The sequence below is a fragment of the Imperialibacter sp. EC-SDR9 genome, assembly GCF_902498805.1.
Taxonomy (GTDB): Bacteria; Bacteroidota; Bacteroidia; order Cytophagales; family Cyclobacteriaceae; genus Imperialibacter.
This window is the reverse complement of sequence record NZ_LR701613.1, coordinates 1-45696: the sequence shown is the minus strand read 5'-3', so window position 1 is coordinate 45696 and position 45696 is coordinate 1. Positions and strand designations below refer to the sequence as shown.

52 protein-coding genes and 1 pseudogene are annotated in these 45696 nt (G+C 46.4%); 34 read left to right on the top strand and 19 right to left on the bottom strand.

The features are described from left to right. A pseudogene (locus GC130_RS28995) lies at positions 1-239 on the top strand (ISAs1 family transposase); the annotation flags it as partial. A gap of 37 nt (positions 240-276) precedes the next feature. On the opposite strand, the gene GC130_RS24480 reads toward GC130_RS28995, so the two are convergent. Continuing rightward, the gene (locus GC130_RS24480) at positions 277-1683 is read right to left on the bottom strand and encodes an ATP-dependent RecD-like DNA helicase (RefSeq protein WP_226940599.1); all 1407 of its coding nucleotides are present in this window, start codon (positions 1681-1683) and stop codon (positions 277-279) included. 65 nt (positions 1684-1748) lie between these two features. Between GC130_RS24480 and GC130_RS24475 the strand changes: the two genes are divergently transcribed. From GC130_RS24475 to coaD, 4 genes are all read left to right on the top strand, one after another. After that, on the top strand, positions 1749-2300 hold the full coding sequence (locus tag GC130_RS24475) for an NUDIX domain-containing protein (protein ID WP_226940598.1): 552 nt from the start codon (positions 1749-1751) through the stop codon (positions 2298-2300). Between the two features lie 71 nt (positions 2301-2371). Further along, positions 2372-2962 carry a hypothetical protein gene (locus GC130_RS24470; protein ID WP_152001003.1) on the top strand — a complete coding sequence of 197 codons (591 nt, stop codon included), beginning with the start codon at positions 2372-2374 and terminating at the stop codon, positions 2960-2962. Positions 2963-2968: 6 nt separating this feature from the next. After that, positions 2969-3856, top strand: coding sequence for a DUF3822 family protein (locus GC130_RS24465; RefSeq protein ID WP_193217990.1), 888 nt, complete (start codon positions 2969-2971; stop codon positions 3854-3856). Positions 3857-3887: 31 nt separating this feature from the next. Beyond that, positions 3888-4343: a pantetheine-phosphate adenylyltransferase gene (gene coaD / locus GC130_RS24460; protein WP_152001001.1), complete on the top strand. Its 456-nt coding sequence runs from the start codon at positions 3888-3890 to the stop codon at positions 4341-4343. Here coaD and GC130_RS28990 read toward each other — a convergent pair. Next, complete coding sequence (locus GC130_RS28990) at positions 4331-5017, bottom strand: NUDIX hydrolase (protein WP_152001000.1); 687 nt, start codon at positions 5015-5017, stop codon at positions 4331-4333. The genes coaD and GC130_RS28990 overlap by 13 nt on opposite strands. 199 nt (positions 5018-5216) lie before the next feature. Here GC130_RS28990 and pyrE point away from each other — a divergent pair, with 199 nt between their 5' ends. The 5 genes from pyrE (at position 5217) to GC130_RS24430 (ending at position 9033) form a co-directional block, all read left to right on the top strand. After that, complete coding sequence (gene pyrE / locus GC130_RS24450; RefSeq protein WP_193217989.1) at positions 5217-5867, top strand: orotate phosphoribosyltransferase; 651 nt, start codon at positions 5217-5219, stop codon at positions 5865-5867. Between the two features lie 4 nt (positions 5868-5871). Continuing rightward, positions 5872-6744, top strand: a complete 873-nt coding sequence (locus tag GC130_RS24445; protein WP_193217988.1) for an aldose 1-epimerase family protein — start codon at positions 5872-5874, stop codon at positions 6742-6744. A gap of 91 nt (positions 6745-6835) precedes the next feature. After that, positions 6836-7300, top strand: a complete 465-nt coding sequence (locus GC130_RS24440) for a YHS domain-containing (seleno)protein (protein WP_152000998.1) — start codon at positions 6836-6838, stop codon at positions 7298-7300. A gap of 231 nt (positions 7301-7531) precedes the next feature. Then, on the top strand, positions 7532-7933 hold the full coding sequence (locus tag GC130_RS24435) for a response regulator (protein ID WP_152000997.1): 402 nt from the start codon (positions 7532-7534) through the stop codon (positions 7931-7933). 122 nt (positions 7934-8055) lie between these two features. Beyond that, positions 8056-9033 carry a calcium/sodium antiporter gene (locus GC130_RS24430; RefSeq protein WP_152000996.1) on the top strand — a complete coding sequence of 326 codons (978 nt, stop codon included), beginning with the start codon at positions 8056-8058 and terminating at the stop codon, positions 9031-9033. Between the two features lie 219 nt (positions 9034-9252). Here GC130_RS24430 and GC130_RS24425 read toward each other — a convergent pair whose 3' ends face one another. Continuing rightward, positions 9253-10218, bottom strand: a complete 966-nt coding sequence (locus GC130_RS24425) for a calcium/sodium antiporter (RefSeq protein ID WP_152000995.1) — start codon at positions 10216-10218, stop codon at positions 9253-9255. Between the two features lie 91 nt (positions 10219-10309). Beyond that, a complete protein-coding gene (locus GC130_RS24420; RefSeq protein WP_152000994.1) occupies positions 10310-10642 on the bottom strand; it encodes a hypothetical protein in 333 nt (110 codons plus the stop codon). 116 nt (positions 10643-10758) lie between these two features. Here GC130_RS24420 and GC130_RS24415 point away from each other — a divergent pair, with 116 nt between their 5' ends. The 4 genes from GC130_RS24415 to GC130_RS24400 all read left to right on the top strand — a co-directional run bounded on the left by GC130_RS24415 (position 10759) and on the right by GC130_RS24400 (position 13311). After that, the gene (locus tag GC130_RS24415) at positions 10759-11349 is read left to right on the top strand and encodes a TetR/AcrR family transcriptional regulator (protein WP_152000993.1); all 591 of its coding nucleotides are present in this window, start codon (positions 10759-10761) and stop codon (positions 11347-11349) included. Positions 11350-11415: 66 nt separating this feature from the next. Then, the gene (locus GC130_RS24410; protein ID WP_152000992.1) at positions 11416-11649 is read left to right on the top strand and encodes a hypothetical protein; all 234 of its coding nucleotides are present in this window, start codon (positions 11416-11418) and stop codon (positions 11647-11649) included. Positions 11650-11667: 18 nt separating this feature from the next. Next, positions 11668-12921 (top strand): MFS transporter, encoded by a 1254-nt coding sequence (locus GC130_RS24405; RefSeq protein ID WP_152000991.1) that lies wholly within the window; start codon positions 11668-11670, stop codon positions 12919-12921. Positions 12922-12996: 75 nt separating this feature from the next. Continuing rightward, on the top strand, positions 12997-13311 hold the full coding sequence (locus GC130_RS24400) for a putative quinol monooxygenase (protein ID WP_152000990.1): 315 nt from the start codon (positions 12997-12999) through the stop codon (positions 13309-13311). Positions 13312-13346: 35 nt separating this feature from the next. Here the strand turns inward: GC130_RS24400 and GC130_RS24395 are convergent, their stop codons facing one another. From GC130_RS24395 to GC130_RS24370, 6 genes are all read right to left on the bottom strand, one after another. Beyond that, on the bottom strand, positions 13347-14123 hold the full coding sequence (locus tag GC130_RS24395) for a TIGR02757 family protein (RefSeq protein ID WP_152000989.1): 777 nt from the start codon (positions 14121-14123) through the stop codon (positions 13347-13349). Beyond that, positions 14120-14317 (bottom strand): PIN domain-containing protein, encoded by a 198-nt coding sequence (locus tag GC130_RS29140; protein WP_193217987.1) that lies wholly within the window; start codon positions 14315-14317, stop codon positions 14120-14122. The genes GC130_RS24395 and GC130_RS29140 overlap by 4 nt, the downstream gene beginning before the upstream one ends. After that, positions 14314-14571, bottom strand: coding sequence for a PIN domain-containing protein (locus GC130_RS29135; protein WP_152000987.1), 258 nt, complete (start codon positions 14569-14571; stop codon positions 14314-14316). The genes GC130_RS29140 and GC130_RS29135 overlap by 4 nt, the downstream gene beginning before the upstream one ends. Then, positions 14555-14770, bottom strand: a complete 216-nt coding sequence (locus GC130_RS24380; protein ID WP_152000986.1) for a hypothetical protein — start codon at positions 14768-14770, stop codon at positions 14555-14557. Before GC130_RS24380 ends, GC130_RS29135 begins: the two co-directional genes overlap by 17 nt. Positions 14771-14852: 82 nt before the next feature. Further along, entirely contained in the window at positions 14853-15920 is a 1068-nt protein-coding gene (locus tag GC130_RS24375) for a LysM peptidoglycan-binding domain-containing protein (RefSeq protein ID WP_152000985.1), read from the bottom strand. Further along, positions 15898-16704, bottom strand: a complete 807-nt coding sequence (locus GC130_RS24370) for a DUF4905 domain-containing protein (protein WP_152000984.1) — start codon at positions 16702-16704, stop codon at positions 15898-15900. The genes GC130_RS24375 and GC130_RS24370 overlap by 23 nt, the downstream gene beginning before the upstream one ends. 37 nt (positions 16705-16741) lie before the next feature. Here GC130_RS24370 and GC130_RS24365 point away from each other — a divergent pair, with 37 nt between their 5' ends. The 4 genes from GC130_RS24365 (at position 16742) to GC130_RS24350 (ending at position 21720) form a co-directional block, all read left to right on the top strand. Then, entirely contained in the window at positions 16742-18094 is a 1353-nt protein-coding gene (locus GC130_RS24365; RefSeq protein ID WP_226940597.1) for a nodulation protein NfeD, read from the top strand. Between the two features lie 29 nt (positions 18095-18123). Then, complete coding sequence (gene kdsB / locus GC130_RS24360; RefSeq protein WP_152000983.1) at positions 18124-18867, top strand: 3-deoxy-manno-octulosonate cytidylyltransferase; 744 nt, start codon at positions 18124-18126, stop codon at positions 18865-18867. Positions 18868-18951: 84 nt separating this feature from the next. After that, a complete protein-coding gene (locus GC130_RS24355; RefSeq protein ID WP_152000982.1) occupies positions 18952-20082 on the top strand; it encodes a DUF3667 domain-containing protein in 1131 nt (376 codons plus the stop codon). Between the two features lie 63 nt (positions 20083-20145). Then, a complete protein-coding gene (locus GC130_RS24350; protein ID WP_152000981.1) occupies positions 20146-21720 on the top strand; it encodes a serine hydrolase in 1575 nt (524 codons plus the stop codon). Between the two features lie 45 nt (positions 21721-21765). Here GC130_RS24350 and hemL read toward each other — a convergent pair whose 3' ends face one another. The 3 genes from hemL to guaA are packed head-to-tail and all read right to left on the bottom strand — an operon-like array spanning position 21766 to position 26433. Continuing rightward, the gene (gene hemL, locus GC130_RS24345) at positions 21766-23064 is read right to left on the bottom strand and encodes a glutamate-1-semialdehyde 2,1-aminomutase (protein ID WP_193217986.1); all 1299 of its coding nucleotides are present in this window, start codon (positions 23062-23064) and stop codon (positions 21766-21768) included. Positions 23065-23068: 4 nt separating this feature from the next. Then, the gene (locus GC130_RS24340; protein WP_152000980.1) at positions 23069-24913 is read right to left on the bottom strand and encodes a hypothetical protein; all 1845 of its coding nucleotides are present in this window, start codon (positions 24911-24913) and stop codon (positions 23069-23071) included. Further along, a complete protein-coding gene (gene guaA, locus GC130_RS24335; protein WP_152000979.1) occupies positions 24904-26433 on the bottom strand; it encodes a glutamine-hydrolyzing GMP synthase in 1530 nt (509 codons plus the stop codon). Before guaA ends, GC130_RS24340 begins: the two co-directional genes overlap by 10 nt. 336 nt (positions 26434-26769) lie before the next feature. Here guaA and GC130_RS24330 point away from each other — a divergent pair, with 336 nt between their 5' ends. From GC130_RS24330 to GC130_RS24320, 3 genes are read left to right on the top strand one after another with little or no spacing between them, the layout of a single operon-like run. Continuing rightward, complete coding sequence (locus tag GC130_RS24330; RefSeq protein ID WP_152000978.1) at positions 26770-27117, top strand: hypothetical protein; 348 nt, start codon at positions 26770-26772, stop codon at positions 27115-27117. Next, entirely contained in the window at positions 27092-27406 is a 315-nt protein-coding gene (locus GC130_RS24325; protein WP_152000977.1) for a hypothetical protein, read from the top strand. The genes GC130_RS24330 and GC130_RS24325 overlap by 26 nt, the downstream gene beginning before the upstream one ends. A 22-nt stretch (positions 27407-27428) precedes the next feature. Further along, entirely contained in the window at positions 27429-27647 is a 219-nt protein-coding gene (locus tag GC130_RS24320) for a hypothetical protein (protein ID WP_152000976.1), read from the top strand. Between the two features lie 86 nt (positions 27648-27733). Here the strand turns inward: GC130_RS24320 and GC130_RS24315 are convergent, their stop codons facing one another. Continuing rightward, positions 27734-29128, bottom strand: coding sequence for a sodium:solute symporter family protein (locus GC130_RS24315; protein ID WP_152000975.1), 1395 nt, complete (start codon positions 29126-29128; stop codon positions 27734-27736). A gap of 149 nt (positions 29129-29277) precedes the next feature. After that, positions 29278-29673 carry an Hsp20/alpha crystallin family protein gene (locus tag GC130_RS24310; RefSeq protein ID WP_152000974.1) on the bottom strand — a complete coding sequence of 132 codons (396 nt, stop codon included), beginning with the start codon at positions 29671-29673 and terminating at the stop codon, positions 29278-29280. A gap of 158 nt (positions 29674-29831) precedes the next feature. Here GC130_RS24310 and GC130_RS24305 point away from each other — a divergent pair, with 158 nt between their 5' ends. From GC130_RS24305 to GC130_RS24295, 3 genes are all read left to right on the top strand, one after another. Then, a complete protein-coding gene (locus GC130_RS24305) occupies positions 29832-30827 on the top strand; it encodes a phosphatase PAP2 family protein (RefSeq protein WP_152000973.1) in 996 nt (331 codons plus the stop codon). A 65-nt stretch (positions 30828-30892) separates the two neighbouring features. Next, positions 30893-31096 (top strand): hypothetical protein, encoded by a 204-nt coding sequence (locus GC130_RS24300; protein ID WP_152000972.1) that lies wholly within the window; start codon positions 30893-30895, stop codon positions 31094-31096. Beyond that, positions 31087-31482, top strand: a complete 396-nt coding sequence (locus tag GC130_RS24295) for a type II toxin-antitoxin system VapC family toxin (protein ID WP_152000971.1) — start codon at positions 31087-31089, stop codon at positions 31480-31482. The genes GC130_RS24300 and GC130_RS24295 overlap by 10 nt, the downstream gene beginning before the upstream one ends. A 42-nt stretch (positions 31483-31524) precedes the next feature. Here the strand turns inward: GC130_RS24295 and GC130_RS24290 are convergent, their stop codons facing one another. Next, on the bottom strand, positions 31525-32244 hold the full coding sequence (locus GC130_RS24290; RefSeq protein WP_152000970.1) for a DUF4197 domain-containing protein: 720 nt from the start codon (positions 32242-32244) through the stop codon (positions 31525-31527). Positions 32245-32402: 158 nt separating this feature from the next. Here GC130_RS24290 and GC130_RS24285 point away from each other — a divergent pair, with 158 nt between their 5' ends. Both GC130_RS24285 and GC130_RS24280 read left to right on the top strand, forming a co-directional pair. Further along, on the top strand, positions 32403-33662 hold the full coding sequence (locus tag GC130_RS24285; protein WP_152000969.1) for a competence/damage-inducible protein A: 1260 nt from the start codon (positions 32403-32405) through the stop codon (positions 33660-33662). Between the two features lie 231 nt (positions 33663-33893). After that, positions 33894-35162 carry a dihydrolipoamide acetyltransferase family protein gene (locus tag GC130_RS24280; protein WP_152000968.1) on the top strand — a complete coding sequence of 423 codons (1269 nt, stop codon included), beginning with the start codon at positions 33894-33896 and terminating at the stop codon, positions 35160-35162. A 52-nt stretch (positions 35163-35214) separates the two neighbouring features. On the opposite strand, the gene GC130_RS24275 is transcribed toward GC130_RS24280, so the two are convergent. Further along, positions 35215-36900: a M14 family metallopeptidase gene (locus GC130_RS24275; protein ID WP_193217984.1), complete on the bottom strand. Its 1686-nt coding sequence runs from the start codon at positions 36898-36900 to the stop codon at positions 35215-35217. A gap of 128 nt (positions 36901-37028) precedes the next feature. Here GC130_RS24275 and GC130_RS24270 point away from each other — a divergent pair, with 128 nt between their 5' ends. Further along, positions 37029-37994, top strand: coding sequence for an MBL fold metallo-hydrolase (locus GC130_RS24270; RefSeq protein WP_152000966.1), 966 nt, complete (start codon positions 37029-37031; stop codon positions 37992-37994). 109 nt (positions 37995-38103) lie between these two features. On the opposite strand, the gene GC130_RS24265 is transcribed toward GC130_RS24270, so the two are convergent. Continuing rightward, positions 38104-38802 (bottom strand): RDD family protein, encoded by a 699-nt coding sequence (locus GC130_RS24265; protein WP_152000965.1) that lies wholly within the window; start codon positions 38800-38802, stop codon positions 38104-38106. 44 nt (positions 38803-38846) lie between these two features. Between GC130_RS24265 and GC130_RS24260 the strand changes: the two genes are divergently transcribed. The 7 genes from GC130_RS24260 to GC130_RS24230 all read left to right on the top strand — a co-directional run bounded on the left by GC130_RS24260 (position 38847) and on the right by GC130_RS24230 (position 45240). Then, complete coding sequence (locus GC130_RS24260) at positions 38847-39812, top strand: stage II sporulation protein M (protein ID WP_152000964.1); 966 nt, start codon at positions 38847-38849, stop codon at positions 39810-39812. Then, on the top strand, positions 39793-40674 hold the full coding sequence (locus GC130_RS24255) for a hypothetical protein (protein WP_152000963.1): 882 nt from the start codon (positions 39793-39795) through the stop codon (positions 40672-40674). The genes GC130_RS24260 and GC130_RS24255 overlap by 20 nt, the downstream gene beginning before the upstream one ends. Further along, positions 40658-41350, top strand: a complete 693-nt coding sequence (locus tag GC130_RS24250; RefSeq protein WP_152000962.1) for a hypothetical protein — start codon at positions 40658-40660, stop codon at positions 41348-41350. Before GC130_RS24255 ends, GC130_RS24250 begins: the two co-directional genes overlap by 17 nt. Then, positions 41347-42501, top strand: a complete 1155-nt coding sequence (locus GC130_RS24245; RefSeq protein ID WP_152000961.1) for a DUF4350 domain-containing protein — start codon at positions 41347-41349, stop codon at positions 42499-42501. Before GC130_RS24250 ends, GC130_RS24245 begins: the two co-directional genes overlap by 4 nt. A 40-nt stretch (positions 42502-42541) precedes the next feature. Continuing rightward, positions 42542-43513, top strand: coding sequence for a MoxR family ATPase (locus GC130_RS24240; protein ID WP_152000960.1), 972 nt, complete (start codon positions 42542-42544; stop codon positions 43511-43513). A gap of 1 nt (position 43514) precedes the next feature. Beyond that, positions 43515-44834, top strand: a complete 1320-nt coding sequence (locus GC130_RS24235) for a DUF58 domain-containing protein (RefSeq protein ID WP_152000959.1) — start codon at positions 43515-43517, stop codon at positions 44832-44834. Between the two features lie 115 nt (positions 44835-44949). Next, on the top strand, positions 44950-45240 hold the full coding sequence (locus GC130_RS24230; protein ID WP_152000958.1) for a hypothetical protein: 291 nt from the start codon (positions 44950-44952) through the stop codon (positions 45238-45240). On the opposite strand, the gene GC130_RS24225 is transcribed toward GC130_RS24230, so the two are convergent. Continuing rightward, a complete protein-coding gene (locus GC130_RS24225) occupies positions 45237-45515 on the bottom strand; it encodes an aminotransferase class III-fold pyridoxal phosphate-dependent enzyme (protein ID WP_152000957.1) in 279 nt (92 codons plus the stop codon). The genes GC130_RS24230 and GC130_RS24225 overlap by 4 nt on opposite strands. Between the last annotated feature and the right edge of the window lie 181 nt (positions 45516-45696).

Below are 45696 nucleotides of genomic sequence, written 5' to 3'. Positions count from 1 at the left end.
TTAACACAGCTATCAGAGACCATTGGGCTATTGAAAATAAACTTCATTGGGTACTAGACGTCGTCTTTAATGAAGATGCTTCCAGAAAAAGGAAAGGAAACTCAGCAGCAAACTTCAATGTCATCACAAAAGTAGCGCTCTCCTTACTAGAAGATTGTCAGATCAAATTACCTAGAACCCAGAAAAGAAACAGAGCTGCATTCAACCCTGCTTTCAGAGAAGAATTACTCAAGGTTTAAATGCGATTGCCCTGCACCTCAAAAAGGCTTATGGTTCTTAGCCACCAAAAAATTTAGCGTCAAAGTTAACAAGAAAAACTTCATCGGTGGCCCGTGTAACAGCTGTATACAACCACCTGACAAAATCCTGATTTATCATATCGTCTTTTACGTATCCCTGATCAACAAACACTGCTTGCCATTGGCCGCCCTGCGACTTATGACAAGTAAGAGCGTAGGCAAACTTAACCTGAAGCGCATTCAGGAACGGATCCTTCTTTAAGGCCTCTGCCCTTTCTTTTTTGTTGGCCAGGTCCTCATAGTCCTTCAATACCTCCTCGTACAATTTCTTATGATCCTCCGGGCCAATAGAGGGCGTTGGCGCATGCAACGACTCCAGCAAAACCTTCGCTTCAAATTTGCCTGCATCATAGTCGATCATCCTTAGTTCCAGGTCGGCAAACCGAAAGCCATACGCCTCCTGAAAACTGATGATTTTCATGATTTCAACGAAGTCTCCATTGGCCAAAAATCCGCCTGGAGCATCCTCAGGGAAATAGAAATAATTGTTTCTGGTGGCCAAAAGTATGTCGCCGGCATTGATCTCGTCTTCCATAAAGTGGATTTGACGCCTGATGTATTGATTGTACATCACTGCTGACTTATTTGATCGACAAATAATGATGGTGTTTTCCTGGCCAAACTTGTCATACGCATACCGCAAGCCCTCCTCCAGTTTCTCGGAGGTCATCCGGAAGATGTCTTTGAACGGCCTGGTAATGAACTTCGGAGCGTAATTCTCAGCCTTTATCAGCTCCCGAAGAGCGGTGGCGTTTTCCAAAATACCGGACGCCTTTTCCTGCCGAAGCACTTCGGTGAGCTCCACTTCCTTCACATCCACGTGAAATTGACTGCGCAGGTAAGCGCTACTCATGGCCGGCGACTCAATTTGACCAACAGGCGGGAGCTGTGCCACGTCCCCTACCAAAATAAGCCTGTTGGTCTCCTTTTCAAAAACATACTCCATGAGATCCGCCAGCAGCCCATTTTGCCCAAAGTCGCTTTCGTTGGAGAGCATTGACGCTTCATCCACGATGAAGATGGTATCTTTTTGATAGTTTTTCTGTCGGCTGAACTTCAGGTTTTGGCTGCCAGGCTCCGAGGTTTGTTTGTAAATCACTTTGTGGATCGTGAATGCTGAGCGTTTAGCATAGCCGCTCATCACTTTTGCGGCCCGGCCGGTAGGTGCAAGCAGAGAGTATTTCCGATTGAAAAGCGGTAGCACATTTACCAACTGGCTAACGAGGGTCGTCTTACCTGTTCCGGCATAGCCTCTCAGCAGCAGAATCTGCGGACCCGGCTTTTCATCGTTCAGCAGCTCATCCAGAAGGCCCATAAAGGCTCTCTGCCCGCTTGTGGGTGCAAACGGAAAACGGCGTTCGAGTACTTCGGAGGGTAAGGGCAAAATGAGAAGGTGGTTATCTGTAAACGTCGAATTTCCTCAATAGCCTGCTCAAATCAAACATTGAAATGAATTGCGTATACAAAATCCGGCAAGTGGGTGATGGAATTTCCCTAAATTTGAAGATGGATGTTAGCCAGGAGGTAGAGCGCCTGTATGGGCACGAAGTAAGAACGAGGGTGTGCGGCATTTGCTTCAGGGAAGACAAGCTGCTGTTGATCAAGCACCTGGGCCTTACTTCAGCCGGATTTCTGTGGGCGCCGCCTGGTGGTGGCGTGCAATACGGCACCAATCTGGAAACCAATCTCATTCGGGAATTCAAAGAAGAAACCGGCCTTTATATAGAAGTGGTTAGATTTCTTTTTGTCTATGAATATGTGGGCCCGCCGCTGCAAACAATAGAACTATTCTTCGAAGTTCGGCCCACAGGCGGAGACCTGTGCAGAGGCGTTGATCCTGAAATGTCTGATTCCCAGCAAATAATAGATGAGGTTCGTTTTGTATCTTTGAAGGAGCTGAACGATTTTGCGCCGGAAAGTCTCCATCACATGTTAAAGGGTGTTCACAGCAAGGAAGACCTACTTCGTAAAACAGGATTTTTTAAATTTGAAAAGAATTAATAAAATAGCGTTTTCTATTAAAATCATATAGTTTCGTAAACTAATAACTTAAGCACTCAAATAGTCAAAAGATGAATACCACCAAAATTCTATCCATTGTAATTCTAGTTATTGCTCTAGCTTTAGGATATTATCTTTTCAGCAGCATCAAAACTGACATTGATACCACTGAAAGAATTGCCAAAACTGAGGCGAGAGTTATTAACAAGCTTAAGATGATCCGTGAGGCTCAGGTAGCTTTTCAGAAAGTAAACGGAAAATACTCTGGCAACTGGGATGAATTACTTGCATTTGTGGATACCGGTAGCTTCTACATCACAAACAAAACGGAGATCATCATTCCACTTGACTATGGTGCTGACAGTATTTATGTTGAAATTGACACGATAGGAACAGTTTTGGTGAAAGACTCAATTTTTAGCCCAAGCAAGTTTCCTAATTTCGACCTTGCCACGCTTCCTCTTATCCCCGGAACAGACGGTAAAAGGTTCGATATGTGGGCTGATAAGATTGACAAAGCAGGTGTGATGGTTGATGTGGTTGAAGTAAGAGACATTGCTCCAGTTGACCCGGCCAGGAAAGAATCTAATGAAATTACTAACCGTAAACCGTTACGTTTCGGTTCCAGAACAAATATCACTACATCGGGTAACTGGGAATAATTGCCTTTGGAGACGCTCGTAGCCAACTACAAACTTCTGAAAAAGGTCAAAGACGCCAAGTTTGATGTCGATGACCTTCATCACTATGGCTTGTGTCTTCAGGTTGGCATTCGTGATTTCCAGTTTTGTGTAATCGACAACAGAGACAATCGATGTCTTCTTTATGAAGACTTTGCCTTTGAAAACGTGAAGACGGTCAATGCCCGTCTTCAAGTCGTTCAAGATCTCTTTGAAAATCATCACCTGCTCATGGCAGGCTTTTGGAGCACCATCAAGCTTTCGATCAAAAGCCACAAGTTTGCGCTGGTGCCTCAGCCGGTATTCTCAAAGGAAGGGCTTGTCGACTATCTATCGTTTAATACTCCTTTTAATCCCAGATACGAAGAAGTATACTTCTATAAGCACATTGGCACAGATGCCGTTAACGTGTTCTCTGCCGACAAGAAGCTGATAGATTGGATCAGGGAGTTGTACAATCAAAAAGAAGTAATTGTTGTCCATCAGGGAAGCGCATTCATTGAGGGTATCCTGAAATACAACGACCACTCAGGCGAAAAGTCGATGTTTTGTTTGGTCGACAAAGGCATCCTTCACGTGGTAATCACTTCTGACAAAAAGCTACACTATTACAACCAGTTTGCTGTACGAAAAAGTGCTGATTATCTTAAATACATCATGCTTGTGTTTAAGGAAATGAAGCTGTCGCAAAAGAAAAGTAAAGTGTTATTCTGGGGTGGGTTAACCCCACAGTCTCCACATATTCAGGAGCTCAAAAAGTATATCCGTGACATTTCGTTTGGAAGCCGTCCTTCCTATCTCTCTTTCAGCTTTGTGTTTGATGAGATTCCTGATCACAAAGGCTTCGATGTATTCAATATTTTTCTTTGCGACTAATCTTGGCTAACTTTTAGCCAGGGACTTTCATATGCCAAATAAAACCGCTGTCTTTCCTGGTTCATTCGACCCCTTCACCCTGGGGCATTTCGATATCGTGGTAAGGAGCCTAAAACTATTTGACGAAGTAATCATCGCCATTGGCCACAATAGTCAGAAAAAAAGGTATTTCCCGCTTGAGACTATGCTGAGCAAAATAGAAAGCGCCTTTGTGAAGTATCCGCAGGTAAAAATAGTGACCTACGACGAGCTGACCGCAGACCTTGCCAAAAGGCTGGGCGCTAAAGTACTACTCAGAGGACTCCGAAATACGACGGACTTTGAATATGAGAATAGTATTTCGCAGGTAAACAGGTACCTGAACGACGAAATAGAAACCATGTTTTTGATTACTTCCCCCAAGTATGCCCCCATTAGTTCTACCATTATCAGGGAGGTGCATAAGTACGGCGGCGATGTAAAGGCCTTTCTGCCCTACGAGTTATAAGCTTCTCTTTTTACTTTATAAAATTCCCGGGCCACGTGCCTGATTGATCGGTAGGAGTTGTAAAGTGACGCCCTTACGTCTCTTATTTCCATCCACCTAAGCTCATCAATGTTTTCCTCTTTTTGCGGAGTCATTTGGCTATCATCTATGAGGTCCATACGGTACCAGTGGGTCTTTTTCAAGATGTACTTCTCGTTCATGATATAGGTATGGTAGGTAGCGCAAATCTTCTCGCCTAAAAGCACCTTCACCCGGCACTCTTCCTCCACCTCCCTCACGGCTGCCATTTCCGGCGTTTCCTTCTTCTCCAGTTTTCCCTTTGGGAAGTCCCATTTGCCAAGTCGGTGAATCAGCAATATCTGATCTCCCTTCTCCACCACGCCACCTGCAGCCTCAACAATATTGAACTTTTCCTTCAAGTGGTTGATAGTGGCCTTGCGCTTACTCACGGCAAATGTGACTGCGTCAAGGTCCTTCAACTTCTTTTTTGTCATCAACTGAAGAAGCTTATCTATGTCTTCTTTCGAAGCATTGATAACAAGCACATCGTCCTGCAACTTTTTAGTATCTATGCCATCTCGTTTTCCGTCAACGATATGGTTGTATTGCTCGAAGTTTTGCACTTCGTCGAGCTTTTTTATAGAGACAGGAATATCGTTGATGAAAATTTTCATGTTGCGATCTAAGGGAATTCAATAATGTAAATTCTCCTCAATATGAAAAAGTTTTTGTCATGAATTCATCAAAAATAATCTACTGGCCCGGACACATTGAATTAACATCGTAAGGCACCTTTCGGATATTTCTTATTCGGGTCAATATTTAACTAAGAACAGAAATGGCAATTTTATAGAGTATAGTTACTTTTGAAGCATGAACATTAAAATTGCAGACCCTTCCGTTGCCGCCGCAACCGCCAAACACCTGCTCAGCATTGGGGCCGTAAAGCTTAGCCCAGATAAACCTTTCACTTGGGCTTCAGGTTGGAAGTCGCCTATTTACTGCGACAACAGAATGACGCTCTCTTATCCTGAAACAAGAAGTTTCATGAAAGAACAGCTAGTCAATCTTATCAAGAAGGAATTTCCCGGCGTTGGGGGCATTGCTGGTGTGGCCACGGCAGGTATTCCACAAGGAGCACTTTTGGCTGATAGCCTTGATTTGCCCTTTTGCTATGTGCGCTCCAAGCCGAAAGACCATGGCATGGAAAATCTCATTGAGGGAAGGATAGAGGCTGGCCAGAAGGTAGTTGTTGTAGAAGATTTAGTGTCGACTGGCGGCAGCTCACTGAAAGCCGTAGACGCCCTTAGAGTAGCCAAAGCGCAAGTGCTGGGGATGGCAGCTATATTTACATACGGATTCCCACAGGCGGAACAAAACTTCGTCAGGGCCGAGGTAAACCTGGCTTGCCTGTGCGACTATGAGTCGCTGATTAAAGTAGCCAGCGATAATGGCTATATCAACGCCTCCCATGTGGCGTCGCTCGGAGCATGGAGAACTGACCCCGCCAACTGGAAAGTCTGAACCAATGGACTATAGCCTAACCTCTTCCGACCTCATTGTTGGTGTTAAAACACTTGGTGCAGAACTCTGTAGCATCAAAGGGGTTAGCAATGGTGTTGAGTACGTCTGGCAGGCTAACCCAGCCGACTGGGGCAGGCACGCCCCTATTTTGTTTCCCATAGTGGGCAAGCTCAAAGGCGACAGCTATGAGTACAAAGGGAAAACATACCATTTACCACAGCATGGCTTTGCAAGAGACCAGCCGTTTAGTCTGATAGAATCGACCAAGTCAAAGTTGGTGTTCGAACTTACGTCAAATGACAAGCTGAAGCTTGTATATCCCTTCGATTTTTCATTGTCAGTAACGTATGAGCTCTCAGGAAACTCACTCCGAATTTCCTACGCTGTAAAAAACCCAGGCACTGATCCCCTCCTCTATTCCGTTGGTGCCCATCCTGCATTTCGTATTCCTGTTCATCCCAAAGCCAAAAGGTCGGACTACGAAATCCTTTTTGAAAAAGAAGAGGCAGTGGCTGTGCACCTAATCGACGGCGGACTGCTTTCTGGCAAAACCGAACCCCTTGCACTTGAGCAAAACAGCCTGGCCATAAGTGACTCTCTCTTCGACAAAGATGCGCTTGTATTTAAGGGGCTTGCCTCAAAAAAATTATCATTGGCAAAAACCGGCGAAGCACCGTTCTTAAATTTCTATTTCGATGCCCCTTACTTTGGCATCTGGTCTAAGTCAGCCACATCTCAATTCGTTTGTCTTGAGCCATGGAACGGCATTGCTGACAGTGTCAATCACAATCAGGCTTTGAAAAAAAAGGAGGGCATTCGCAGCCTGGCCCCTGGTGCAACAGAAACTTTTGGCTTCACTGTCGAAATCGCCGGGTAGAACTGTCTCCCGAATGACCAACCAATCAGATTAGCGAACCAAACACAAACCAGGGAAGAGCAGCCACGTTTGAGCTTTTATATAAAAAATCATGAAGCTCTTTATATTCACTCTTCTTCTGTTTGTCTTTCAAATCGGTGTAGCTCAAGATGCTACCCAAAGAAAAAACAACTTCAACCTGAGTAAAAATGGCGTCGCCCTATCCGGCTATGACCCGGTGAGCTACTTCAAAAGCCCAGAACCAAAAAAAGGCGAAGCGAAATGGTCGTATACCTACAAAGGAATTACTTATTGGTTTAGCTCAGGCAGCAACCGCACCGAGTTCGCTAACTCACCTGCGGCTTATGAGCCGTCGTATGGTGGATGGTGCGCCTATGCCCTGGGCACTTCCGGCGAAAAGGTAGAGGTAGATCCACTCACCTACACAATCTACCAGGGTAAGCTGTTACTTTTCTACAACAGGCTTTTCACCAACACACTCACACTTTGGAACAAAGACGAAAACACATTTTTTAAAACGGCAGAGAAAAACTGGCCTACTATCATTAATCATTGATTTTTTAGAATATTATTTAGGCAAAAAAGGTGTAAAGGCGTGACTCTCACTTTTTCCTCTACAAAATAGCAGTGGTCGTCGAAATAAGCCGCACACAAAACCCTAATTCCTTAAGATTGTACATGATCGATGGAGATGGCTCCAGTATCCCGGTCGTATTTTCGAAAAAGCTATGGATGGGAATAGAGAATGTCTTACCAAAAGTTGTCCTATGGCCTCTAGCTTTACATCATGAACCGCAGAATAGAGATTATCTATGTTGTTGACGACGACGATATTTATCAATACGCCGTCAAAAAGAAAATCCTGAAGCGTAAACTATCTGCTGAGGTAAATACTTTCAAGAACGGGAAGGACGCCATCCTGCATTTAGGTGAGGTAGTGAAGACCGGCGGCCCTCTGCCAGACGTCATCTTCCTTGACCTGAACATGCCCATTATGGATGGATGGGATTTTTTAAACGAGTATGCCCGACTTAGACCTCTTGTAAAGAAGAAAATTCTACTTTACATCGTTTCAAGTTCAATACAAGACTCCGACATTGACCGGGCAAGAAGCATGTATGGCGTGACGGACTATATTGTAAAACCTATTGACGACGAACGCCTGGACGATATTTTGATTCCAGTCTAGCAAATTATATTTTCGGGTATCGCTGATTTTCTCCTTATATAAAGAGAGAAAAGAGAAAGAATGTTTATTTTTCATTGCTTTTGAAAAATTGATGTTCCTAAGCTTACTGATCGAACCTAACTATGATACTGAGTTTTTTCCTTCTCATTGTCGGATTTTTTGTCTTAATAAAAGGAGCTGATTTACTGGTAACCGGTGCCTCATCACTAGCCAAAAGATACAATGTTCCTGAATTGGCCATTGGACTCACTATAGTCGCTTTCGGCACCTCGGCGCCAGAAATGGTGGTCAACGGAGTCGCCTCCTATGAAGGCCACACAGATGTGGTGTTGGGTAACGTAGTTGGCAGCAACATCTTCAACACTTTTTTTATTCTGGGTATAGCCGGTGTGGTTTATCCTCTCTCGGTGCAAAGGAGTACCGTTTTCAAAGAAATACCCTACGCTCTGTTTGGAGGTTTGCTCATCTTGTTTTTTGCCAATGATGTGCTCTTGAACATGGGAGATCAGAATATCATCACTGTAGTGGAAGGAGCCATTTTGTTTGTCTTTTTCCTGCTGTTTCTGGTCTATGTTTTTTTCTCGATGAAAAAAAGTCAAGACTCGCAAAGCGATGAAGAAACAAAGGTGATAGCTATGCCTAAAACCATTCTTTTTATGCTTTTGGGGCTTTTCGGTCTGACCGTTGGCGGTAAGCTGGTAGTAAGTAATGCGATCGACATCGCAAGGTATCTTCAGGTGAGCGAGCAGCTTATTGGCCTCACCATTATGGCTGCCGGAACATCGCTGCCGGAGCTGGCCACCTCAGTGGTGGCGGCTACTCAAAAGAAAAGTGACCTGGCTGTCGGTAACATTGTTGGGTCTAACATCTTCAATATGTTTTTTGTGCTGTCCATCAGTGCTATGATCAATCCGATCCCTTACCCGACGATTTTCAATGTGGACATGATCACTTTCATGGCTGGCACCGTCATTCTTTTTATTGCCATGTTCACAGGGGAGAAAAAAATCCTGGATCGCTGGGAAGCCCTTATACTGCTGATGTTTTTCGTTTTTTACAACATGTATCTGGTGTACAGAGATCACCTGATTGGTGCTTAGGAGGTACTTGCCCGATTGCACAAGTATTTTTTAATCCTGGTAATCCTGCCCAAGGAACTGGCTCGCATCGAAATAAATATCAGACCAGGATAACATTTCCCTACAAGGGCAAAACAAGAGGATCAATCAGTTCGAAAATAAGATAGCAGAGCGACCTTCCGGCCAATATTCCTGCACCAGCGCTAATGGAGGGCCGCATCTGCCAATCTTAACAACCAATTAGTTTCTCCAGAAAAGATAAACTGAGTAAAGGACGTAGGCTGCCAGAAAGATCGCCGCTTCAACCCTATCCAGTTTGTTCCTTTTGAAAGTGAACATCGCCAAAAGGAGAGCCACCGTTCCAAGCATCAAAACAAACATATCGGCATTCATTGTGGTATTGTAAGGTACCTGCCTGACAGTTCCGTTGATCCCCAAAATAAAAATGATGTTAAAAATATTTGAGCCAACCACATTCCCAATAGCAATATCAGTATTTCGGCGGTAAGCGGCCATGGCTGACGTCGCCAATTCTGGCAAAGAGGTACCTGCTGCGAGCACTGTAAGGCCGATCAACTTTTCGCTCATTGAAAATGCCCGGGCAATATAGACGGCACTGTCTGTCACCAATTTCCCTCCTAGCACAAGCGCCACTATACCTGACGCCACAAAAACCACTGAACGCCATGTCGGCAATGTTTTTGTGTCCGTTTTGTCGCTTTCAACATCTTGCTCAAGTTTGGCTGTTTTGAGGATGTAAAACATAAAAAGGCCGAACAAAAACAATAGAACTAACGCCTCCACACGACTCAACCCATTCTCCCGGGAGCCAAAAAACATCACGTCATTTACCAGAAAATAAAGGATGAGTGCACAGAAGAGCGAAAATGGGATTTCGTATCTGACCGTTGTCCGTTGAACAGAAAGTGGGTAAATGAGTCCCGCTATCCCCAAAATGAACAACAAATTAAACAAATTGCTCCCGATAATATTACCGTAAATGGCATCATTCATGCCCCTCACAGAGGAGAAAAGATTGACGGTCAACTCAGGAGTCGAAGTGCCAAAAGCTACAACCGTAAGACCGATGACCAGATTTGAAATTTTAAAGCCCCTGGCAAGAGACGAAGCGCCGTTAACAAGATAGTCGGCACCCTTGATCAGCACAACGAAGCCAATGATCAGCAACGTGAAATTTAAAACCATGATATGATTGTTTAGCACTGCAAATGCAGCGTAGGTAAGAAAACTGAAAGGTGGGGACTGGAGTAGCGGGCACGCAACTCCGGCTACTGAGCTATGGTGCCTTGGTCAGTGAGGAAATAAAGACACCCTTATCGACGTAGACACGTGAGGCCTCTACTTGAAACAATGCAGTAAAGTACCCGTCGAGAGAAACCTTCGCCGCTTCATCTTCCTTTGACCACGTTCCCAGGGGAAATGAGGATTTTTGAATGGCATGCTGGCTTGTAGAGTAAGCCACAAAATTATAATCCACCGCTACCTTATAGTGCTCCCCCGCACTTCGGCTTGCATAATAAGAATGACTGAGGAATACAGGGAATATTATAACCTGCAGGAAGAAAAAAAGAAAGACAACTACTGAAGTAACCCGAAGAGTGGTCTTCATATAATCAAAATAGTGAACCAAATGTACTTGGAAATGCCCGATAATTTTGTCGTCACAAGAATATTTATTTCAATGAGTATATTAAATGAATGAACATTCATTTATATTTGCAACATATGAGAATCAGGGACGAAGCCAAAGAAAAGTTGATACGTGAAAAGGCCCTTGAAATGATCGCTAAGCAGGGCTTTGAGGGCTTAAGTATGCAAAAACTGGCCAAAGCGGCCGGCGTATCACCTGCCACGATCTACATCTATTTCAAAGACAGGGACGACCTCATCCTGCAACTTTGTAAGGAGGAAGGCACGAAAATGATTGAAGCCACCTTCGACGGGTTTGACCCTGAGATGCATTTCGAAGAAGGCCTGAGCATTCAGTGGAAGAACAGGTGCCGTTACTGGCTGGAAAACCCAATGAGTGGGCAGTTTCTGGAGCAAGTGAAGCATTCTCCGCCTTACGAAGCATTTTTTGGTCAAGACAAGGTGTTTCCGAGACTAATGGGCCATTTTATGGCGAATGCCATCGCCAAAAAAGAAGTGATTCCGCTGCCAGCTGAAGTCTATTGGTCGGTTGCTTTTGCTCCCCTGTACCAACTAATCAAATTTCATCTGTCGGGAAAAGGGTTGGGCAATAGAGGCCCGTTCGTTCTCGATGAATCAAAACTTGAGATGACTTTGTTTCTGGTGCTGAAAGCTCTTAAACCATAAAATGAAACTGATTTAAAGTAATTATTAATAACAATCGTCTATCATTCAGAGGACTAATTTTTTTCTATGAATTCTACTGTTACCAACGAGGTTCTTGTTTTCAAAACCAACATCCGCTACAAAAAGGATGTGAGCAAGATCATGCCGCTTTTGGAGTCGGACAATAGAGTGATGGAGTGGAATGTGGATCAAATGGATGTAGACAATGTGTTAAGAATTGCTTCGGGTGGACTTCATCCAACAGAGGTAATAACCATGATCCAAACAGCAGGGTACTTTTGCGAGGAGCTACCCGACTGACCCAAACTCCAATATTGAATGACAAAAGACTTATCTCCCAAAAAAAGGGTGTTCACGCAATACGAAACCTTTGTGATCGCCATATTGGCTATCATCCAATTCACAGTCATTCTTGACTTCATGGTGCTATCGCCATTGGGTGCGATGCTGTTGGTTGAGCTTGACATTACCACTTCGCAGTTTGGGCTAGTGGTGTCAGCCTATGCTTTCAGCGCTGGCATTTCAGGTTTGCTGGCAGCTGGTTTTGCCGACAAGTTCGACAGAAAAAAGTTGCTGCTTTTCTTTTACTCTGGCTTCATTATCGGCACGTTGCTCTGCGGTATAGCGCCTAACTATCACTTTCTTCTTGCTGCCAGAATCGTCACAGGCGTCTTTGGCGGCGTGCTGGGCTCTGTCGTTTTTGCTATCATCACCGACCTTTTCAAGCTAGAAGTAAGAGGACGTGTGATGGGTTTTGTGCAAATGGCATTTGCCAGCAGCCAGGTACTTGGATTGCCGGTAGGTCTTTATGTCGCCAATCTTTGGGGGTGGCACTCGCCCTTTATCCTGATTGTCGGCTTGGCCGTCGGCACGGCCACCGTCATTATCCTTTTCATGAAGCCTGTTGATGAGCATTTGAAGCTTCAAACGCCTGGAAACCCATTCAAAAAACTTTATAAAACAGTTTCCCAGCCCGTTTACCTGAAGGCATTCGGTGCCACCGCCCTTTTGGCAACGGGTGGGTTTATGCTGATGCCATTCGGTAGCACATTTGGCGTCAACAACCTGGGCATCACACTCGACCAGCTTCCGTTGGTATACATGCTCACGGGGATCAGCACCATCATGGTAGGGCCACTGGCCGGGAAACTGAGCGACCTCTACGGTAAGTACAAAATATTTACTATCGGTACTTTCATAGGCATTGCTACGATCCTGATCTATTGCAACCTTGGCATCACTCCTCTTTGGATTGTGATCATTATCAATATCGCCATTTTCATAGGCATCACTGCCAGAATGATTTCTGCATCTGCTTTGATGACAGCCATTCCTGAACCAAGGGAGCGTGGCGCTTTCATGGGAGTAAATTCATCCATTCAACAGGTTTCGGGAGGATTTGCCTCTGCACTGGCTGGCATTATCGTTATACAAACGCCCGCCGGGCCGCTTGAGCGATACGATCTGCTTGGCTATGTGGTTACCGGCACTATGCTTGTTACAATTTTGATGATGAGCGTGATCAACAAGATTGTGAAGGACAAGGTGAAGAAGCAAATGCAACCGGTCTAGCACCCGAATCAACGTAATCTTCCACAAGGTTTACAGTCATTAATTCCTTAATTTGCTGTAACCAATGCTGATACTATGGAAAGGATAGTCATTGTTTGTTATCGGCCCAAGCCCGGCAAGGAAAGAACCCTTAAGAAGCTGGTAAAAAACCACGTGCCCGCTCTAAAGCGAGAAGGCCTGGTGAGTGACAGGCTTCCGGTGACTATGAAATCAAAAGACGGAACTGTTGTTGAGATCTTTGGTTGGAAGTCGGCCGAGGCCATACAAGCCGCCCATTCCAATCCGGTTGTGCAGGAGATGTGGAAGGAATTTCAGGAAGCTTGTGACTATGAAATACCTGTGAACATAGAAGAGTTTAACGGCATATTTTCTGAGTTCAGCCCCCTCTAGTGACGCAATTTGGGACAAGTTGTGCATTAAAGAGCTTACGCATGCTCAATCACTCCCATACCAAACAAAGCAAAATCGTATTTGACTGGATCGTTGGGATCCATTTGCCGCAGATTGTGAGTGAGCTCCAAAGCTGTTTGCCAGTCGGTTTGTTTGCGGGTGATCAACCCAAAGCTTCTGGCCACCCTGTCCACGTGCAGGTCGCACGGACAAATAAGCTGCGAAGGGTTGATGGTTTCCCAAAGGCCAAAATCAACACCCCTGTCATCCTTTCTTACCATCCAGCGCAGAAACATGTTGATGCGCTTGCAGGCGCTTTTCCTTTTTGGCGTGGCGATGTGCTTTTTGGTGCGGGCAGGGAATTCGGGAAGGCTGAAGAATAAGTCATGAAAACCGATGAGACAATTTTCAATCGTCTCGTCACCTGGCTTCATAGAATTTGAGAAAGCGCTCTCAAGGCTGTCGTGGTTGGTATAGTGCTCACGAAAGAACTGAATAAAGTAGAGCAAGTCGGTGGTATTGAACGTGCGGTGTTTGAACTTTAGTATTGTTTTTAAATCATTCTCGGAATGATTCAACACGAACTGATGAGGGGCATCATCCATCAGCGTGAAAAGCTCTCTGCACTTGTTGATGATGGTGACCCGCTGGCCCCAGGCCAAGGTTGCAGCAAAGAAGCCTGCAATCTCAATGTCCTGCTTAGTAGTGAAGCTATGGGGAATGCAAACCGGATCCTTTTCAATGAAAAAGGGGCGGTTGTACTCATCCACCTTTTGATCGAGTAGCGTTTTAAGTTCTTTAATGTCGATCATTCGGCGCTTCGCTTATTTAGATAAGTCAAGAGGTTCGCTGTGGTCATTACATTGGAAACACCCTTCTTCAGCAGTCCTCCGTGTAACTTCTTGTCTCCTGTCCAGAGTTTAGCATCAGGAACGCTATTGGCCATTGCTACAAATAACAAATCATCGGCATCTATGTCTTTAACGATATCATAGGCGGACTTCAAAGCAGATTTTGACAAAAGCTATCTGACAAGAAAGTAATGTCTCTGGTCACGGTAGCGATCAGTTCGGACAATTCATCGCTACCAAGATCCGTCAATTTTAATAGCTTCGGGAAGTGGCTCTCAATTTCGACAAGCAAGTATTCAGAAGAGTAGAATTCAAGGATTCCTTTTGAGTGAATGAGAAGGCGGCCAATATTTCCTGATGAGTTTAAGATGCCACTAAAGACAATATTAGTATCAACTATTATCTTCATTTAGAAATTTTGACTTATTACTTTCAAACCAGCTTCTGCTAATCGACTTTGCCAATTTATTAACGTCAACCTGCTTAACTTTGAACTTTGAAGTAATTTCCTGATAGCGCAAATAGCGTAAAAAATCTTCTGTCTCTTCCACATTGACGGTTGAAGGTAGCCTGATAATTAATTCGTCTTTTGTTTTTTCAATGACCATATCTCCAAATATTTATTAAGATAAGAGAATTAAAGATGAGAACTACCAGACTTCAGCCTTATTCTCACTATCAATCTTTCAGTTACGGAACATAAGATACTTCAACAGGCACTTTAGGATCAACTGACTCAAGCCTTTGAAAAGCTTTTTCCGAAAGCCTGATCAGCACCTTGTTGTTGGTTCCAGTGTCGGGCAGTTTGCCCACTACCCTCACATAGATAGATCTGCCATTCATTCTGTTCTTCACTTCCAGAATGGCGCCGATGGGCGCAGTGCGGTGCAGCGCCAGAAACTTCCTCGTTTCAGGCGAGTTTTCAATCACCATGGCAAAGCCCTCTTCCACCACTTTTTCGTAGCCTGCCACCGAGGCCGTATCTCTGGTGTAGCCTTGCTTGTTGATTTGCTTCAGCGAACCATTGCTGGCCTCGCTTACCACCAGTTCCTTTTTCTTCTCTCTCGTCGGTGTTTCTTCCGCAATCGCCACAGGTGCCTTAACGGTTGTCGGCTTCCCAATGGCCAGCTCCTGCCCCACCGACAGGCTGTTGCCCTTGAGGTCGTTCCATTTTTTTATATCGTCTACAGACACATCGTATTTCTGCGAAATACTAAAAAGCGTTTCGGAAGGTGCTACGGTATGATAAGTCAGCTGAGGATTTTTCGGGGTGGCAGGCTCAGCTTTAACAGGGGCTGTCTGCTCCACCGGCTTTTGGCCTTTCTTTAACACCAGCTGCTGTCCGGTACTTAGCTCGTTGCTTGTCAGGTTATTCAGCCGTTTGATTTCATCCACACTCACATCATATTGCCTCGAAATAGCATACAGTGTCTGACCTGCTTCAACGGTGTGATAAAGCTGCCCCGAAGTCGAGTTTTGATTCATACTCTTTGGGACATCTCCCCTCCAGGGGATAGCGATTTCCTGGCCTATAGCTACACTATTGCCGCTAAGGTTGTTGGTTTTGGAAATTTCTTCCACGCTTGATTGGTATCGCCTCGAAATGGCGTATAGCGTTTCTCCCTGTCCAACCCTATGAATAACAAACTGCTTACCCTCTCTTTTTTCCAGGCGCACAGAGTCCATCTCCGCTCCAAATGAGAGGTTGGTGATCATGGTCAATAAAAAGACAGCCTTAAGCACCCTCAAATAATTCATAAACAATAAGTTGCGTTTTGTTTGACACAAATATCAATCTATTCTTCAGTACAAAGAAAGTATCAGCCGCAAATGCATCCAATCCAGTGCCAATTTTTTCTTCGATCACAATATTCCCTTCAGAATCAATCACGGATAGCACATTTGCATAAGAGCTTCCCTCTGAATAAAACCAGGAAATAACGATCAGGTCTTCTACTTCCAGGTAGTCACAAGCACCAACGGCTTTTACGTTGAAGTAATTGGCAATGAATGACTTAATAGTTTCCAAATGTGGTGACTCACTATCGTAGTGCGTTGGGTATTTGGCTTTTATCGATTGCTCCTGCCCATTAGATTTGTCTACCAAATCGGTCGCAAGCTCCTGCCCGGAATTAATTTCGTAGTGCTTCACAATACTTTCACTTTCACCGTGCTGTTTACCAGAAACTGACAGGCTATTCAATTGTAGCAGTTGAAAATTTTGCAGCCACCATTGTACCTCCATAGATTCTATGTTGATCGCTAAAAGTCCCTGCTTCTCCGGTTGCTGGCTATCATGGTACTGTTTTATCAACAACAGGTTGTCTTTTATCGTTACAATACTCATCCACCACTCTTCCTCGAATGCATAACGATCAAACACCAGAATTTGTGTATGAAGGTCCAGCAAAGAAAAGCTCACAGACGCTTCCTTCAGGTCACGTAGCTCCAGGGCCAGCAATCCTTTTTCCGGTTCAAGCGCCATTTGCCAGATGGGCTGTTCAAAATCATGGATAAAAATGGGTGATAAGCGTTCCGACACTTCTATTTGATTAACTTTACGTAAAACTATAGGTAATATGAACCTATTGAAATTGATGAACAAAAAAAGCGTACTTATCCTCCTGATGGCTTTGCCTTTTTTGGGGCTTGCCCAGCAAAAGCAAACCAAAGTATTAAGAGTGCTATTGGCGGCAGAAATTGATCCACGCACCAACCGGCTGATGGAGCTTGCGCTCAACCAGGCCACTGAAGACTCAGTTGACTATGTGGTGATTGAAATGGACACCTACGGAGGTGCACTTACCGATGCTGATGAGATCAGGACAAGGGTGCTTGATTTCGAGAGGCCCGTTTACGTTTACATCAACAAAGATGCGGCTTCTGCCGGTGCATTGATTTCTATTGCCTGCGACAGTATCTATATGGCCAAAGCTGCCAGCATTGGTGCGGCAACGGTTGTGACTTCGGATGGTGCCGCCGCCCCTGATAAGTACCAAAGTTATATGCGCTCCATCATGCGGTCTACCGCTGAAGCCAACGGCCGTGACCCACGGATAGCTGAAGCCATGGTAGACGAAACGCTGGAGTTTGACAGCATCACACAAGCTGGCAAAGTGTTGACCTTCTCTACCAGCGAGGCCATAAAAAATGGCTATTGCGAAGCCCAGGTAAGCAGTATTGATGAAATAATGGAACGCTCAGGTGTAACCGATTACGAACTTATCGATTTCAAGCTGGATGCTACTGACAAGATCATCGCCCTGTTTCTCAACCCCTTTATTTCGGGCATCCTCATACTGATCATTATCGGGGGCATCTATTTCGAGCTACAAACACCAGGTGTAGGCTTTCCTATTGTAGCAGCCATTATTGCGGCTACGCTCTATTTTGTGCCCTACTACCTCAATGGTCTGGCGGAAAACTGGGAAATTATTATGTTTTTCATAGGTGTGCTGCTGATAGCCGCCGAAATTTTCGTCATCCCCGGCTTCGGGGTAGCAGGTGTGGCTGGTATTATCTTCACCCTCGGCTCCCTTATACTCGTCATGGTCAATAACGACAACCTCGATTTCTCTTTCGTTGAATTAGACAGCCTGCTTATTGCTTCCGTCACAGCCATTATTGGAATCATGGGGAGTATTGTCCTCATGTTTTTTGGCGGAGCCCGGCTCAGTCAGTCGAAAGTATTCAATAGAGTGGCCCTGGGAACCAGCATGGACAGAAGCGCTGGTTACACCTCCAGTTTTATGAAAGAGCCGATGATAGGCAAGACCGGGGAGGCCCACACCATACTAAGACCCAGCGGCAAGGTATTGATCGATGGCGATGTATTCGACGCCTTTACCCGGGGCAACTACATCGACAAAGGGGCTAAGATTGTTGTGATATCTGACGAGGGAACTTCACTGAAAGTTAAAGAGGTTGAATAGTTTACCCGATAACTTCAAAAACCTGCTCTATGCCTAACATCCTCGGCGTCATTCCTGCCCGTTATGCTTCCACCCGGTTTCCCGGCAAGCCTTTGATTGACCTGGCCGGTAAGTCGATGATTCAACGGGTATACGAGCAAGCTTCCAAAGCCAAGCTTCTGAATAAAGTGGTAGTGGCCACGGATGACGAAAGAATTCTGCTGCACCTGCAAAACATGGGGCTTGAAGTGGTAATGACCTCGACTAACCACACCAACGGTACGGAAAGGTGCCTGGAAGCGTTGCAACTAACTGAAGGTGACTTTGAGTACGTGATCAACATTCAAGGCGATGAGCCTTTTATCGACCCGAATCAGATTGATACGTTGGCAGGTATTCTGAACGGAAAAGTGCAGCTGGGAACCCTCATCAAAAGAATAACTGATCCAGCCGTTCTGGATTCTCCCAATATTGTTAAGGTGGTGTTTAATAGAAAAATGGAGGCGCTGATTTTCAGCAGATCATGTATTCCACATCTGCGGGGAGTTAGTAACGAAGACCGGCTCTCACAATTCACTTTTTACAAGCACATTGGCATTTATGCCTACCGGGTCGATGCTCTTGCGGCCATCACGCACCTACAGCCCTCCCCTCTCGAAAAAGCCGAGTCGCTGGAGCAGTTGCGGTGGCTGGAAAACGGTTACAAAATAAAGGTGGTGGAAACCGACCTTGAAACGATGGGAATAGATGCGCCAGAGGATGTGGAGAAAGCAATGAAACATTATAATGTTTAACCTAAACAAGCCTATGGCACGGCCAATGGTATTTGCAGGTTAAACGCCCAGTCCCTATTTTAGGCATCGACTAACTCAACCAACATGAGACGCAGACGTAAGCAAAACGCCTGTTTGAACTGCGGTTATCCGCTGGACACTGAGATATACAATTACTGCCCGTCCTGCGGACAGGAAAACACCAATACCAATATCTCATTTGGTCAATTGTTGTACGACTTTTTCAATAATGCCTTCTCCTTTGATAGCCGGTTCACCAACTCCCTGATTCCTTTTTTCTTTAAACCTGGCTGGCTTACACTCCGGTTTAACGAGGGCAAAAGAGCTTCCTATGCGAATCCGGTCAGGCTTTATCTTGTCATCAGCCTTTTCTACTTCTTTGTCCTCAACATGGTGGGCAAAAAGATAACACGGGACATAGAGACAAAGATGGCTCAGCAGGAAGCAGCAAACCCGAACCTAAATTTCTCTTTTGGCCCCACCTTGCTAACCGGCACCGACAGCCTGCACGTGATGGATAGCCTGAAAGCTGAGCTTGCCCAGCTAAACGAGGAAGAGCTTGACTCAAACACCAGGGAGGCCATCAAATTTCTGGGGACAGAAAAATCGTTCGATCCGATAAAGGTTGATACTGATGGTGAAAAAGACGGCAGTTTTTTCGGAATAAGTGCCGAAAACTGGAACACTTATAATCGCCTGAAAGATGACAGGAAGCTGACAGACGAGATGCTTTACGACAGCTTGAATCTGGACGGCACCACCACTACTCAGCAGTTTATTGCCCGACAGGTAATTCGTGTGAACAGGGCTGATAAGCAGACATTGGTTGAGTTGGTTACAAAGAACCTACCCATACTCATGTTTATCATGCTGCCTATATTTGCCCTGATCCTCAAACTGCTTTATATCCGGCGCAATATCCTTTATGTCAATCATATCATGCACGCCATTCATTTGCATAGCTTCGCTTATATCGTTTATGGCCTGTCTCTAATTGTGATAATGTTAAGTGATGGAGAGAGCAGCCTTGGTGATTGGGCTGGTGGGCTGGGCTTCACACTCGTTACAACGTACGCTTATTACTCTCTGAAGCGAGTGTATGGTCAGGGCTGGTTCAAAACCATCACAAAGTTTATCCTTCTCGGCTGGATCTATTCCTGGTTTCTTTTTATCGGAATCATGGCAGAGTTGGTGATTTCGTTTTTGCTTTTTTAGCCATTCCCTTTCAAAAACCTCCACGGTTTAGGTTAAATTGTCTCCAACCTAAACCAATCTTCTATGAAACTATCTGTTTTCTTCGCTTGTCTTCTTTTTATGGCTTCCTGCGAAACGGCATCACCTCCGGCTGACCAGCAAGCTACCCAGCCAGGTGTCGTTAGTTTTAATCCCACATTCAAGGCGGCGGCGTTTACAGAAACTGACAGGGTGCAAAAAGTAGTTGCCCTGGGGCCGGAAATCGAAGCTTTGCTTCAGCAAACCGCCAAAGACAATCACTACCCAGGCATGGTGTATGGCATCGTCATGGAAGGGAAATTAATTTGGTCGAGCTCCTATGGTATCGTTAATACCGACAACAAAGTGCCAGTCTCAAACAAGTCTCTTTTCAAAATAGCCTCTATGAGCAAAAGTTTTACTGCCATGGCTATTATGAAGCTGGTGGAAATGGGCAAACTCGAACTTGATGATGAAGCCGCTGACTATATGCCAGAAATGAAAAATCTAGTATACCTCACCAAAGACGCCACACCCATCACCATCGAAAACCTGCTCACAATGACAGCGGGCTTTCCCGAGGACAACCCCTGGGGAGACAGGCAGTTGGAGGACACACCAGAGGAGTTACAAACTTTGGTAGCAGAAGGCCTGAGCTTCTCCAATATTCCGTCTTTCGGCTATGAGTACAGCAACACCGGCTTTGCAATTCTGGGGCAGATCATCAGCAATGTATCAGGCCAACCTTACCAAGAATTCATTAATGAGAACATTTTTAAGCCACTCGGTATGAACAATACCTACTGGGAGTTTGAGGGGCTTCCTGAAGACCTGCTGGCGTTGGGCTACCGCTGGGAAGATGAACAATGGAAGCCGGAGCCTCTGTTGCACGACGGTGCCTTTGGCTGCATGGGCGGGCTCATCACCTCTCTGGACGACTTCAGCAAATACGTGGCCTATCACCTTTCCGCCTATCCACCAAAAAACGATGACGAGTATGGCCCCGTAAAGCGCAGCTCTCTCAGAAGCATGCACAAACCCAAAGAACCAAGCCTGATGGCTAACGCCAGGGATGCTGATGGAAATACCTGTCCGATGATCAGCGGTTATGGCTATGGATTGAGTGCCCGAAAAGATTGTAACGCCGTGGTGTACATCCGGCACAGCGGTGGGCTGCCTGGTTTTGGCAGTGACTATCGTTTTTATCCTGAATATGACCTGGGCATCATTTCCTTCGCCAACCGCACTTATGCAGGCGCTGGCGCCATCAACAATGAGGTCGCCAACCTGATATTCAAAAAAGCCGGCCTCCAGCCCAGGATATTGCCAGCTTCTGATATTCTCCTGGCCGCTCAGACAAAAGTGGCCAGTTGGCTACAGACCAACGAAGCAGGTGTTGAAGAAGCGCTTTTTGCGGAAAATTTCTTCCTGGATTTTTCCAGAGACAGACGTATCAAAGAATACAATCAGGCCCTGGCTCCTATAGGTAATGTCACTAAAGTGGGGGAAATGAAAGCCATCAACCAGCTCAGGGGTGTTTTTACCCTCACAGGCGAAAACGGGAGTGCAGAAGTTTTCTTCACTATGTCTCCTGAAAAGACACCAAAAGTACAGCAGCTGGATGTTCGACTGAAGGAATGAAATAGGGATTTGGTGCCACCAGCTGCGCTGTGGGCACCAAATCTCTCACGAATGGATTTCTTTCAAGGCCTCTTTGTTGGCGGCAATAATCTTGTCAGCTAGTTCTTCAGTGATGGCAGTAGAGATAAACAGTGTTTCATACTGTGAAGGTGCGAGGTAGATACCCTTTTCAAGCATTTTTTGAAAATACTTGCCAAACATAGTGGTATTACTGGTCTTGGCGGAGTCGAAGTTTACCACGTCAGAATTGGTAAAAAACAGACTGAACATGCTACCAACGTGATTGATGGTATGCAGCAAGCCGAGTGACTCCAGGTTGTGTCTAAAGCCGTCTACAATTCGCTGCGTAATCTTGTTCAGGTAAGTGTAGGTCTCGGGGTGCTCGTTCAGGTAGGTAAGCATCGCCTTGCCGGCTGCCATGGCAATAGGATTGCCCGACAAAGTGCCCGCCTGGTAAACCGGTCCGGCCGGGCTCACATAGTTCATGATTTCAGCACGACCCCCATAGGCACCAACAGGCATGCCACCACCGATGATTTTACCCATAGTGGTGAGATCGGGAGTGATGCCGAATATTTCCTGTGCCCCGCCCTTTGCCAGGCGGAAACCGGTCATCACTTCGTCGAATATCAAAAGAATGCCTTCCTGATCGCAAAGCTTACGCAGCCCTTCCAGAAACCCCTGCGCAGGCAGTACGCAGCCCATATTACCAACTACGGGCTCTAAAATAATGGCCGCAATAGTCCCTTTATTCTTCGCAACCAGCGTTTCCACAGCCGCCAGGTCATTGAAAGGTGCCGTTAACGTGTCTTTGGCAGTTCCTTCAGTTACGCCCGGGCTATCGGGCGTTCCCATGGTTACTGCACCACTTCCTGCGGCAATCAAAAACGAATCGCCATGGCCATGGTAGCAACCTTCAAACTTGATAATTTTGTCTCTCCCTGTGAATCCACGAGCTACTCTGACAGCCGACATGGTGGCCTCGGTACCGGAGTTGACCATGCGCACCTTCTCAATAGAAGGCACCATATGTGAAATCAGCTCCGCAATTTCCACCTCAGCCCTCGTAGGGGCTCCAAATGAAAATGATTTGCCTATGGCATTTCTTACAGCTTCTTCAATCATCTCATTGGCATGGCCCAAAATCATTGGCCCCCATGAGTTGATCATTTCTATGTACTTATTGCCATCCTCATCAAAAAGATAGGCCCCCTTAGCTGCCTTGATAAATAACGGGTTGCCCCCTACTGCTTTAAATGCCCTCACCGGAGAATTTACGCCACCTGGAATTACTTTTTGTGCCCTGTCAAAGAGCGCTACACTGCTGGATCTGTTCAACGTCATACTGCTATTTAACTTCCTTCACTAATTGGTTGTTCTCTAACTTCAAAAAAGTCACCATCTGATTATCGTTGTGGAATCCATATTCAAAACCAGAAGTAAATACCCCTTCCACTATCTCGCCTTCCGGCAAGCCCGCCTGAAAGTAATTGCCGTTTGCATGCATTAACCCTCCAAAAACAACCATCATTTCGTAACCTAAGGATGCATATACCGATGGTGGCGTTTTGTATTTTCTCATATAGTTTCCGCTAAACGACTGGTAGGCTGCCCGGCTCTTGTCTACGAAAACAGGTGATATGAATACCGCATTGATCCTTTCTACCTGGTCGTAATTTACCTGAGGAATATCCAGCCAGTCTTCCCTTCCAATCACAGGGATTTTATCAGGGCGAATTTCCACGGCGCTTATTGTATTAGTGGCGAAAAGTGGATTAGACGACGCAATCATAATATGACCTATACTGTCTCTTTTGATGCCCCATACCTCGTGGAGATAAACCAGTGAGTCCTTCCCATATGTTTTCTGCTTGGACTTTACAATGTATTTTTCAGGATGAAGCAGCATCGTATCCAGTCTCTCCTGCGTCTTTATCTCAACTTCCTTTTTGAAGCTCAGGGTATCGATAAGGTAGTGTGCTTCATTCGACCTCAAGGGCTTTACTTTCAACACATTGAACTCATTATCTCGCAACTGCTGCGCATAAAGCACTGCTGCCAATGAGTCTCTGTTATCGTTGGGTTTGTATTCGTAAAAAACAAGTGCGTTTTTATTATCCTGAAATTTCTCAATTGCATATTCAGCAGCCTTCAACGATTGGGTCAGGTAGGTTGGTCGGAGCAAAAAAGAAAAAGGGTTACCTGCAATGACGTCCGGATTGGCCGACACCGGATTGATCATATTGATTTTGTTGGCAAAGGAAAAGTCCGACACCAGCTTACTTGGCTCAGGGTACAGCGGCCCGATAATCAAATCCATCCGCTGTAGCTCCGCTTTTTGCAGAAGTTTGGTCGTTACAGCCCCGCTCCTTCTCGTATCATAGGCATGGATAATCACCTTCTTATTTTCAGCATTTAGCTTTTCGGCGGCCAGAAGAATGCCTGTGTAGAGTTCGGTGACAAAGTCGGCCCGTGGGTTAGCTTTGCTTTCATCCAGTGAGGAGAACATAAAAGGCAGCATTACTGCCACGTGGTATTCACTCTTTTTAACGGACTTGCTTAGGTCAACCAGGCCGAATGATTCTACGGGCAAATCGAACTTCTCCACTATTTCCCTCACCATGGCCTGATCGAGCGTATTGCCAGGGTCACTCATGATATTTCTTGCCAACCAGGAAGCTACTACGGTATCCCGGTTGTATATCTCATACAATGCCTTTAGCTGGTTCAGGCTGTCAATTTTAGAAATGTATTTCGTCTTGAGGAGATTGATTTCGCCGGACATAGAAGGGCTTTTCACCCTCTTCAGATAATCGAGCGCAGCCGCAGGCTGATTTTGCTCAAAGTAGCCGGTAGCCACCCAGTAGTAGGCTTCGTCCAGCTTTTCCCAGTTCGGGAATCGTTGTGTAAGCTCAAGAAACAGGTTGCGGCTGTTCTCCGACTGACCTAGCTTGTAAGCCGACAGTGCATTGTAAAAGGCAGCATAGGGAGCGTACGGGTTGTCAGGAGCAGGCATCATCACCTTCTTAAAGGACTGCATTGCCAACTCGTAGCGCCCCTCCCGGAAGAGCTCTTTGCCGAAAGTGAAATTAGTTTGGTGGTCCTGTGCTTGCGTAGAAGCTGCCCAAAAAAGCAAACAAATAACGCTCAGGCTTCTAAGAATAGCTGGATATCGCATGTTGATTATTCCCATTCAATGGTTGCAGGTGGCTTAGAGCTGATGTCGTACACCACTCTGTTTACCCCCTTTACTTTATTGATAATTTCACTCGATATTTCTCCCAGGAATTCATAAGGCAGGTGGCAAAAATCGGCAGTCATGCCGTCGACACTAGTTACTGCTCTTAAAGCTACTACATTTTCATAAGTTCTTTCGTCGCCCATTACACCTACTGCCTGAATCGGGGTAAGCATAGCGCCTGCCTGCCATACCTGATCGTACAGGCCGTGATCCTTGAGGCCTTGCACAAATATATGATCCACTTCTTGCAACACCCTAACCTTTTCTGCAGTGATCTCACTCAAAATCCTTATTCCCAAACCAGGGCCAGGGAAAGGATGGCGACCCAAAATATTCGGATCGATCTCCAGCGTGCGCCCGACATTTCTTACCTCATCTTTAAACAGCGTGTTAAGCGGCTCCACCACCTTCATTTTCATTTTTTCTGGCAAACCGCCCACGTTGTGGTGCGACTTGATGGTGGCAGAAGGCCCTTTCACCGAAACGGATTCGATCACATCGGGGTATATGGTGCCCTGACCAAGCCACTTCACGTCCTGAATTTTGTGCGCCTCTTCGTCAAACACCTCAATAAACGCCCGGCCAATCGCCTTCCGCTTTTGCTCAGGTTCCGTCAGTCCTTTAAGCGCTGCATAAAAACGCTGTGAAGCATCTACACCCTTCACATTCAGGCCCATATGTTTGTAAGACTCAAGCACACTAATGAATTCGTTCTTTCGAAGCAGCCCGTTATCAACGAAGATACAATGTAGGTTCTTGCCTATGGCCTTGTGGATCAGCATGGCAGCCACTGAGGAGTCAACACCGCCGGAAAGCCCCATGACCACCTTGTCATTGCCCAGTTTGGCTTTCAAGTCAGCCACTGTAGTTTCGACAAAGATGTCTGGTGTCCAGTCCTGGCTGCAACCGCAGATGTGCACAACAAAATTGCGAAGCAGCGTTTTGCCCTCGGTGGTATGCGTCACTTCGGGGTGAAACTGAATACCGTAAACTGGCTCATTCTTCAACTTGAATGCCGCCACATGCACCGACGGGGTACTGGCAATCACCTCATACTTCTCAGGTATGCTTGCTATCGTGTCGGCATGCGACATCCATACTTGCGAATTAAGCGTAATTTCTTTCAGCAGGTCGTGGTGCGAATCCACCTTACTAAGCTTGGCTCTGCCGTATTCTCTGATTTCCGAGGGAAGAACATTGCCCCCACTCTTTTTTGCCATGAGCTGCGCACCATAGCAAACGCCTAACAATGGCACTTTTGAAGAATAAAAATCAATATCTATGTCGGGCGATCCCTCATCTCTTACCGAGCAGGGGCTGCCAGAAAGAATGACGCCTTTGATATCGTCGCTCCAATCGGGAAGGTGGTTGTAGGGGTGTATTTCACAGTAAACATTGAGCTCCCGAACCCGGCGAGCGATGAGTTGTGTGTATTGAGATCCGAAGTCGAGGATCAGAATCATTTCAGCCATCCGCAAAAATAATACGGGGGGTTAGTTTAAACTAGTTTTTGGATGGGAAAGTCGGGAGGAAAATGGAAGTGGCAGATTGAGAGGTGCGAAAGTTTGAGAGTGATGAGTAAAGCGCATCAAAGTGAGAAGTGGCAGCGTTCAGGAATCAGGAAAGCAGTTTGAAGACCGAAGATCGAAGTAAGGGCCTGCTTCAATATCAAAAGAGAGTGGCTGAGCTGAAAAGTGGTAGTGCTATCCGCTGGAGCCAATATTCACTTAGGTGCATTGGCTATTTCCAATAAGGGAGCCTAATTGCCCCGAAGGGGCCATTTTCAAATTAAAATTCTATATTTAAGCATGAAAAATATTCTATTTTTTATTGGAGGTGGTTTGTTCATGGTACTTGCCTCTTATGCTTCGCCAAAAGTATATTCCTGTAAGGATGAAGTAAAGAAGCTCATGGTGGCCAATGACTCATTGAGGGCGGAAGTTCAAAAGTCCCAGGCTATTGCCGAGGCCAGGAGACGTGAGACTGAACAACAAACACTAATAGCCGAAAAGCAGAGAGCAATTGCAGATCAATCTCAGGAAGAAGCACTCATTCAGGCTGAAAGAGCAGTTGAGGCTGCCACTGAAGCCACCAGGCAAAAAGCCTTAGCGAATGACTATAAAAAACAACTTGAAGCTTGTCAAAAGCACAACTAAAGTCATAACAACCATGAAGCTCTGGGCTAAAATCACAATCGGCATTCAAACGCTCATCATTATCTTTTTTGCTATTTACTCCTCTCTCAAAGCGAATGAAGCATCCACGTTCTTGAATCTATTGAGGGAGCAAGAGGCCCTTCTGGTTCGGGCTGAACTCGAAGCTGAGAAGCAAACTGAAATAGCGATGAGTGCTCAAGCCGAGGCCGAACAACAACGAATGATGGCCGAACAACAAGCTGCAATCGCAATGCAGACGCTTGAGGAATGCGAAAGCAAAAAGAAGTAACTTGCCGTCAAAGGACTTTCTCATGAAAAACTTCCCACTGATCATTATTGTCGTGTTGTCGGCAGCCCTTATTCTCCTGGGCATCTATGCCAAAATGCAGGCTTCCAAAGCTGAGCTTAACTCGCTAATGGCCAACAAATACCAGGAAATGATGCTGCAGGAAAAGGAGGTGAACGAGCAGTTGATGGTGGAGTTGGTGGAGTGTAGGGAGGGGAAAGAAGTGACGGAAGACGGGAGCTAGAAGACCGGAGTGCAGGCATAGAGCTAAGTTGGGAGTGGTATCTTTGCGCTTCCCATTACGGGGATTTGTGAAAAAAAAACCTGGTTTTAGCCAAAAATATCTGGTCTCCGGGGAAACAAAAAAGTCCCCACCACCATTCCCAAAGCACTGGCACCAAACCCAATGAACATGGCCGGGAATTCGAAATGAAACACATGCTCGCTCAGAAACCAACTTACCAAACCCAATATCATAGACAATACCGCCCCGCCTCGGGACGACTTTTTCCAGAACAGCGCCGTTGCCATCGGCACAAATAGGGTAACCAAGCCCAGAATGGAAGACTCCGAAACTAGCTCGAAAATGTTGGTGCGGTACGAAGCCAGCCAGGAAGCCAGGACGGCCATACACACCACTGACGCCCGCAGAATGACCAAAAAACGTTTATCCGGCATATTTTGATCCATCAGCGGGCGAATGATATTCTCCGATAAAATACTGGCGGGTGCCAGCACCGCTCCACTGCATGTACTGAAAATCGCCGACAACAGGGCCCCGAAAAACATCACCTGTACCCACATGTCAGTATGTGCCATCACCATCGAGGGCAGCACCTGTTGGGTGTCTCCATCAATCAGTTCCGGGTAAAGCACCTTCCCTGCCAGGCCAATGAACAGCGGGAGAATAGCAATCAGGCCGTACATACCAGCTCCCAGCAAGGTAGATCTTACTGCAGTCTTCTCACTTTCTGCCGAGTTAGCCCGTTGAAAAATATCCTGAGAAGCGAGCGAACCGAGGCCCAGCGTGAGCCAGGCCGCCAGGTAATGAATCCAGGTCATCGGGTCTCCGTCGGTCGGTACAAACGAGAAGAAACCTTCTGGTGCACCATCCAATACCGGTGCCATTCCGCCAGCTTTATTGACAATAGTAACCGCCACAATCACCAAACCGACGACAATGATGATGCTTTGCATGAAATCAGTAATAGTAATAGCCCACATCCCTCCCATCAGTGTATAAATTGTCACCACACTTGCACTGATTAGGATGCCGTAAATGGTGGGCAGTCCGGAGATGATCTGGATGATTATGCCAAGCGCCACCAGTTGGGCAGCGATGTAACCAAAAAAGGTGAGCAGCATGCAAGCGCTGGCAATCAGCTCCACGCTTTTTCCGTAATGATTGCGGTATAGGTCACCAAGGGTAAGCAGATTTAACCTGTACAACGGTTTGACGAAGATCAGGGCAAATAAAACGAGGCAAAGCACGCCTCCGAACGGGTCTTCGATCACACCCAGCACGCCGTGCTTCACAAACTCGGACGAAGCCCCGAAAATTGTCTCTGAGCCAAACCATAGGGCAAAAAGAGCCGAAGCAGAGAGAAACATGGGCAGCTTGCGACCCGCCAGCATGAAGTCCGTGGATGTTTTGATGTACCTGGAAGCTGCCATACCAATAGCCACGGTCAACAACAGATAAATCACTACAAAAACTCCAAGCATTAGCCTCCGCTGAAACGTAAAAGATGAGCAGCAAAAATAGGAGTAGAAAAATTGAATACAATACCGTTAAAACACAAGACCCCACGGACAAACGCTCGCAGGGTCTTCAAAAAGGACTAATCAAAACTATGCTTAATAGTTATTCTCTTTTACAAAGTGTCTATATCGATGCTCCTGAAATACCCCTCAGCCAGCTCGTTAAAAGGCATAATGACTTTCAAGAGCTTTCCTTCATACAAGGCAGTGATGCTATCCAGCTCCACGTCGAATGGGATAGGCATCAAATGTACAATATTTGGTGCTCCCTCCTGTTCATTCGTGTGATTGGGCGTCTTATAGTTCAGGTAATGAAACACACTCAAGTGCCTGTTGTGAATTTCAATTTTGAGGTTTTCCACCGAGAGTCCCGGAGCAACCACATCCAATTCGTAGCAATCTTCCAGCTTCCGCATTTTTGTGGAAGGAAGACTCATACCTCCATTGATTGTATTCAGCAAATCTGCCGTCACAACCATGTTTTTTACCAAAGAGTCAGATAACTTCATTTTCATATATCCTAAATTCCCACATCACTGATCAATCAATGTACCAACGTATTTTTCAGGTATTTATGTCATGTTTTCTGAATAAAAATTCATAGAATCGGTCAAATTGTCTTTTTGTCTGACAGAGTAATCCTGTAGTTTCGGCAAAAAAACAGCTGATGTTTCAAACCGAGCCAAACCATTTCCTCCAGAGTTTTGACAGCCCGGCCATTTACTGGCTGATGGACGCTACCACCAGGCTCGGGTACAACTCCGCCTTCATTGCCGTGGCCATTGTGCTCATTTTTGGCATCCATATGAAGAAGGCCTTCCTTGCTACACACATGCTTATCTGGACAGGGTTTGCCGGAGCACTTTTGAAAGATTTCTTTGCCCTGCCCCGCCCGGAAAATGTCGATTCATCACTCAAGCACCTGGTCGATGAGTTCAACGCAGCTTCTCCTTTCGTCAGAAAGGGTGGAGAGTCCTTTTTTAGCTTGCCAACGCCGGAAGCCATCGAATATTACAGAGAAAACAAGCTGGACTCTTACGGATTTCCTTCAGGCCATGTAAGTGGCTCGGTGGCTTACTGGGGTGGCATTGGATTATTGTTTAACCGAACCTGGGTGAGGGTGGCAGCCATCATTATCATTGCACTAATGCCCTTTTCACGCATGTACCTCGGCAGGCACTTCCTGGCCGATGTGCTGGGTGGGCTCGTTCTCGGTGGCATCACCGTTTGGCTGGCATGGTTTTTCCTGATCAAAAAGAATAAACTTTCGGCCTATCTCTCCCTCAGCAGGCTGCGACTGCAAATGAATATGCCTACTCTCATTTTCATTTCTTCTTGTGTTATACTTCCCATCATTTTCATTGTCCTGGGCAACAGCATAGCTGCTCAATTCCTGGGGCTCAACATTGCTTTCCTCCTCATTGGCTTGCAGGGATTCCCTTCAGATGAAGGTAAGTGGCCGATCCGGGTCTTAAGAGTGGTGCTGGCCATTGCGGTATTGGTGGGGAGCAGCATTCTCCTTGATCAACTGATCAGGGCTGTAGGGTTGAAAGGCAATGACACTGTGCTACTGATTAAAAGGGCTTTGGAGATGTTTTTGCTGATTTGGGGCAGCACGGCTATTGCTAAGAAATTGGGATGGTATAAAAGTCAGACAAGATAATTGACTATTTTTCATTATTTTTGACTTGTAAGCAGTGCACGAGTCTCTTTTTTAGTTCATGAACCATGCGAACCATTACGATAGATATTATAAACGAAAAGGCAATTAGCTTATTAAAAGATTTAGAGCTACTTAAGCTCATCAGGGTTCGAAGAGAAAAGCTGGTTGACAAAACGACTAACTGGGCTAAGTACAAAGGAGCCATGACCAAGCAGCCACTGCATGATATTGACAAGCAGCTTGATGATCTGCGAGACGAATGGGAATAGAATACCTTTGGGATACCAATGTAGTCATCTACTATCTACAGCAACAATTTTCTCCATCTGCAGAAAAATTCATAGACGCTATTTTAGCTAATTCTCAACCATCAATTTCAAGTATTACTGAGATTGAACTCTTGTGCTGGAGTGCGCCAACAGAAAAAGACCTGGAAGTAGTAAAAAACTTCATTGAGGATGCATGGGTATTTGAGCTTGAAAGCGCTGTTAAAATGAAAACTGCTGAAATCCGCAAAGCTCATAAGGTAAAACTACCCGATGCGATCATTGCCGCCACTGCCGTCGAATTTGACTTGACTCTTTTGACGAGAAATATCAATGACTTCAAAAATATACAAGCTTTGAAATTGGCAAACCCTTACGAAATTCAGTAGTAATTTCTCAGATTTAACTGGTTTTCAACTTTATCCCTCCAATCAATTATCCTGCTCCTTGAACACCTTCTTTAACAGCTCGGTAGTTCGGGCGGCGGGATTGCTGCGGATATTGGCTTCTTCCTGAGCCACCAGCTTGAACAGACCATCAATAGCCAATGTAGTTGCGTAGTCGTTGAGGTCGGGATTCACCTTGTCTACAAAAGGAACCTTATTGTAGGTATTCACCAGGTCACCATAATATTTTGTGGCATTCACCTTGTCCAACGCCTTTTGAATGACAGGCTTAAATTTGCCCTCAAGTTGACTGGTCGTTGTTTTCTGCAAGTATTGAGTGGCGGCGTCCTTGTCTCCTTTCAGGATATTCCAGGCATCGTTGATTGTCATTTGCTTAATCGCACTCACAAAAATTGGCGTTGCCTGCTTGGCCGCTTCTTCAGCTCCCCTGTTGAGCGTTTCAATGAACTGATCCACCTGCTTATCCATCCCCAACTGACGGAGCTTTGTCTCCACTTTTTGCACGTCAGGAGGAAAAGGAATCTTGATCTGAGGGTTTTTGTAGTAACCATCTACAGCAGAGGCTTTTTTGGCTCCGTTGGTAATCCCTTTTTCCAGCGCCTCCTTCAAGCCCGATACCACCTCCTCGGTGGTTGGCTTGGAGTCTTTCAGGTAGCCGTCAACTGTTTTCTGTATTTGCTGAACTGAGCAGGCCGAAATTGCCAGCATGCCAAAAGCCAATATTGTTGCAGATAAAAATCTCATTACGTAGCTGTTTTAAACTTTTTCAAATAAAACCACTTTATATCTTTATAGCTAAAAAACGATGTTACAAATTTGGCAGGAATTTAATGTAGCCGAAGCCAGCTTGATAACACAGCGATCTGTTAACTTTCGCCAGAATAACGAACAACATCCCATCCATGCACATCAACGCAGAAATACTCAGCATAGGCGATGAAATCCTCTATGGACAAATCCACGACACCAACTCCACCTGGATCGGGCAGCAGCTCTCGGAGCGTGGCATCAAAGTGATTCGTAAAACCACCGTGGGCGACGTGGAAAACGAAATGATGACCGCCTTTGCGGAAGCAGAAAAAAGAGCTGATATTATCATCATCACTGGCGGCCTGGGCCCAACAAAGGATGATCTCACCAAACCACTATTGGCCAGGTATTTTGGTATGGCGCTGGCATTGCATGAAGAAGCATTGGCAGAAATCACTATGCTTTTCGAGAAACGAGGCTTTCAAATGACTGACACCAATCGCCAGCAAGCGTGGTTGCCAGTTGGAAGCACAAAGCTGACCAACCGCATGGGCACAGCGCCTGGGATGTGGTTCGAAAGAGGCAATAAAACCTTTGTGTCGCTACCGGGCGTGCCTTATGAAATGAAGGTGTTGATCAGCGAACAGGTGATCCCAAGGCTTAGAGAGAAATACACCCTACCGGTTATCTACCACAAAATGATCCGCACCATTGGCATTGGTGAATCATGGTTGTCGGACAAAATTGAGTGGTGGGAAACCAGCCTGCCTCCTCATATCAAATTGGCCTACCTTCCCAGTCCGGGAGAGGTGAAGCTGCGCCTAACGGGTGCCGGCCCAAACCTCGATACGCTGGCAAAAGAGGTACAGGAGCAGATCGACCGGGTGCTGCCCGACATCCAAAAATTTGTGTACGGTTACGACCAGGAAACCATTGAATCAGCCATCGGCAAACTGCTACTGGAGCGCAAGCTAACCGTGTCTACCGCCGAAAGCTGCACAGGTGGTTACCTGGCCCATGAGATCACGAGCGTCCCAGGCAGTTCTGCCTATTATATGGGCAGCATTATCTCCTACGACAACCGTATCAAAACCGATGAGTTGGGTGTGAAGCAGGAAACACTCGACACAGTTGGCGCAGTGAGCGAAGAAACGGTGCGACAAATGGCCGAGGGCGTGAAAAAAAGGCTAAAAACGGATATTGGCCTGGCTACCTCGGGCGTGGCGGGGCCTGACGGAGGCACACCTGAAAAACCGGTAGGCACTGTGTGGATTGCCTGTGCTTTCGAAGGCCAAACTTTTACCAGAAAACTGCAACTAACCACCGACAGGCAAATCAATATCCACGCCAGTGCGTTGCACACACTCAATCTTTTGAGGACGTCGCTGATGGAAATGGAAGCACGGGCCTAATAGAAACAAGTGAGATAGCGGTAGTTTGGCAAAGCTTACGACACTGCAAGGAAAAATTGCACATCATTCCCATTAAAATGTTAACTTAGAGGCCGTGAACTCTATTTTGTAAACAAACGATTCTTAGGTTTTCGTCTATAAAAAGACGATGAATTAGAAGAATGTTTTGAAAAGCAACAAACAACAATACAAATAACCTATTACCCAAAAGGATACGAAATACTTAGTGACATGGCAGTAGTTGAAATGGTGATGCCCAAAATGGGTGAAAGTATAATGGAAGGAACCATCCTTTCATGGTTGAAAAAGCCAGGAGAGACCATTGAACAGGATGAGTCAGTGCTGGAAGTGGCTACTGACAAAGTGGATACGGAGGTGCCCGCCACCCACGCTGGCGTGTTGAAAGAGATTTTGGCCAAAGAGGGTGAAGTAGTGCAGGTGGGCAAAGCCATTGCTATCATAGAAATAGAAGGGAGTGGCGAGAACGGCCATGCTCCCGACGCTTCGGAGAATGGGAAAGACGCTGTGGCGCTCGCTACGGAAATGGTCGATACCGCCGTAGCAGCAGTGAGCCACGCCCCCGTGGCAAAGCCTAGCTCCGACAGGTTCTACTCTCCCCTCGTGATGAGTATTGCCAAAGAGGAAAAGATCAGCACTTCAGAATTAGAAGGAATTCCCGGCAATGGCAAGGAAGGCCGTGTGACCAAAAATGACATCCTCGCTTACATTCAAACCAGAGGAAAAGGTGCTGCTCCTAAAGTAGCCGAACCTGTAAAAATCACCTACAGCGGCGACGACGAAATCATCGAAATGGATCGCATGCGCAAGATGATTGCAGAACGCATGCTAAGCAGCAGGCAGATCAGTGCCCACGTGACCTCGTTTGTGGAAGTAGACGTGACCAACGTGGTGAATTGGAGAAACAAATGGAAGCGCCCTTTCTTGGAAAAAGAAAAGGCTGCACTTACCTACACCCCCATTTTCATTGAAGCCATTGTGAAGGCCATTAAGGACTTTCCGATGATCAATATCTCAGTGGATGGCACAAAAATTATCAGACACCAGGCGGTACACATTGGCATGGCCGTAGCCCTGCCTTCAGGCAACCTGATCGTGCCTGTGATCAAAAATGCAGACAAGCTGAGCCTCCTCGGCATCACCCATGCTGTGAACGACCTGGCTGAACGTGCCCGCACCAACAGTCTGAAGCCGGATGAGTTATCGGGCGGTACATATACCATCTCCAATGTGGGTGGGTTTGGCAATATCATGGGTACGCCTATCATTATGCAGCCTCAGGTGGCTATTATGGCTGTGGGCGCTGTAAAGAAAAAGCCAGCGGTAATCGAAACCCCACAGGGCGACTTTATCGGCATCCGCCACATGATGTTCCTCAGCCACAGCTACGACCACCGGGTGGTAGATGGCGCACTCGGCGGCATGTTTGTGAGAAAGGTAGCAGATTATTTGGAACAGTTTGATACGACTCGTTCTATTTGAAGATAACTAAAGTTAAAGAAAGAGCTCGCCGGAAATGGCGAGCTCTTTTCGTTTATTTAAGACTAATCTCCCTCTTCACCTTCCCTCCTTTTTCTGAATCAATGGTGATGGTAGCTTTGGCAGCGCTAACGGTTACTTTGAAAACATATTCAATCGTTTTGGTGCGGTCGGCACTTTCTCCATCTCGGCGCCCGGCGAGGTTTCCCAGATCTGTTCTCATTTTACCACTGACCAGCTCGGCGCCGCTTAGATCCACGATCGCCCTAACTGGTTTGGCTATCTCCAGCTCTATGGCTCTTTCCGTGATATTTGTCGGCAAATAGCCGTCGTTTTCTACCGTCAGGCTCACTTTCACCAACTTACCTTTTTCGAGCACTTCTACTTTCGGTTGTGAAACGGCGATCTTCGGGCCGGTTTCTGCCAGCCATAGCATCCACTCGACATACTTTTCTATTTCTCCCTTCAGGTATTTCGTGGGTGGATTCTGGCGGGTAAACTTATAGTCCCAGCCGCCTATTTCAACTTTACCGAGCTGCGGGTGATCATACACCTGCCAGTTCACAAAACCCTTGCCACCCAGCTCAGCATCGTTCCATTGCATTCTTTCCAGGTCAGACACCCGGCCGTCTTTATTGGCGTCGGCCTGGAAGGCGCCCCAGAATTCCGGCACAAAGCCTATGACACCGTAGTCCCAGTAGCCCCAGCTGATCAGTGTGCCGTGGCGGTGCAGCCGTGGATTGCTATAGCTGGGCACCACTTTCTGGCTGGTGGTAGTGGCATATTTGTCGGAGAGTTCAAGGATGAGGCGCTGATCTTCCATATTAAAGTTGTCCCAATTAGTAGTTGAAGGCAATCGGTAAAGGAAGCCAGCGGCAGTGTGGCCATGGAAAATGCCAGTAATATTGCGGTGCGTACTCAAAAACTCAATTGTTGCCCTCGTCTCCGGCTCCGAAAGCGGATAAGGGCCCGCTCCCTTTTGCTCCGACTCCAGTCCCCAGTTGCGGGGGAAGTTGCGATTCATGTCAATGCCGCCAATGCCGTCTTCGTTGTACAATCCGTCGTTGTCATCGTCAATACCTTCGTCATACATGTCATAGAAGTCGCCACTCAGGTCGTTGGGCTCTCTTTCCACCATAATACGGGAATCTTCCAGGCTGATTTTCCATTTGCCTGTCGGGTTCTTCACCCGCATATCGGTGATGAAATTGTCATTGTTCAGGTCGTTGCCCGGATCTTCGTCGAGCAGCCCGTCGCCATCTTGATCGTAGGGTCGGGGTGTGCTGCGCAGCGCCTGGGGAGTAGTCAGGGCAATGTCAGCCCCATCGGGATTGAACTTGGGCCGGATGTAAATGGTGCGGGTGTCAACCAGGTTGGTGATGCGTGGGTCTTTGCCATAGCTGCTGAGCAGCAGCCAGGTGTATTGCAGCGCTACTTCGGCCCCCGTAAGCTCCCCAGCGTGGATATTGCCATCGTAATAATAAGCTGGCTTGTCTTCAGCGGCTCCTTTGCTTTTGTTGGTGATTTCCAGCACCATCAGTTGAGTGCCTTTCAGTGTCTCCCCTATAGAATACAGCTTGGTCAGGTTCGGATAGGCTTTGGCCCATTCCTGGAGCAAATAGTAAGCATCGGCAGTGGTGTGATACTTCGCCCAATTAGGGTTTTTAGGATCTTCCTTCTGTGCCTGGGTGAACTGAGCGCTGGCTACGAGGATAGTAATGAGGAGCAACTTTTTAAACATGGCTTTCGGTTTGATTGATGCAATAAGATACCGACGCCCTATGAGCCGTTGAAAGAGAATGTGATGGAAGGGAGGTTTCATTGCTGAACGATCAACCCTACATTTAGAATGTTTCACTAGATTGAAGCATGATACGCCCGAAAGTTTTCAAGGTAGTGCTCCTTCTGCTGATCAGCATGATCATCCCTTCGTGCACCGAGAACTCAATTAAACAGACCTCCACCGAATTGCCTGATCAATTCATTATGGTGCTTGGAGTTGCGCAAGACGCTGGCTATCCTCAAGCTGGCTGCACCAAGCAATGCTGCATGCGATACTACAACGGCGAACATGAGGCCGAGCGGGTAGTTAGCCTCGGCATAGTTGACCGAGCGGTCGGCAAAGTATGGATGATCGAAGCCACGCCAGACTTCAAAAGCCAATGGCACGATTTGAATGAAAAGTCTGGTCTAAACAAAACCGCTCCCGATGGCATTTTTCTCACCCATGCCCACGTGGGCCACTACACCGGCTTGATGGAACTGGGTAGAGAGATCATGGGCACTTCGAATGTGCCAGTTTACGGCATGCCTGTGATGTGGTCTTACTTGACAGAGAATGGCCCCTGGAGCCAGCTGGTGGCGCTCGAAAATATCAGTCTGCAAAAGCTTGCCGCCGATTCAACAACCCGGCTTTCTCCTGACATTTCCATCACCCCATTTCTTGTTCCACACAGGGATGAGTTTTCTGAAACCGTGGGCTACCGCATTGAGAGCGGAAGTAAGAGCATTATCTTCATCCCCGATATTGACAAATGGAGTAAGTGGGACAGAAGCATCAGAGAGTTGGTAGCATCTGCCGACGTGGCCTTTCTGGATGCCACCTTTTTTCGAAACGGAGAAATTGCCCGTGACATGAGCGAAGTGCCCCACCCTTTTGTAGAAGAATCGATGGTTCTATTTGAAGACTTGCCCGAAAGTGAAAGAAGCAAGGTGCATTTTATTCATTTCAATCATACCAACCCGCTGATTTGGGATAAAGAAGTGCGGAAAATTGTGAGGGCCAGGGGTTTTGGTGTGGCCAGTGAGGGGGATGTTATTCGTCTCGATGAGTAAAAAGTCGTATTCTCTCCGTGTTGATAAAAAGAACGCTAAAGAATTTCCGTGAAAGTAAAGAGGTTACTAACTGCGCTCCCGCAGTTAGTAACCTCTTTACTTTTGATTCCTACATCTCCTTAGCCGCCATGTACTCGTAGTCGGCAATTACTGTGTACAAAAACTTCACATCAGGCATCGGGGTTTCTATGGACAGCAGGTCTTTGATTTTTTGTGACACCAGCATCACTGCCTGATCGTTGAGTCCTTCCTTCCGCAGGTTCAAAGCATTTCTGATGACTTCAATCTGGCTGTCATTCAGCACCCTGGCAGTTGGAAACGTCACCTGATGGTTTTCATCCACTTTTGCAACCAGGTCAGCATTAGAAACCTGCTTTTGCAGTCTGATCACCACTGTACCCGCAGCCAGATCGCCCAGCCGTTGCCCGTTTTGAGTCGCAATAATGGTGATCACGGCAACGCCTCCACTCATAAAGTAGATGTCGACAAGCCGGAGCACCCACCTGAGGATATAATTCACTATTCCGGCAGGGCTGCCGTCGGCCTTCACCACTTTGATGTTCATGGCTTTTTTGCCAATACTCTGCCCCTGAAAAAGAGACTCGAAAAGCAGGGAATAAAACATGACCAATACCCATGGAATGAAGTAGAACTCCGGTCGGTCAAAACCTGTGGAAATGATCCAAAAGCATAACACTATGAATACAAAAATCACAAACATGTCAATCAGGAATGCAAGGATCCTTTCGCCAAGGCTGGCTAGCTCAAGGTCAATTTCTATATTCTGACTGGTGACAAATTTGGGCATTTCCCTTCTAGTGATTATGTTAACGCATATTTGGGCGGAAGATAATGAAGCAGTCAATATTTGTAAAAAATAATCAGGCTAAATGGAATGAATTTGAGTCGAAACTGACAAATACTGGCACACTTTCTTCCGACGAACTTTCGCTTATCTACATCCACCTCACCGAAGACCTTGCCTTTGCCAAGGCGAATTACCCCAACACCAAACTTTTCACTTATCTCAATGCCCTGGCACTGAAGGTGCATACCATCGTGTATAAAAACAAGAAGGAGGAGAAAGGGCGTTTTGGTAAATTCTGGGCATATGAGGTGCCTTTAGAGATCCGGAGGTCATACAAATACATCCTCATTGCCTTCCTCATCACGGCGCTGGGTGTTTCTATAGGAGCCCTGTCATCTGCCAACGACGAAACCTTCGTACGATTGATCCTGGGCGATGCCTATGTGGACATGACATCGAACAATATCAAAGAAGGCGACCCCATGGGCGTTTACAGTTCGATGGACGGCAACTACATGTTCATGGCTATTACCTCCAACAATATCCGGGTATCATTTGTGGCTTTCGCTCTCGGCCTTTTCTTTAGTGTTGGAGCTGGCTGGGTGCTATTCCAAAACGGTGTGATGCTCGGAGCTTTTCACTACCTCTTTTTCAAAGAAGGGCTTTTCGACGATACCATCCTCACCATCTGGCTTCACGGCACTATCGAAATTTGGTCCATTATCGTGGCTGGTGCCGCAGGCATTGTCCTCGGCAATGGCTTTTTGTTTCCCGGCACTTATCCCCGAATTCATTCTTTTCAGCGAGGCGCAAAGCAGGCGATTAAAGTAGTGCTTGGCTTGTTTCCTTTCTTTATCGTTGCGGGGTTTATTGAGTCCTTTGTTACACGGCATACCGAATGGCCACTTTACCTGAAGCTTTTGATCATCAGCCTGTCGCTGCTGCTCATTCTATTCTACTTTTTCTATTTGCCTCTAAAAACCAACCCTCATGACCACGCCAAAAATTGAGTTGTACAAAATGCGTGACTTCGGTCAGAAGCTGAATGCGACCATCGAATTCATAAGAGCAAACTTCAAAAAGCTTTTTACCACGTTGCTTTTTGTTGCTGGCCCCACTGCCCTCATCATGGGCATAGTGATGAAACAGTTTATGGGGTTTTTCATGGGCATGTCCGCCAACCCAGAGAATCCGGCTATACTAGATGACCTCCCCACTCTTTTCACCAACTATTTCGTCATGTTTCTGGTTTCCATTTTTGCCAGCATTATGTTGTCGCTTACAACCTATGCCTTCATGGAGCTCTACAGCCAAAAAGAAGCGTCGGAGTTTAGTGCCATGGACGTGCTGCGCAATGCCCTGAGCAGGTTTGGTTCCACGTTCCTCCTGAGCATTCTTGTGGGCATTACTCTTTTCATTTCAGTCTTCTTCTTCTTTCTACCAGCGCTCTATTTCGGCGTGGTACTGTCGATGGCTATTCCTATTCTTTATTTCGAGAAAGTGAGCCCGGTGGAAGCCTACAGAAGGGCATTTACTCTCATCAAAGACAAGTGGTGGAGCACTTTCGGGCTGCTTTTCATTTCGGTAATGATTTCCTATGTGGTATCGATGATTTTCTCCGTGCCATTTTACGCTGTATATATGTTTGAGCTGGTGGGTGTGGTAGACAAGATCAATACCGACCCTGCCGCCTTTACCAATATTTTTTCAAGTTGGTACATGGCCATCAGCATGGTAATCCTGGGAGTTGGAGGCTACTTATCCTACTCCATCCCCCTGATTGCACTCGGCTTTCAGTATTTCAATTTGGCAGAACGAAACAGCGCCCCTGGCTTAATCAACAAAATTGAGGACTTTGAAAATATTCAGTAAAGCGGCGTTTGCTGTTGTCTCAAGCTGCATAGCGTTCGGTAGCACGCTGTACGCCGAAGCCAGATGGTTGGCGGGAGAGAGAGCCTTTGACCAGGTGGCTATGGAAGGTTACAAGGCCGATCCAGCTTTTGACTACGTCAGCCTTCGGCCGGAAGGCATTTCGCTGTGGGATCAATTATGGCTTTGGATTTTTAGCCTGATCGGCAGGTTGTTTGGTGGGCCCAACGGGCAAAACATAGGCCAAATCCTCTGGTTACTTTTTCTTGTTGCTGTGGTTGCTGGTGCAGCCTACCTGGTTATCAAAATGCAATACGGGTCCGTTTTTTCAAGATCAAATGAAGCCGGAAGTTCAGCATTTACTGTGTACGGAGGTAGCCAACAGGTTGATTACAATAAACTCATCAATGAGGCACTGGAAGCTGGCGACCTTAAAATGGCCATTCGGTATTTGTATATGAAAGGCCTGACGAACCTGAGCGACCAAGACCTGCTGAAGATTCGCTCCTGGAAAACTGGCGCCGACTATGCCAGTGAGTTGAGTGGAGACCAAAAATCAAAGTTTATCCAGCTCAAGCAGGTGTTTGAGTATACCTGGTACGGAGAATTTGAGCCGGACGAAACCGACGTTCAACTGTGCAAGGCGACAGTGGCTGACCTGGAAAAGAAAAAGGCATGAACAAAAAGGACAAAATCTTTCTTTGGGTTTTTCTAGGCCTTTTTGTTGGCTATGTCATCGTGCAATATACAGCACCCAAGCCGCTCGATTGGACTATCACCTTTCATGAAGACGATAAAAATCCATTCGGAGGTTTTGTGCTCACACAAAGGCTGCTGGACATTTTTCCCGAACTTGAAACCAGCTACTATAACTTTACGCAGCTTTACACGGACAATGAAAATGTTGTCGTTTTGGCGCAGGAAATGGCGCTAAGCCCGACCGATGAAGAAAGCATCAATGAGATACTGCACGCAGGTAGCTCCGTTTTTTTGGCAGCCCATCAATTTCCCCAGGCATGGCTCGATTCCCTGGGTCTGAAGGTGGCATTCAACTACAGCTTCGTCAATGAGGAGATATTCGGTGAAGATCAAATTCAATTAATCAGCCGCACAGATTCCTCTTCAGCAAGCTACCCCCGACAGATGATACAGGCGGTGTTTGAGGAAGTTGAAGCCGACAAATGGGAAATCATCGCCACCGATGAAAACAGCCAGCCCCTGGTGATAAAAAAGACAATTGGTGAGGGCGAATTGATTTTGTGCAGTTCACCTTTAATCTTCACCAATTTCGGGTTGCTCTATCAGGACAATTACCGGTTTGCAGCGAGCATATTGAACCTGCTCCCTGAGCAGCGCACCCAGCTCAGCTACTTCTACCAGCTGGGCCGACCCGAAGTTCAAACCCCGCTACGGTATATACTTTCGCAGGAGGCACTTAAGTGGGCGCTTTACCTGGGATTGGTAGCGTTGCTGGTCTTTCTGATCATCGAAACACGAAGGAGACAACGAGCCATTCCAGTGATGACACCACCAGAAAACACCACATTGACTTATGTGAAAACGCTGGGTAATCTCTACTTTCAGGAAGGCAACCATAAAAACCTCGCAGAAAAGATGATCAGGCACTTCATACACAGGGTAAAGGAAAAATATTATTTAACCTTTGAGCCAACTGAGCATTTTAACCACATGCTGTCGGTGCGAAGCGAAGTACCCATTGAAGAGATCAACGCTACGTTGGCAGCCTTGATTGCTATCAGGCAAAAGGAACAGATAAAAGGCAACGAGCTGGTGGTGCTGGCTGAAAAACTCAACAGGATAGTGAGTTGAACAATTTTAAAAAGGAATCAGAAGTTGATATACAAATAGCATGAGTGAATTTGAAAACAGAATTGATCTGAAGCTTCTCAACGAGAAGGTAGTTAAAATAAAGACCGAGGCAAGGAAAGCGCTGGTGGGTCAGGACAAAATGCTCGACCTGATACTTGTGGCGCTGCTAGCAGAAGGCCATGTGCTGATTGAGGGCGTACCTGGCGTGGCCAAAACCCTCACAGCCAGGTTGACTGCCCGCATGATTGACGCTGAGTTCAAGCGCATTCAGTTCACTCCCGACCTGATGCCCGCCGATGTGTTGGGCACCTCTATTTTCAATCCCAAAAAGGCAGAGTTTGACTACAAAAAAGGGCCTATTTTCTCCAACCTGGTGCTCATCGACGAGATCAACCGGGCACCCGCCAAAACCCAAGCCTCACTTTTCGAGGTGATGGAAGAAAAGCAGGTCACCAACGACGGCATCACCTATCCGCTGGATCCCCTTTTCATGGTGCTGGCTACCCAAAACCCCATTGAGCAGGAAGGAACTTACAGATTGCCGGAAGCCCAACTAGACCGATTCATTTTCAAAATTAAGGTAGACTACCCAAAGCTGGAGGAAGAGTTTCAGGTATTGCACCTGGTCAACGGCAACTTTGGATTCAAGCAGCTGAGCTTTATTGAGCCGGTGATCAACCGGCAGGAGGTAATAGAAATAAGAGAAAACCTGCGGCAAATATTGACCAAAAACTCGCTGGTGGAATACATTGCTCATCTGGTGGGCAAAACGAGAAGCCACCCTTCCCTGTATCTTGGTGCGTCGCCGAGAGCATCAATTGACCTGCTGCGTTCGTCGAAGGCCTACGCCGCTATGCAGGGCCGTGATTTCGTCACACCGGAGGACATTCAGTACCTATTCAAACCGGTGGTTGACCATCGGATCATCCTCAACCCTGAAGCTGAAATGCAAGGGCTCACGACCACGGAGGTATGTCAGCAGATTATTGAGCAGGTCACTGTGCCCAAATAAGATGAAGCTATTCGCCACCAAACGGTTCTATTACAGCATAATTGTCCTCACCATTGGGTTTGTGGCGAGTTACTTCTTTCCCGCCCTTTTTGTCCCGGTTAAGCTTGCCTTCTTTGCGTTTTTGGTGCTGTTCTTTGCCGATTTCATGCTCCTTTTCATCACACGAGGCGAGTTAACTTGCGACAGAGAATTGCCGGAACGGTTCTCGAATGGTGACGACAATGCCGTAGTGTTGAAAATCAACAATAGCTACTCTTTCAACTTGCAGGTGACCGCACTGGACGAGCTACCCCCTCAATTTCAGATCAGGGACCTGGCTATCAGGCTTACGGCTAGCAAAGGCGGAAGTCGTATGGCATCCTACTCCGTGCGCCCGACGGAACGAGGAGAGTACGACTTCGGCAATACCAACCTGCTGGCTGCCTCAAAAATCGGCCTGATCAACCGGCGCTTCATTGTGAACCACCAACAAACCGTGAAGGTGTACCCGTCCTTTCTGCACCTGCGCAAATACGAGTTGATGGCCTTTTCACAGCAACAGTCGATAGAAGGTCAACGCAAGCTTCGGAAGATTGGCCACAGCATCGAGTTTGACCACATCAAGGAATACACACCGGGCGACGACCCACGCCACCTCAACTGGCAGGCAAGCGCCAGAAGAGGCCACCTGATGATCAATCATTACATCGACGAAAAGTCGCAGCCTATTTACAATGTGATTGATAAGAGCAGGCCAATGAAAATGCCTTTTGAAGGCATGACACTGCTCGACTATGCCATCAACGCCTCGCTGGCCATCAGCGATATTGCCCTAAAAAAGGGAGACCGGGCGGGTCTTGTCACTTTTCAGCACAAACCCGATACCATCGTGCCAGCCCAAAAGGGTACTAAGCAAATGTATGTGCTGATGGAAAGCCTGTACCATGAGAAAACAGCCTTCAACGAGCACAACTTCGGGATGCTCTATGCCCAGATAACTGCGAAGATTGCTTCAAGAAGTCTGCTGCTGCTGTACACTAACTTTGAGTCGTTGTATTCGCTGGAGCGACAATTGAAATACCTGAAGCTGCTCAACCGCAAACACCTCGTGCTGGTCATCATTTTCAGAAATACAGAACTCGACGTGCTGATTGCCAAGGAGGCCGGTGACCTGCGGGAGGTTTACCATCAGGCCATCGCCCAAAACATGCTCAACGAAAAGTTCGCCATCCTGCAATTGCTTCGTCAACATGGCATCCTGAGTCTTTACACCACCCCACAAAGTCTGACAGCAGACGTAGTGAATAAGTACTTGGAGCTAAAAAGCAGAAGGGCGATTTAACGCACTTTCAAGGGGTTTTCAAAATGTTTTGTCAAATAATAAAGTCTACTGAGAGCTGTATACAATTGATATTTTAGTCATACATTGTATTTACAAAATCAACTGGAAGATTATCATGAATAAAATACCACCAGATACCTACCTGATTCCTGCCATTTTTCAGTTTGCGATTATCCTTACAGGTTGGCTTGAGCCACGCTTTATTACCGATTGGGGAGTAAGCGTATTATCTTCTGTGTTGGCTGTCAGGCTGGTTGCTTTAGTGTTTTACGTAATTCACGTGCGGAGAAATGAAAATTTGAACCTACAAGGAAAGTCGCAGTGGATATTGACACTCATCATTATTGGCTTGGCAGGAGAAATCTTCTACTGGTTCAAGCACATAAGAAGACCCGAGCTGGCTTAAGCTGGGTCAGTTTGTAATAAAAACTCCTCAATAGCTTCATACACTTTTGCCAACTCATCTTCCTTTACCACATATGGTGGCAATACATAAATCACATTCCCCAGCGGTCTTAGCAAAATGTTTCTTTCCAGAAAAAAGGGCATCACCCTGGTGCGTATGTCATTGAAATAAGACGTAACACCTGTATTGATATCCAGCGCCAGAATTGTACCGGTAACTCTCACATTTTTCACCCTCGTATCACCGCTTATTTGTTTGCCAAACGCCCGATGCATTCTTTCCTGAGTTCCGCACTGGGACACCCAAATTAGGGAAAGTCGAAAAGCTGTGCTAATTGTTTTTGTTCGTCCTTTATAAGGATTGTTTTCTTGACAGGACTTTTGGAAGAAGGTGTAATGACTTGGATTTCAAAAACTGATTTGGCAACCTCAATGGCCTTTTCAGGACTTAGTGAAG

Excerpts from the sequence above, each read along its gene's own strand:
- GC130_RS24475 (WP_226940598.1), top strand. The coding sequence starts at position 1,749 with ATGAATTGCGTATACAAAATCCGGCAAGTGGGTGATGGAATTTCCCTA.
- GC130_RS24470 (WP_152001003.1), top strand. The coding sequence starts at position 2,372 with ATGAATACCACCAAAATTCTATCCATTGTAATTCTAGTTATTGCTCTA.
- coaD (WP_152001001.1), top strand. The coding sequence starts at position 3,888 with ATGCCAAATAAAACCGCTGTCTTTCCTGGTTCATTCGACCCCTTCACC.
- GC130_RS28990 (WP_152001000.1), bottom strand. The coding sequence starts at position 5,017 with ATGAAAATTTTCATCAACGATATTCCTGTCTCTATAAAAAAGCTCGAC.
- pyrE (WP_193217989.1), top strand. The coding sequence starts at position 5,217 with ATGAACATTAAAATTGCAGACCCTTCCGTTGCCGCCGCAACCGCCAAA.
- GC130_RS24445 (WP_193217988.1), top strand. The coding sequence starts at position 5,872 with ATGGACTATAGCCTAACCTCTTCCGACCTCATTGTTGGTGTTAAAACA.
- GC130_RS24440 (WP_152000998.1), top strand. The coding sequence starts at position 6,836 with ATGAAGCTCTTTATATTCACTCTTCTTCTGTTTGTCTTTCAAATCGGT.
- GC130_RS24435 (WP_152000997.1), top strand. The coding sequence starts at position 7,532 with ATGAACCGCAGAATAGAGATTATCTATGTTGTTGACGACGACGATATT.
- GC130_RS24430 (WP_152000996.1), top strand. The coding sequence starts at position 8,056 with ATGATACTGAGTTTTTTCCTTCTCATTGTCGGATTTTTTGTCTTAATA.
- GC130_RS24425 (WP_152000995.1), bottom strand. The coding sequence starts at position 10,218 with ATGGTTTTAAATTTCACGTTGCTGATCATTGGCTTCGTTGTGCTGATC.
- GC130_RS24420 (WP_152000994.1), bottom strand. The coding sequence starts at position 10,642 with ATGAAGACCACTCTTCGGGTTACTTCAGTAGTTGTCTTTCTTTTTTTC.
- GC130_RS24415 (WP_152000993.1), top strand. The coding sequence starts at position 10,759 with ATGAGAATCAGGGACGAAGCCAAAGAAAAGTTGATACGTGAAAAGGCC.
- GC130_RS24410 (WP_152000992.1), top strand. The coding sequence starts at position 11,416 with ATGAATTCTACTGTTACCAACGAGGTTCTTGTTTTCAAAACCAACATC.
- GC130_RS24405 (WP_152000991.1), top strand. The coding sequence starts at position 11,668 with ATGACAAAAGACTTATCTCCCAAAAAAAGGGTGTTCACGCAATACGAA.
- GC130_RS24400 (WP_152000990.1), top strand. The coding sequence starts at position 12,997 with ATGGAAAGGATAGTCATTGTTTGTTATCGGCCCAAGCCCGGCAAGGAA.
- GC130_RS24395 (WP_152000989.1), bottom strand. The coding sequence starts at position 14,123 with ATGATCGACATTAAAGAACTTAAAACGCTACTCGATCAAAAGGTGGAT.
- GC130_RS29135 (WP_152000987.1), bottom strand. The coding sequence starts at position 14,571 with ATGAAGATAATAGTTGATACTAATATTGTCTTTAGTGGCATCTTAAAC.
- GC130_RS24380 (WP_152000986.1), bottom strand. The coding sequence starts at position 14,770 with ATGGTCATTGAAAAAACAAAAGACGAATTAATTATCAGGCTACCTTCA.
- GC130_RS24375 (WP_152000985.1), bottom strand. The coding sequence starts at position 15,920 with ATGAATTATTTGAGGGTGCTTAAGGCTGTCTTTTTATTGACCATGATC.
- GC130_RS24365 (WP_226940597.1), top strand. The coding sequence starts at position 16,742 with ATGAACCTATTGAAATTGATGAACAAAAAAAGCGTACTTATCCTCCTG.
- kdsB (WP_152000983.1), top strand. The coding sequence starts at position 18,124 with ATGCCTAACATCCTCGGCGTCATTCCTGCCCGTTATGCTTCCACCCGG.
- GC130_RS24355 (WP_152000982.1), top strand. The coding sequence starts at position 18,952 with ATGAGACGCAGACGTAAGCAAAACGCCTGTTTGAACTGCGGTTATCCG.
- GC130_RS24350 (WP_152000981.1), top strand. The coding sequence starts at position 20,146 with ATGAAACTATCTGTTTTCTTCGCTTGTCTTCTTTTTATGGCTTCCTGC.
- hemL (WP_193217986.1), bottom strand. The coding sequence starts at position 23,064 with ATGACGTTGAACAGATCCAGCAGTGTAGCGCTCTTTGACAGGGCACAA.
- GC130_RS24340 (WP_152000980.1), bottom strand. The coding sequence starts at position 24,913 with ATGGGAATAATCAACATGCGATATCCAGCTATTCTTAGAAGCCTGAGC.
- guaA (WP_152000979.1), bottom strand. The coding sequence starts at position 26,433 with ATGGCTGAAATGATTCTGATCCTCGACTTCGGATCTCAATACACACAA.
- GC130_RS24330 (WP_152000978.1), top strand. The coding sequence starts at position 26,770 with ATGAAAAATATTCTATTTTTTATTGGAGGTGGTTTGTTCATGGTACTT.
- GC130_RS24320 (WP_152000976.1), top strand. The coding sequence starts at position 27,429 with ATGAAAAACTTCCCACTGATCATTATTGTCGTGTTGTCGGCAGCCCTT.
- GC130_RS24315 (WP_152000975.1), bottom strand. The coding sequence starts at position 29,128 with ATGCTTGGAGTTTTTGTAGTGATTTATCTGTTGTTGACCGTGGCTATT.
- GC130_RS24310 (WP_152000974.1), bottom strand. The coding sequence starts at position 29,673 with ATGAAGTTATCTGACTCTTTGGTAAAAAACATGGTTGTGACGGCAGAT.
- GC130_RS24305 (WP_152000973.1), top strand. The coding sequence starts at position 29,832 with ATGTTTCAAACCGAGCCAAACCATTTCCTCCAGAGTTTTGACAGCCCG.
- GC130_RS24300 (WP_152000972.1), top strand. The coding sequence starts at position 30,893 with ATGCGAACCATTACGATAGATATTATAAACGAAAAGGCAATTAGCTTA.
- GC130_RS24295 (WP_152000971.1), top strand. The coding sequence starts at position 31,087 with ATGGGAATAGAATACCTTTGGGATACCAATGTAGTCATCTACTATCTA.
- GC130_RS24290 (WP_152000970.1), bottom strand. The coding sequence starts at position 32,244 with ATGAGATTTTTATCTGCAACAATATTGGCTTTTGGCATGCTGGCAATT.
- GC130_RS24285 (WP_152000969.1), top strand. The coding sequence starts at position 32,403 with ATGCACATCAACGCAGAAATACTCAGCATAGGCGATGAAATCCTCTAT.
- GC130_RS24280 (WP_152000968.1), top strand. The coding sequence starts at position 33,894 with ATGGCAGTAGTTGAAATGGTGATGCCCAAAATGGGTGAAAGTATAATG.
- GC130_RS24275 (WP_193217984.1), bottom strand. The coding sequence starts at position 36,900 with ATGTTTAAAAAGTTGCTCCTCATTACTATCCTCGTAGCCAGCGCTCAG.
- GC130_RS24270 (WP_152000966.1), top strand. The coding sequence starts at position 37,029 with ATGATACGCCCGAAAGTTTTCAAGGTAGTGCTCCTTCTGCTGATCAGC.
- GC130_RS24265 (WP_152000965.1), bottom strand. The coding sequence starts at position 38,802 with ATGCCCAAATTTGTCACCAGTCAGAATATAGAAATTGACCTTGAGCTA.
- GC130_RS24260 (WP_152000964.1), top strand. The coding sequence starts at position 38,847 with ATGAAGCAGTCAATATTTGTAAAAAATAATCAGGCTAAATGGAATGAA.
- GC130_RS24255 (WP_152000963.1), top strand. The coding sequence starts at position 39,793 with ATGACCACGCCAAAAATTGAGTTGTACAAAATGCGTGACTTCGGTCAG.
- GC130_RS24245 (WP_152000961.1), top strand. The coding sequence starts at position 41,347 with ATGAACAAAAAGGACAAAATCTTTCTTTGGGTTTTTCTAGGCCTTTTT.
- GC130_RS24240 (WP_152000960.1), top strand. The coding sequence starts at position 42,542 with ATGAGTGAATTTGAAAACAGAATTGATCTGAAGCTTCTCAACGAGAAG.
- GC130_RS24235 (WP_152000959.1), top strand. The coding sequence starts at position 43,515 with ATGAAGCTATTCGCCACCAAACGGTTCTATTACAGCATAATTGTCCTC.
- GC130_RS24230 (WP_152000958.1), top strand. The coding sequence starts at position 44,950 with ATGAATAAAATACCACCAGATACCTACCTGATTCCTGCCATTTTTCAG.
- GC130_RS24225 (WP_152000957.1), bottom strand. The coding sequence starts at position 45,515 with ATGCATCGGGCGTTTGGCAAACAAATAAGCGGTGATACGAGGGTGAAA.